The organism is Halomonas sp. AOP43-A1-21 (genome assembly GCF_052376775.1).
GTDB lineage: Bacteria > Pseudomonadota > Gammaproteobacteria > Pseudomonadales > Halomonadaceae > Vreelandella > Vreelandella colorata.
In genome coordinates this window covers 1-56,121 of the sequence record NZ_JBQSWC010000012.1, presented here as the reverse complement: position 1 = coordinate 56,121, position 56,121 = coordinate 1, and the positions used below count along the sequence as shown (strand labels likewise).

The 56,121-nt window shown below is 53.3% G+C and carries 55 protein-coding genes and 3 tRNA genes (1 of these 58 only partly in view); 45 read left to right on the top strand and 13 right to left on the bottom strand.

The window, feature by feature from the left end:
• Positions 1-988 carry the 5' portion of a TauD/TfdA family dioxygenase gene (locus ACT3R7_RS08840; protein WP_226940120.1) on the bottom strand. 185 nt of this gene lie to the left of the window's left edge, so 988 of the gene's 1,173 nt are visible here — the first part of the coding sequence; it begins with the start codon at positions 986-988; its stop codon lies off the left edge, out of view.
• 126 nt (positions 989-1,114) lie between these two features.
• Between ACT3R7_RS08840 and ACT3R7_RS08835 the strand changes: the two genes are divergently transcribed.
• The 4 genes from ACT3R7_RS08835 to ACT3R7_RS08820 all read left to right on the top strand — a co-directional run bounded on the left by ACT3R7_RS08835 (position 1,115) and on the right by ACT3R7_RS08820 (position 4,646).
• On the top strand, positions 1,115-1,978 hold the full coding sequence (locus tag ACT3R7_RS08835; protein WP_193091627.1) for a LysR substrate-binding domain-containing protein: 864 nt from the start codon (positions 1,115-1,117) through the stop codon (positions 1,976-1,978).
• A 102-nt stretch (positions 1,979-2,080) separates the two neighbouring features.
• Positions 2,081-3,532, top strand: a complete 1,452-nt coding sequence (locus tag ACT3R7_RS08830) for an alanine/glycine:cation symporter family protein (RefSeq protein WP_193091628.1) — start codon at positions 2,081-2,083, stop codon at positions 3,530-3,532.
• Between the two features lie 163 nt (positions 3,533-3,695).
• Entirely contained in the window at positions 3,696-4,304 is a 609-nt protein-coding gene (locus ACT3R7_RS08825) for an FMN-dependent NADH-azoreductase (protein ID WP_193091629.1), read from the top strand.
• Positions 4,305-4,346: 42 nt separating this feature from the next.
• Positions 4,347-4,646, top strand: coding sequence for an MGMT family protein (locus ACT3R7_RS08820; RefSeq protein WP_193091630.1), 300 nt, complete (start codon positions 4,347-4,349; stop codon positions 4,644-4,646).
• 116 nt (positions 4,647-4,762) lie between these two features.
• Here ACT3R7_RS08820 and ACT3R7_RS08815 read toward each other — a convergent pair whose 3' ends face one another.
• Both ACT3R7_RS08815 and ACT3R7_RS08810 read right to left on the bottom strand, forming a co-directional pair.
• Positions 4,763-6,331 (bottom strand): bifunctional GNAT family N-acetyltransferase/carbon-nitrogen hydrolase family protein, encoded by a 1,569-nt coding sequence (locus ACT3R7_RS08815; RefSeq protein WP_193091631.1) that lies wholly within the window; start codon positions 6,329-6,331, stop codon positions 4,763-4,765.
• A gap of 41 nt (positions 6,332-6,372) precedes the next feature.
• Positions 6,373-7,290, bottom strand: a complete 918-nt coding sequence (locus ACT3R7_RS08810) for a DMT family transporter (protein ID WP_193091632.1) — start codon at positions 7,288-7,290, stop codon at positions 6,373-6,375.
• A 123-nt stretch (positions 7,291-7,413) separates the two neighbouring features.
• On the opposite strand from ACT3R7_RS08810, the gene ACT3R7_RS08805 reads away from it, so the two are divergent.
• From ACT3R7_RS08805 to ACT3R7_RS08785, 5 genes are all read left to right on the top strand, one after another.
• Positions 7,414-9,435 carry an NADPH-dependent 2,4-dienoyl-CoA reductase gene (locus ACT3R7_RS08805; protein WP_193091633.1) on the top strand — a complete coding sequence of 674 codons (2,022 nt, stop codon included), beginning with the start codon at positions 7,414-7,416 and terminating at the stop codon, positions 9,433-9,435.
• 160 nt (positions 9,436-9,595) lie between these two features.
• Positions 9,596-10,651 carry a threonine aldolase family protein gene (locus ACT3R7_RS08800; protein ID WP_193091634.1) on the top strand — a complete coding sequence of 352 codons (1,056 nt, stop codon included), beginning with the start codon at positions 9,596-9,598 and terminating at the stop codon, positions 10,649-10,651.
• 361 nt (positions 10,652-11,012) lie between these two features.
• The gene (locus ACT3R7_RS08795; RefSeq protein WP_193091635.1) at positions 11,013-12,935 is read left to right on the top strand and encodes a PrkA family serine protein kinase; all 1,923 of its coding nucleotides are present in this window, start codon (positions 11,013-11,015) and stop codon (positions 12,933-12,935) included.
• Between the two features lie 32 nt (positions 12,936-12,967).
• Positions 12,968-14,257 (top strand): YeaH/YhbH family protein, encoded by a 1,290-nt coding sequence (locus ACT3R7_RS08790; protein WP_193091636.1) that lies wholly within the window; start codon positions 12,968-12,970, stop codon positions 14,255-14,257.
• Between the two features lie 21 nt (positions 14,258-14,278).
• Positions 14,279-15,841: a SpoVR family protein gene (locus ACT3R7_RS08785; RefSeq protein WP_193091637.1), complete on the top strand. Its 1,563-nt coding sequence runs from the start codon at positions 14,279-14,281 to the stop codon at positions 15,839-15,841.
• 88 nt (positions 15,842-15,929) lie between these two features.
• Here the strand turns inward: ACT3R7_RS08785 and ACT3R7_RS08780 are convergent, their stop codons facing one another.
• Positions 15,930-16,244, bottom strand: coding sequence for a high-potential iron-sulfur protein (locus ACT3R7_RS08780; RefSeq protein ID WP_193091638.1), 315 nt, complete (start codon positions 16,242-16,244; stop codon positions 15,930-15,932).
• 242 nt (positions 16,245-16,486) lie between these two features.
• Between ACT3R7_RS08780 and ACT3R7_RS08775 the strand changes: the two genes are divergently transcribed.
• Together ACT3R7_RS08775 and ACT3R7_RS08770 are read left to right on the top strand one after the other, a co-directional pair.
• Positions 16,487-16,762, top strand: a complete 276-nt coding sequence (locus ACT3R7_RS08775; protein WP_018918618.1) for an Lrp/AsnC family transcriptional regulator — start codon at positions 16,487-16,489, stop codon at positions 16,760-16,762.
• Between the two features lie 202 nt (positions 16,763-16,964).
• Positions 16,965-17,828: a DNA/RNA non-specific endonuclease gene (locus ACT3R7_RS08770; RefSeq protein WP_193091639.1), complete on the top strand. Its 864-nt coding sequence runs from the start codon at positions 16,965-16,967 to the stop codon at positions 17,826-17,828.
• Positions 17,829-18,056: 228 nt separating this feature from the next.
• Here ACT3R7_RS08770 and ACT3R7_RS08765 read toward each other — a convergent pair.
• The 3 genes from ACT3R7_RS08765 to ACT3R7_RS08755 all read right to left on the bottom strand — a co-directional run bounded on the left by ACT3R7_RS08765 (position 18,057) and on the right by ACT3R7_RS08755 (position 18,426).
• Positions 18,057-18,143, bottom strand: a tRNA-Leu gene (locus tag ACT3R7_RS08765).
• A 40-nt stretch (positions 18,144-18,183) separates the two neighbouring features.
• A tRNA-Leu gene (locus ACT3R7_RS08760) sits at positions 18,184-18,270 on the bottom strand.
• Between the two features lie 69 nt (positions 18,271-18,339).
• Positions 18,340-18,426 (bottom strand) — tRNA-Leu (locus tag ACT3R7_RS08755).
• A 245-nt stretch (positions 18,427-18,671) separates the two neighbouring features.
• On the opposite strand from ACT3R7_RS08755, the gene rnr reads away from it, so the two are divergent.
• The 9 genes from rnr to ACT3R7_RS08710 all read left to right on the top strand — a co-directional run bounded on the left by rnr (position 18,672) and on the right by ACT3R7_RS08710 (position 26,545).
• Positions 18,672-21,074 carry a ribonuclease R gene (gene rnr / locus ACT3R7_RS08750; protein ID WP_193091640.1) on the top strand — a complete coding sequence of 801 codons (2,403 nt, stop codon included), beginning with the start codon at positions 18,672-18,674 and terminating at the stop codon, positions 21,072-21,074.
• Between the two features lie 2 nt (positions 21,075-21,076).
• Positions 21,077-21,898, top strand: coding sequence for a 23S rRNA (guanosine(2251)-2'-O)-methyltransferase RlmB (gene rlmB / locus ACT3R7_RS08745; protein ID WP_192539164.1), 822 nt, complete (start codon positions 21,077-21,079; stop codon positions 21,896-21,898).
• A gap of 195 nt (positions 21,899-22,093) precedes the next feature.
• Positions 22,094-22,486 (top strand): 30S ribosomal protein S6, encoded by a 393-nt coding sequence (rpsF, locus tag ACT3R7_RS08740; protein WP_193091641.1) that lies wholly within the window; start codon positions 22,094-22,096, stop codon positions 22,484-22,486.
• 33 nt (positions 22,487-22,519) lie between these two features.
• Entirely contained in the window at positions 22,520-22,747 is a 228-nt protein-coding gene (gene rpsR, locus ACT3R7_RS08735) for a 30S ribosomal protein S18 (RefSeq protein ID WP_009097135.1), read from the top strand.
• 12 nt (positions 22,748-22,759) lie between these two features.
• Entirely contained in the window at positions 22,760-23,611 is an 852-nt protein-coding gene (locus ACT3R7_RS08730; RefSeq protein WP_496199015.1) for a hypothetical protein, read from the top strand.
• A gap of 15 nt (positions 23,612-23,626) precedes the next feature.
• Positions 23,627-24,073, top strand: a complete 447-nt coding sequence (gene rplI, locus ACT3R7_RS08725) for a 50S ribosomal protein L9 (RefSeq protein ID WP_018918611.1) — start codon at positions 23,627-23,629, stop codon at positions 24,071-24,073.
• 274 nt (positions 24,074-24,347) lie between these two features.
• On the top strand, positions 24,348-25,733 hold the full coding sequence (dnaB, locus tag ACT3R7_RS08720; RefSeq protein WP_192539165.1) for a replicative DNA helicase: 1,386 nt from the start codon (positions 24,348-24,350) through the stop codon (positions 25,731-25,733).
• 69 nt (positions 25,734-25,802) lie between these two features.
• Entirely contained in the window at positions 25,803-26,096 is a 294-nt protein-coding gene (locus tag ACT3R7_RS08715) for a hypothetical protein (protein WP_018918609.1), read from the top strand.
• 146 nt (positions 26,097-26,242) lie between these two features.
• Positions 26,243-26,545, top strand: a complete 303-nt coding sequence (locus ACT3R7_RS08710) for a DUF6482 family protein (RefSeq protein ID WP_192539166.1) — start codon at positions 26,243-26,245, stop codon at positions 26,543-26,545.
• Positions 26,546-26,612: 67 nt separating this feature from the next.
• Here ACT3R7_RS08710 and ACT3R7_RS08705 read toward each other — a convergent pair whose 3' ends face one another.
• The gene (locus tag ACT3R7_RS08705; protein WP_441675694.1) at positions 26,613-27,029 is read right to left on the bottom strand and encodes a thiol-disulfide oxidoreductase DCC family protein; all 417 of its coding nucleotides are present in this window, start codon (positions 27,027-27,029) and stop codon (positions 26,613-26,615) included.
• Between the two features lie 213 nt (positions 27,030-27,242).
• Here ACT3R7_RS08705 and hemH point away from each other — a divergent pair, with 213 nt between their 5' ends.
• The 11 genes from hemH to rloA3 all read left to right on the top strand — a co-directional run bounded on the left by hemH (position 27,243) and on the right by rloA3 (position 38,237).
• Positions 27,243-28,325 (top strand): ferrochelatase, encoded by a 1,083-nt coding sequence (gene hemH, locus ACT3R7_RS08700; protein ID WP_441675692.1) that lies wholly within the window; start codon positions 27,243-27,245, stop codon positions 28,323-28,325.
• 306 nt (positions 28,326-28,631) lie between these two features.
• Positions 28,632-30,983 (top strand): putative monovalent cation/H+ antiporter subunit A, encoded by a 2,352-nt coding sequence (locus ACT3R7_RS08695; protein ID WP_441675690.1) that lies wholly within the window; start codon positions 28,632-28,634, stop codon positions 30,981-30,983.
• The gene (locus tag ACT3R7_RS08690) at positions 30,976-31,407 is read left to right on the top strand and encodes a Na+/H+ antiporter subunit B (RefSeq protein ID WP_018918604.1); all 432 of its coding nucleotides are present in this window, start codon (positions 30,976-30,978) and stop codon (positions 31,405-31,407) included. Before ACT3R7_RS08695 ends, ACT3R7_RS08690 begins: the two co-directional genes overlap by 8 nt.
• An 18-nt stretch (positions 31,408-31,425) precedes the next feature.
• Positions 31,426-31,773, top strand: coding sequence for a Na+/H+ antiporter subunit C (locus tag ACT3R7_RS08685; RefSeq protein WP_018918603.1), 348 nt, complete (start codon positions 31,426-31,428; stop codon positions 31,771-31,773).
• Positions 31,770-33,371 (top strand): Na+/H+ antiporter subunit D, encoded by a 1,602-nt coding sequence (locus ACT3R7_RS08680; RefSeq protein WP_193091642.1) that lies wholly within the window; start codon positions 31,770-31,772, stop codon positions 33,369-33,371. Before ACT3R7_RS08685 ends, ACT3R7_RS08680 begins: the two co-directional genes overlap by 4 nt.
• A complete protein-coding gene (locus ACT3R7_RS08675) occupies positions 33,368-33,841 on the top strand; it encodes a Na+/H+ antiporter subunit E (protein ID WP_192539171.1) in 474 nt (157 codons plus the stop codon). The genes ACT3R7_RS08680 and ACT3R7_RS08675 overlap by 4 nt, the downstream gene beginning before the upstream one ends.
• On the top strand, positions 33,841-34,110 hold the full coding sequence (locus tag ACT3R7_RS08670) for an MrpF/PhaF family protein (RefSeq protein ID WP_193091643.1): 270 nt from the start codon (positions 33,841-33,843) through the stop codon (positions 34,108-34,110). The genes ACT3R7_RS08675 and ACT3R7_RS08670 overlap by 1 nt, the downstream gene beginning before the upstream one ends.
• Positions 34,103-34,507, top strand: a complete 405-nt coding sequence (mnhG, locus tag ACT3R7_RS08665) for a monovalent cation/H(+) antiporter subunit G (protein WP_018918599.1) — start codon at positions 34,103-34,105, stop codon at positions 34,505-34,507. The genes ACT3R7_RS08670 and mnhG overlap by 8 nt, the downstream gene beginning before the upstream one ends.
• 350 nt (positions 34,508-34,857) lie before the next feature.
• Positions 34,858-36,276 (top strand): DASH family cryptochrome, encoded by a 1,419-nt coding sequence (locus ACT3R7_RS08660; RefSeq protein ID WP_193091644.1) that lies wholly within the window; start codon positions 34,858-34,860, stop codon positions 36,274-36,276.
• Positions 36,277-36,379: 103 nt separating this feature from the next.
• A complete protein-coding gene (locus ACT3R7_RS08655; protein ID WP_193091645.1) occupies positions 36,380-37,651 on the top strand; it encodes a lytic murein transglycosylase in 1,272 nt (423 codons plus the stop codon).
• A gap of 37 nt (positions 37,652-37,688) precedes the next feature.
• The gene (gene rloA3, locus ACT3R7_RS08650; RefSeq protein ID WP_193091646.1) at positions 37,689-38,237 is read left to right on the top strand and encodes a retropepsin-like aspartic peptidase RloA3; all 549 of its coding nucleotides are present in this window, start codon (positions 37,689-37,691) and stop codon (positions 38,235-38,237) included.
• A gap of 18 nt (positions 38,238-38,255) precedes the next feature.
• On the opposite strand, the gene ACT3R7_RS08645 is transcribed toward rloA3, so the two are convergent.
• The gene (locus tag ACT3R7_RS08645; RefSeq protein ID WP_193091647.1) at positions 38,256-38,969 is read right to left on the bottom strand and encodes a 16S rRNA (uracil(1498)-N(3))-methyltransferase; all 714 of its coding nucleotides are present in this window, start codon (positions 38,967-38,969) and stop codon (positions 38,256-38,258) included.
• Positions 38,970-39,101: 132 nt separating this feature from the next.
• On the opposite strand from ACT3R7_RS08645, the gene phaR reads away from it, so the two are divergent.
• From phaR to ACT3R7_RS08610, 7 genes are all read left to right on the top strand, one after another.
• Positions 39,102-39,566, top strand: coding sequence for a polyhydroxyalkanoate synthesis repressor PhaR (phaR, locus tag ACT3R7_RS08640; protein ID WP_193091648.1), 465 nt, complete (start codon positions 39,102-39,104; stop codon positions 39,564-39,566).
• A gap of 67 nt (positions 39,567-39,633) precedes the next feature.
• Positions 39,634-40,923 (top strand): phosphoribosylamine--glycine ligase, encoded by a 1,290-nt coding sequence (gene purD / locus ACT3R7_RS08635; protein WP_193091649.1) that lies wholly within the window; start codon positions 39,634-39,636, stop codon positions 40,921-40,923.
• A 55-nt stretch (positions 40,924-40,978) separates the two neighbouring features.
• Entirely contained in the window at positions 40,979-41,419 is a 441-nt protein-coding gene (locus ACT3R7_RS08630) for an acyl-CoA thioesterase (RefSeq protein ID WP_441675970.1), read from the top strand.
• Positions 41,419-42,291, top strand: coding sequence for a phosphoribulokinase (locus ACT3R7_RS08625; protein ID WP_018918591.1), 873 nt, complete (start codon positions 41,419-41,421; stop codon positions 42,289-42,291). Before ACT3R7_RS08630 ends, ACT3R7_RS08625 begins: the two co-directional genes overlap by 1 nt.
• 51 nt (positions 42,292-42,342) lie before the next feature.
• Entirely contained in the window at positions 42,343-42,684 is a 342-nt protein-coding gene (locus tag ACT3R7_RS08620) for a histidine triad nucleotide-binding protein (RefSeq protein ID WP_192539178.1), read from the top strand.
• Positions 42,685-42,734: 50 nt separating this feature from the next.
• Positions 42,735-43,376, top strand: a complete 642-nt coding sequence (gene coq7, locus ACT3R7_RS08615) for a 2-polyprenyl-3-methyl-6-methoxy-1,4-benzoquinone monooxygenase (protein ID WP_192539179.1) — start codon at positions 42,735-42,737, stop codon at positions 43,374-43,376.
• Between the two features lie 224 nt (positions 43,377-43,600).
• Positions 43,601-43,759: a DUF1328 domain-containing protein gene (locus ACT3R7_RS08610; RefSeq protein WP_018918588.1), complete on the top strand. Its 159-nt coding sequence runs from the start codon at positions 43,601-43,603 to the stop codon at positions 43,757-43,759.
• Between the two features lie 79 nt (positions 43,760-43,838).
• Here the strand turns inward: ACT3R7_RS08610 and ettA are convergent, their stop codons facing one another.
• The 4 genes from ettA to ACT3R7_RS08590 form a co-directional block, all read right to left on the bottom strand.
• Positions 43,839-45,500, bottom strand: a complete 1,662-nt coding sequence (gene ettA, locus ACT3R7_RS08605) for an energy-dependent translational throttle protein EttA (RefSeq protein WP_018918587.1) — start codon at positions 45,498-45,500, stop codon at positions 43,839-43,841.
• Between the two features lie 205 nt (positions 45,501-45,705).
• Positions 45,706-45,912, bottom strand: coding sequence for a PA3496 family putative envelope integrity protein (locus ACT3R7_RS08600; RefSeq protein WP_018918586.1), 207 nt, complete (start codon positions 45,910-45,912; stop codon positions 45,706-45,708).
• Between the two features lie 135 nt (positions 45,913-46,047).
• Positions 46,048-46,497, bottom strand: a complete 450-nt coding sequence (locus ACT3R7_RS08595; protein WP_192539180.1) for a PAS domain S-box protein — start codon at positions 46,495-46,497, stop codon at positions 46,048-46,050.
• 165 nt (positions 46,498-46,662) lie between these two features.
• On the bottom strand, positions 46,663-47,985 hold the full coding sequence (locus ACT3R7_RS08590; RefSeq protein ID WP_193091650.1) for an MFS transporter: 1,323 nt from the start codon (positions 47,983-47,985) through the stop codon (positions 46,663-46,665).
• 81 nt (positions 47,986-48,066) lie between these two features.
• Between ACT3R7_RS08590 and ACT3R7_RS08585 the strand changes: the two genes are divergently transcribed.
• From ACT3R7_RS08585 to ACT3R7_RS08555, 7 genes are all read left to right on the top strand, one after another.
• On the top strand, positions 48,067-48,336 hold the full coding sequence (locus tag ACT3R7_RS08585; RefSeq protein WP_192539182.1) for an Rdx family protein: 270 nt from the start codon (positions 48,067-48,069) through the stop codon (positions 48,334-48,336).
• The gene (locus ACT3R7_RS08580) at positions 48,333-49,220 is read left to right on the top strand and encodes a DMT family transporter (protein ID WP_192539183.1); all 888 of its coding nucleotides are present in this window, start codon (positions 48,333-48,335) and stop codon (positions 49,218-49,220) included. Before ACT3R7_RS08585 ends, ACT3R7_RS08580 begins: the two co-directional genes overlap by 4 nt.
• 256 nt (positions 49,221-49,476) lie before the next feature.
• Positions 49,477-50,928, top strand: a complete 1,452-nt coding sequence (locus ACT3R7_RS08575; protein ID WP_226940121.1) for a TolC family outer membrane protein — start codon at positions 49,477-49,479, stop codon at positions 50,926-50,928.
• A gap of 151 nt (positions 50,929-51,079) precedes the next feature.
• Positions 51,080-53,257, top strand: a complete 2,178-nt coding sequence (locus ACT3R7_RS08570) for a type I secretion system permease/ATPase (RefSeq protein ID WP_319643922.1) — start codon at positions 51,080-51,082, stop codon at positions 53,255-53,257.
• Complete coding sequence (locus tag ACT3R7_RS08565; RefSeq protein WP_193091652.1) at positions 53,257-54,687, top strand: HlyD family type I secretion periplasmic adaptor subunit; 1,431 nt, start codon at positions 53,257-53,259, stop codon at positions 54,685-54,687. The genes ACT3R7_RS08570 and ACT3R7_RS08565 overlap by 1 nt, the downstream gene beginning before the upstream one ends.
• Positions 54,687-55,313: a response regulator transcription factor gene (locus ACT3R7_RS08560; RefSeq protein WP_192539836.1), complete on the top strand. Its 627-nt coding sequence runs from the start codon at positions 54,687-54,689 to the stop codon at positions 55,311-55,313. Before ACT3R7_RS08565 ends, ACT3R7_RS08560 begins: the two co-directional genes overlap by 1 nt.
• A gap of 249 nt (positions 55,314-55,562) precedes the next feature.
• Positions 55,563-56,121: retention module-containing protein (locus ACT3R7_RS08555; RefSeq protein ID WP_496199012.1), on the top strand; the 559-nt coding region annotated here is incomplete at its 3' end.

Sequence of the window (56,121 nt, the reverse complement as noted above, 5' to 3'; positions counted from 1 at the left end):
GAAACAGTTGCCATAGCAGGCGATAGGCACGATACCACGCGTCCATCTGTGCGGCGGGCAGGTGGAGGGCGTCCCGTATCCAATTATTCAGGCGCATTTCTACCAAGTGGCCGTGGCCGTCGAGAGTAACCACAGGCGCTTTAAAGGCAATATCGTGAGTTTCATCCTGAAAGCGAAAATCAATCGGTGTCTCGCTCAGAATCGCCAACGCTTCGGGGTCTTGCTGACGTAACGCGTTAATAACCCGGATGCCGTCGGCAAACAGTGATTCGCCACCGCTGGCTTCGTTTTGCAGGCAGTAAAGTAGCTGAATGTCGGGCGGCTGGCGCCAATTAGGCAGGTCGATATGTAGAGGCAAGCCAACCGCCGTATAGGCCGCGTTATTGGGGTTGGGTTTGGAGCGTACATCAAAACGGGCACCAAAATTGGTTGAGCGCAGCGGCCCGATGCGCTCGGCTAAACGGCTGACCTCTTCTTCGATCAGCGGCGCTTCATCAACCAGCGCCAAGCCGTCGCGCAGCATGGCGGTGAGCCAGGCTTTCTCACCCTCTGGGGTGAGAAAGTCAGCATGGCGAATTCGCTCAGGGAAAAAGTTATCGACCCAGGGCATGGGCGCAGGAACGGCGGATGTCAGGCGCGCTTCTGGACGGCGTTGATGAAGCCAGCCGCTATGAAAAGCGCTGACGTGACCGTCTGTCCACTGTAAATACAGATGTCCCTCTGCCAGGGTAATACCTGGAAGTTCATCAATATCTGCCAGGGGAAGGTAAAGCCGTTCACGGGTTTGTGGATGGCGGCATTCGGAACAGGCGCAGTGGTCACGAAGCCAAAGGAGCGGTAGCGTGGTCCGGTCACCGGTTTGCCACGTTAGCGATACGCCATCTGCAGCCAAGGTTGCCTCGCTGATTAGCGGGCCAGACTCATAAGATGTCAGTTCGCCCATTTGAGGGACTTGGCGCTTCTCTGCTGCAAACACGGCGCTTGTCATTATTACCTCGTTAAGTGGCTAGAAATAAGTTTTAAATTCCGCCACTTAGGATGCGCAGTCGCCATGGGTTAAACAAACGATTAATCTGGCCCCTAAGACACCGTTTTACTTATAGGTAGGTTTATCATGAGCCAGCTACCACCTTTATTATGGCTACAGGCGTTTGAATCGGCGGCACGAACGCTAAGTTTTACCGCTGCGGGAAACGAATTAGCGGTTACCCAGGCAGCGATTAGCCAGCGTGTGCGTCTGCTTGAGGAGCGCCTGGGGCAAAAACTCTTTATACGCCATGCGCGAAGCTTAACCCTGACGCCTGTGGGACAGGCTTGGCTACCCAGTATCCATGATGCTTTCTCGCGTATTAGCGAAGGCACATCCGAAGTGTTCGGCATGACCAGTGAGCAGCCGGTAACGCTACGTGCCACGCCAATCTTTCAGCAATCGTGGCTGGCTCCGCGCTTGGCGGCTTTTCATCAGCGGTACCCGCAAATATCCCTTCGTTTGGTCAGCGCTATCTGGCCCGATGACTATAGGCCGGAGGGCGCGGATATTGAAATTCGTTATGGGCGCGGCGAGTGGAGTGGCGTAGAAATGCACCCCTTGGGTGACGATCAGCTATTGCCTGTCTGTTCGCCCGCATTGGCCGAAACCTTAACAACCCCTGACGATTTAGGTGGGCATACGCTGCTTCACACCGTAGGTTTTGGGGTCGGTTGGTCGGGCTGGCTTCAGGCGGCAAGGGTTGCTCATCTGGAAGCGCAGTGCCACTCGCTCACCTGTGACAACCAGGTGATGACATTGGCGTTAGCCAGCCAAGGGGCGGGTGTGGCGTTAATCCATCGCCGTTTGTTAGGGAAGCGCAATGACCTGGTCATGCCTTTTTCAGTAGGCGTATCAAGCGATGAGCGTTTTTGGCTGGTGCGCCCAAGCCGCCGCCAGGTAGGCGAGGAAGCCGCCTTGGTTTGGCAATGGTTAATAAGCGAAATTTAAGTTTATGGGAGCAATGTCGGAATAAATACGCCAATTTTCTTGCCATTTTGGTGCAGGCATGAAGAATGAAGCGCCTCAAATGATTTTAAAAAGGCGTGTGGTATGGATTTTTCGTTTCCTCAACTGTTGACGGCGATCGTTGATCGCGGCAACGGTCTGCTATGGGGCAGTGTGCTGATTTATCTACTGATCGGTGCAGGCCTTTACTTTACGATAATGACGCGCGGTGTTCAGGTGCGTTTTTTCGGTCATATGTTCAAACTGCTGCGCACTTCCCGGGACGCCGGTGATGGCATCTCTTCTTTCCAGGCATTATCCACCAGCTTGGCCGCCCGGGTAGGTACCGGTAACTTGGCGGGCGTGGCCGTGGCGATTTACTTTGGCGGCCCCGGCGCGATTTTCTGGATGTGGATGACGGCCATGGTGGGTATGGCGACCAGCTTTATCGAGTCCACCCTGGCCCAGGCTTATAAAACCGACCATGGCGATAATACGTTCCGCGGCGGGCCAGCGCGTTATATTGAACGTGGACTGGGTTTGCGCTGGCTGGCCGTGTTGTTCTCTATCTGTTTGATTGTGGCGTTTGGATTGGCGTTTAACAGCGTACAGGCCAACTCCATCGCCCAGGCCATGGAGCAGGCATTTGCCGTTCCCACCTGGGCCATGGGGTTAGTCTTGGTGGTCGTTGTTACGCCGATTATCTTCGGTGGTTTGAAGTCCATCGCCAAGGTTGCTGAGCTGGTCGTGCCGCTGATGGCGCTGCTGTATTTGATCCTCGCGCTGGTAGTGGTAGCGCTTAATATCGGTGATTTCCCCGCCGCCATCATGACGATTATCCGCAGCGCCTTTGGTATTGAACAGGCTGCTGGCGGCGCCGTGGGCTATGCCATTTCGCAAGCGATCATGAATGGTATTCAGCGCGGCTTGTTCTCCAACGAAGCGGGTATGGGATCGGCGCCTAATGCGGCGGCCACGGCGAGCACACGCCCAAACCACCCGGCGGCGCAGGGCTTTATCCAGATGCTGGGCGTATTTCTGGATACGCTGGTGATTTGTACTGCGACAGCGGCGATTATCATTATGGCAGGCCCGGAGCTGTTGGCGGGCGAGGAGACTAACGGCATTCAGTTGACCCAGATGGCGCTCTCAAGCCACGTGGGTGATTGGGGCGCGATGTTCGTTGCGGTCGCGATTTTACTGTTCGCCTTCACGTCGGTGATCGCCAATTACTCTTATGGTGAATCCAACATTGAGTATCTGGCCGGTCGGCGTGCGCCGGTTGCCGTGTTTATTTACCGCTTGGCGGTATTGGCAATGATTATGGTGGGTTCGGTGGCGAGCCTGGGTGCGATCTGGAACTTTGCCGATCTCTCCATGGGCATGATGGCGATTATTAACCTGGTGGCTATCTTGATGCTGTCGCCCGTTGCCTTCGCTCTGTTCCGCGATTATGAGCAGCAGTTAAAAGCGGGTAAAGAGCCCACCTTCGATCCCAGCAAGTTCCCTAAGCTGGCCAACAAGGTCGACCCCAAGGCGTGGCCTAAAAAACAGTAGCAGCCAGCCAGTTAAAGACCCCGCCTCGTGCGGGGTTTTTTATGAGTGGTATAACGATTCGATTTTATCGAATATAACGCGCAGATCATTGCGCTTTTGATTAATCAGAATCACCGTAAAATAGCTCCAATCCTCTTATTTATTATGTCTTTGGAGCATTTACATGACGACTCGTGCCCTGCTGATAACCTCTTCTGTACTTGGCGAAAATGGTCAGTCCAACGCCTTGGCAAGCCATTTTGAAACGCGTGCCGCGGCCCGCGAAGGGATTGAAGTAACTGCGCGTAATGTGATTACCAACGCGCTGCCCCACCTGGATATCGCTGAGCTGGGCGCATGGCAAACCCCGGCGGATGAGCGCAGCGAAGAGCAAAAGGTGCTGGCTACACGTTCTGATGAGTTGATTGCGGAGCTGCGTGCGAGCGACGTGCTGGTGATTGCTGTGCCGATGTATAACCTGGGCATTCCTTCGCAGTTAAAAGCCTGGTTTGACCGTGTGCTGCGCGCTGGCGAAACCTTCCGCTACACGGAAAATGGCCCTCAGGGCTTGCTTGAAGGTAAGCGTGCGCTCATTCTGGCGGCTCGCGGTGGCATGTACGCCGGTACAGAGCTTGATAGCCAAACGCCGCATCTAAAAAGCATGTTGGGCCTGATGGGCATCAAGGATGTCGACGTGGTCTACGCTGAAGGTTTAAACATGGGCGAAGCAAAGCGTGGCGCTGCCCTTAAAGAAGCGTTCCAGGCGATTGATCAGCAGGTGGACGCGTTATAAGGCCGAGGCGTAAGGCCTGAAGTTGAAACGGAGATCCTAACAATGGCACGCCCTGAACTGCTTGAGCAGATTTACACGATTGTCGATCAGATTCCGGCAGGGCGGGTGACCACCTACGGGCGGATTGCCGCCATGACCGAAGGCGCTACGCCGCGCATGGTGGGCTCGGCTATGCGCCATTTGCCGGCTGGACATCAGTTGCCTTGGCATCGGGTGATTGCGTCATCGTTAAAACTTGCCGATCACGGCGGCGCTGCCCGCCAGCACCAAAAGCTGCGTGACGAAGGCGTGGCGTTTGATGCCAAAGGGCGAGTACCCGCCCATTTGGTTTGGCCTGATTAACGCTAACGCTGCTCTACATAAATGCTGCTTTGCATACAAAAGCGCCGCCCTATGACCTCATGAGGTCATAGGGCGGCGTTTTACGTTGGTTGCGTGTTGCTGAGGCGGGTTACGGTTTATCCTTCAGTAGAGCCGCCGGACTTGAGCGACCAGTCGCGCCAGCGCAGATCAAACAGATCCTTACGGCGGTCTTTGAGATTGGTCACCGAGCCTTCGGCGCGAACCACGGTCAGTCGGGTCAGATCCAAATCCGAGAAGAAAATCATCTCGGTATTGGGCGTGGTTTCCGCGAGCACCGCATCGTGAGGGAAGGCGAAGTCGGAGGGTGAGAACACCGCTGACTGCGCGTACTGGATATCCAGGTTTTCGATTGATGGCAGGTTGCCGACGCTACCGCAGAGCACTACGTAGCACTCGTTTTCAATGGCTCGGGCCTGGCTGCAGTGACGCACGCGCAGGTAACCATTTTTGGTGTCCGTCCAGAAGGGCACAAACAGAATGTCCATATCCTGGTCGGCCAGCAGGCGCCCAAGCTCCGGGAACTCCACGTCGTAGCAAATCAGAATGCCGACACGGCCAGCATCGGTGTCAAAGACCTGCAGGCTATCGCCGCCTTCAATTACCCAGTCACGGCGCTCTTGTGGGGTAATATGCAGCTTCGCCTGCTTTTCCACATCGCCATCACGGTGGAACAAGTAAGCCACGTTATACAGCCGGTCATCTTCGCCGACTTCAATCATCGAGCCACCCACAATATTGATATTGTAGGAAACGGCCATGCGTGAAAGCTCTGCTTTAAAACGCTCGGTAAAGCCCGCCAAAAAGCGAATCGCACCCATTTGATCCTGCTGGGCTGCCCGGTCTTGAAGGCCCATCAGCGGCGCATAAAAGAGCTCGGGGAAAACGGCAAAGTCACTTTGATAGTCTGAAAGGGCATCGACAAAGTATTCGATCTGCTTGAGGGCGGCCTCCACAGAGTCGAACTCGCGCATCTGCCACTGCACCGCACCCACGCGCACCTGAGTGGGGCGCGTATCCAGCACGTTTTCGGCAGGCTCGAACAGAATGTTGTTCCACTCAAGCAAAGTGGCATAGCCGCGGGACTGCTCATCTTCCGGCAGGTATTTGCGTAGCAGGCGTTTTACCTGAAAGTCGTTAGCCAGCTGGAACGACAGAATCGGATCATAGATCTCTTTGCGGGAGACTTTTTCGATGTACTGCGCGGGCGTCAGCTCATCGGCATGCTGGCAGTATTCGGGGATCCGCCCACCCGCCAGAATGGCGCGCAGGTTATGCGAGCGGCACAGCTCTTTACGGGCTTCGTAAAGGCGCCGCCCCAGGCGGTAACCCCGGTAGTCGGGGTGGATCAGCACGTCCAGCCCATACATGGCATCACCATTCTCATCATTGAGGATGATTTCGCGATGGCCAATCAGGTCGTCGTACTTGTGCGGGTTGGAAAACTCGTCGTAATCCACCTGTACGGTGAGCGCCACGCCGACCAGCACGCCATCATCTTCGATAGCAATCTGGCCGTCAGGGAACGCCTGGATCAGCTTATCAATAGTGTGCTTGGGCCAAGCTCCGCCGATATCGTGGTAGACCGCGTCCATCAATGCCTTGAGCTGATCGTAATCGTCGCTCGTAAGGTTGCGGAGATTTAGATGCAGTTCTTCTAGGGACATATCAGGGGGTTCCTGCAGTAAAAAGAAAACAACCTATTATATCATTGCCGGGCACTGCTCGGCTTTTTTGCTGCTACTCCACGCACCAATGGCCGGGTCAGCGTTTGCGCCATGACGACGCCGGCTAAAATTAGAAGCCCACCGGTAAAGTGGAAGCTGGCTATCTGTTCGCCCAGCATGAACATGGCGATGAGGGCACTAAAGAGCGGCATCAGGTTGATGAAAATGCTCGCTTGGTTGGCGCCAATCTGACGTACGGCCCGCATCCACAAAAACGTGGTAATGACGGAGGCGGGAATGCCTGCGTATAAGATCAGCCAGATATTCTGGTCGTCTACCGGTGTCATGGGCCCTAGCAAATAAGGGGGCAGCAAAAACAGTACCGCAAAACATACCTGGGCATAGAGCATGACCCAGGGCGGTAAGTTCATTGCCCAGCGCTTTAGCATTACGCCATACAGGGCATAGCAGATGGCGGCGATGACCATCAACGCATCTCCCTGGGCTACTTCCAGATGTAAAAGTGATATGGGATTGCCGCGCCCCAGCAAAACGGTAACGCCAATAAACGCGAGCACCCCGCCGGCGACGCCCCCACGCGTTGGTGGCTCGCGTAAAATGAGCGCGCTGAGCAACACCGTTAGCAGCGGCACCATGGCGGCTAGAATTCCCATATTGGTAGCGGTGGTGGTTTCAGCGGCGACATACCCCAGGCCCTGCCACAACCCCATGCCTAAAAGACCCAGCAAAGCCAGCTTGGGCCAGTTGCGGCATATCTCATCGCGATGGCGAATGACCGCTGGCAGTACAAATGGGGTCATCACGATAAGCGCCAGCAGCCAGCGTAAAAAAGCGATACTGCTGGGCGCAATGGCGCCCACCGTTAACTGGTTGATGGTCATATTGCCTGACCAGATCAGTACGGTGGCAAGTGGGGGTAAAAAGTAAATCAGCGGCATGGCGGTTTCCCTTATCGTTAGCCGGATAATGTTACGTGCTTTAGCGTTGGGAGCAAGCGCTAAGACTGTACGTGATGGCTAGGATGTCATACGCTTGTTTGAATAATACCAAGGAGAACCGTGATGACCCGTGTGCCCGCTTACCCGCATCTTTTCCAGCCGATTACGATTGGTCATTTAACGCTGCCCAATCGCATTCTGATGGGTTCCATGCATACCAATCTGGAAGAGGCGCCCAATGGCTTTGCCCGCCTGGCGGCTTTTTACGCTGAGCGGGCACGGGCGGGGGTAAGTTTGATTGTCACTGGGGGTATTGCGCCCAATGCCGAAGGAGCGGTGTTTCAGGGCGCCCATGCGCTAACCGATGAAGCTCATCTGGCGGAACATCGCCAAGTGGTAAATGCCGTTCATGCGCAAGGCGGGCACCTGTGCATGCAGATTCTCCATGCGGGCCGCTACGCCTACTCACCTGAGTTGGTGGCGCCCTCGGCCATTCAGGCGCCGATTAACCCGTTTACGCCGCGGAAGCTAAGCCACGCAGACGTTGAGCAGCAAATTGCTGATTACGTACGCTGTGCATGCCTTGCTCAGCAGGCGGGCTATGACGGTGTCGAGATCATGGGCTCGGAAGGCTATCTGATTAACCAGTTTATCTGCCAGCGCACCAATCAGCGCGAAGATGACTGGGGCGGCCCATTTGAGAACCGCATTCGCTTTCCGCTGGAAATTGTTAGGCGTATTCGAGCGGCGGTGGGTGAGCGCTTTGTGGTTATTTTCCGCCTGTCGATGATTGATTTGGTGGAGGAGGGCAGCACGTGGCAAGAGATCGTCACGCTTGGTCAGGCGGTTGAAGCGGCGGGTGCCGACATCATCAATACCGGGATTGGCTGGCATGAAGCTAGGGTACCCACCATTGTGACCAGCGTACCCCGCGCGGCGTTTACGGAAGTGACCCGGCGGATTAAAGCGGCGCTTTCGATCCCGCTGATCACCACCAACCGTATAAATATGCCGGAGATTGCCGAGCAGGTGCTGGCCGAAGGCCATGCCGACATGGTGTCCATGGCGCGCCCGTTTCTGGCTGACCCCGAGTGGGTGCGCAAAGCCGAAGCGGGACAGGCTGATGAAATCAATACCTGTATTGCCTGTAACCAGGCCTGTCTGGATCACACCTTTGCGGGCAAATTAACCTCCTGCTTGGTTAACCCACGCGCCTGTCATGAAACCGAGCTGGTGATTGAACCTGCCGCGATACCCCAAAAAATTGCGGTGGTCGGTGGTGGGCCAGCAGGACTTGCCACGGCGGTTACCGCGGCCAGCCGTGGCCATCACGTTGTGCTGTTTGAGCAGCGTGCGGAGCTTGGGGGGCAGTTTAACTATGCCCGCAAGATTCCTGGCAAAGAGGAGTTTAACGAAACCCTGCGCTATTACCGCGTGATGTTGGAAAAGTACGCGGTGGATGTACGTTTAAGTACCCGTGCTACGCCAGACGCCTTGGCCGAGTTTGATCACATTGTTATGGCCAGCGGGGTGCGCCCAAGAACGCTGACGCTGCCAGGCGCTGAACACCAAAGCGTGATGAGCTATGCCGAAGCGATTGAATCTCCTCAGCAGGTAGGCCGCCGTGTGGCAGTAATTGGCGCCGGCGGGATCGGTTTTGATGTCTCTGAGCTTTTAGCTCACCAGGAACACCCTGCGCTGGATATTGATACCTGGTGCGACGAGTGGGGCGTTGATTTGGCCGTTAGCGAACGTGGTGGTTTAAAGGCCACTATAGCGCCGCCCGTATCGCGTGAGATTGTTATGTTACAGCGCAAAACCTCCAAGCCGGGCAAGTACCTGGGCAAAACGACCGGCTGGGTGCACCGGGCTTCGCTCAAAGCGCGGGGCGTGACCACTCTAACCGGCTGCGAGTACGTCAAAATTGATGATGCCGGGCTGCATATCCGCCGCAATGATGAGGACAGCGTGCTGGAGGTGGACAGCATTGTGGTGTGTGCCGGTCAGGAGTCGGTGCGCCATTTAATTGATCCGTTAGAAGCGTCGGGTAAGCGAGTGCATGTCATTGGCGGTGCCGATGAGGCGGCTGAACTGGATGCCAAGCGCGCCATTGACCAGGGGGTGCGCTTGGCCGCCCAGCTATAGGCGCGTTGATAATGGCGGATGACGCTTATCCATGAATGGCGATAGACTGGCTGATCCATCACCTTATTAAGCATAACGTGATGTTAAAGGCGCTAGTGGCACCCAGCTGGCGCCGTAACTGTGTTTGCAAAAGACAATGTCAGGGAAAAGGATAATCGTCATGACTTCGGAGTGTACTCCCCGTTTTTTAGCCAGTGATAACACCTCCGGTATCTGCCCGGAGGCCATGGAGTATTTGCTGGAAGCAAATCAAGCCGATGATTTGGCGTATGGCAATGACCGTTGGACCGAGCGTGCCGCGAACCGCTTTCGCGAAATGTTCGACTACGACTGTGATGTGTTTTTTGTATTCAACGGAACCGCCGCCAATTCGCTGGCGCTGTCGGCAATGGGGCGTAGCTACCACAGCGTGATCTGCCATGAGCTGGCGCATATTGAAACGGACGAGTGTGGCGGTCCCGAGTTCTTCTCCAACGGAGCCAAACTGCTGACCTCGCCAGGGGCGAATGGCAAGCTGACGCCTGAAGGTATTGAAGCGTTAGTGACACGGCGTAGCGACATTCACTACCCCAAACCTAAAGTGGTTTCGCTGACCCAGGCGACGGAAGTCGGTACGGTGTATACCCGCGAAGAGCTGCTGGCCATTCGTGCGATTGCCGATAAGCATGATTTACGCCTGCATATGGACGGCGCGCGCTTTGCCAACGCCTGTGCCGGCCTAAATGCTACGCCAGCCGAGCTAACCTGGCAGGTGGGCGTCGATGCGCTATGTTTTTCGGGCACTAAAAATGGCCTGGCAATGGGTGAGGCCATTTTGTTTTTTAACCGCGAATTGGCGGAAGATTTCTCGTATCGCTGCAAGCAGGCCGGTCAGCTGGCGTCCAAGATGCGCTATATCTCAGCCCCCTGGCTTGGGTTGCTGGAAAGCGGGGCTTGGCTCACCAATGCTCAGCATGCCAACGCAATGGCGCAGTATTTAGCGGAAGGCTTGCAGTCGCTGCCTGGCGTATCGCTCATGTTTCCCACCCAGGCAAACAGCGTATTTGTCGAATTGCCTGCCCAGGCGATCGGCGCGTTGAAGGCTAAGGGGTGGACCTTTTATACCTTTATCGGCGCGGGCGGTGCACGCTTTGTGTGTGCCTGGAACACGACCGTTGAATTACTCGATTTGCTGATCGCTGACATCAAAGTGGCGCTTGGAGAAAGCCCTTCATAAGCGCTGCGCTCCTAAGTGCTTATCCCTCAGGGTCTTTACGCTTATGGTTTTTACGCCGCTACTCTCGTAGCGGCGTTTTTGTAGCGTTTTTCACTCAAGTAAGGCCTTAATCACAATTTAAGCGTTAAACGCTATAGATTGGCTGCTTGGGTCTTAAAAGTCTTTTGCATCAATATGCTATCGTTTTATTACTAGGCTTTGAGGTACTGTTTGAACGAACGTTGTGGCCTTGCGTTGAAGTTTTAGTCATCACATTTTGCTAATGCTGGCTACGCTAATAGAGCGACACCTCGTTCGGCACACCACAACAAAAATACTCGTCTGGGTGGTGATTGTCCGGGGATGGCCATAGGAGAGTTCCATGAGCATCTTTGATCACGTTCAAGACCGTTTTGCCCGCGTTCAGCAAGAAGACATGAGCCTGGAAGAGTACCTGGCGCTGTGTCGTCGTGACCCTAAGGTCTATGCCAGCGCTTCCGAGCGCATGCTGGAAGCCATTGGCGAACCTAGCGTTATCGATACCGCCAAAGACCCCCGTCTATCACGTATCTTTTCCAATAAAGTGATACGCCGCTATCCGGTATTTGCGGAATTTCACGGTATGGAGGACGCCATTGAGCAGATCGTGGCCTACTTCCGTCATGCAGCCCAAGGGCTTGAAGAGCGCAAGCAGATTCTCTATCTGCTGGGGCCTGTCGGTGGCGGTAAGTCATCGCTTGCTGAACGGTTGAAACTGCTGATGGAGCGCATCCCTTTTTACGCTATTAAGGGCTCGCCGGTTTATGAATCGCCGCTTGGACTGTTTTCGCCTGAAGAGGACGGCGAGCTGCTTGAAAAAGAGTATGGGATTGCACCGCGCTATCTCAAAAGCGTGATGTCGCCTTGGGCGGCCAAGCGTTTAAAAGAGTACGGCGGGGATATTTCCCAATTCCGCGTTGTACGTCTTTACCCCTCTCGGCTGCATCAAATTGCCATTTCTAAAACGGAGCCGGGCGATGAGAACAACCAGGATATCTCTTCTTTGGTAGGTAAGGTCGATATCCGCCAGCTTGAGCTTTATTCCCAGGATGATCCGGACGCCTACAGCTTCTCGGGCGGGCTTTGCCGCGCCAACCAGGGGCTGATGGAGTTCGTTGAAATGTTTAAAGCGCCGATCAAGGTGCTTCATCCGCTGTTAACGGCGACTCAGGAAGGCAACTACAACCCGACGGAAGGCATGGGCGCCATCCCGTTTGACGGCGTGATTCTGGCCCACTCCAATGAATCCGAATGGCAGGCGTTTCGTAACAACCGCAACAACGAGGCGTTTTTAGACCGGGTATATATCGTCAAGGTGCCTTACTGCCTGCGGGTGTCCGAAGAGATCAAGATCTACCAGAAACTCCTTGAAGACTCTTCACTCAATGCCGCCCCGTGTGCGCCGGATACCCTGCGCATGCTGGCCCAGTTCTCGGTGCTCTCACGCTTGAAAGTGCCGGAGAACTCGAGCATTTACTCTAAAATGCGCGTCTATGACGGTGAAAACCTCAAGGATACCGACCCGCGTGCCAAGTCGATTCAGGAATACCGTGATGCCGCCGGTGTAGATGAAGGCATGCAGGGGCTTTCCACCCGGTTTGCCTTCAAGATTCTCTCAAAGGTATTCAACTTCGACGGTACCGAAGTCTCAGCCAACCCGGTACACCTGCTGTACGTGCTTGAGCAAGCGCTTGAACGCGAACAACTGCCCTCGGAAGTGTTCGAACGCTACCTGGGCTTTATTAAAGAGTTTTTGGCGCCGCGCTACGTGGAGTTTATCGGTAAAGAGATTCAAACGGCCTACCTTGAATCCTATAGTGAATACGGTCAGAACATTTTTGACCGCTATGTCACTTACGCTGATTTCTGGATTCAGGATCAGGAGTACCGCGACCCTGAAACCGGCGAGCTGCTAAACCGTCAGTCGCTCAACGAAGAGCTTGAAAAAATCGAGAAGCCCGCGGGTATCTCCAACCCTAAAGACTTCCGGCATGAAGTGGTCAACTTTGTACTGCGTGCGCGTGCCCAGAATAACGGCATGAACCCTAGCTGGCAGTCCTATGAGAAGCTCAAAGGCGTGATTGAGCATAAGATGTTTGCCAATACCGAAGAGCTTCTGCCAGTGATCTCGTTTAACGCCAAAGCGTCTAAATCGGATCAGAATAAGCATGAAGACTTTGTAGAGCGCATGGTCGAGCGTGGCTATACCGAGAAACAGGTACGCTTGCTTTCCGAGTGGTATCTACGCGTACGCAAGTCTCAGTAGTAGCAAAGACTCTTGGCGGTTAGGGAGGTCGTATGACCTACTTTATTGATCGAAGGCCGAATGCAAAGCATAAAAGCGCGGTTAACCGGCAGCGCTTTTTGGAGCGCTATCGCAAGCATATCAAGCGCTCGGTTGAGGAAGCGGTTAACCGGCGCTCGATTACGGATATGGAGCGTGGTGAAAAAATCTCTATTCCAGCCAAGGATATCTCTGAGCCGGTGTTTCAGCATGGCCCTGGCGGGGCGCGCAATATTGTCGCGCCGGGTAATAAAGAGTTTTTGCCAGGCGATAAAATTCGTCGCCCTGGCGGGCAGGGTGGCGGGGGCGGCGCTGGTGAAGGTAGTGCTTCCAATCAGGGCGAGGGGGATGACGAATTTGCGTTTACGCTTAGCCGGGAAGAGTTTTTAGAGTTTGTCTTTGATGGTTTGGAGCTTCCCCATTTACAGCGCAAGCCGCTTAAATCGCTGGAAGAAATCAAAATGGTGCGTGCTGGGCTTTCCCGGGATGGCGTGCCCGCGCGTATCAGTATTACCCGCTCCATGCGTGAAGCCTATGCACGGCGTATTGCCATGCGGGCACCGATCAAACGGGCACTAAAAGAGGCCCAGCAAGCTTTGGAGGAAGAAGAACGTAAAGACACCGTGCTGCGTAATCCGGCGCGTATTGTCGAGCTGAAAGCCGAGATCGAGCGCTTGGAGAAGCGCATTGAGGCCGTGCCGTTTATTGATACCTACGATTTGCGTTATCACCAGTTAAGCGCTCAACCGCAACCTTCAAGCCAGGCGGTGATGTTTTGTGTCATGGACGTATCCGGCTCAATGACGCAAAACCATAAAGACATCGCCAAGCGCTTTTTCCTGTTGCTGTACCTGTTTCTGGAAAAACATTATGAAAGAGTGGAGCTGGTGTTTGTGCGCCACCATACCGCCGCAAGAGAGGTCAGCGAGGAGGAGTTCTTCTATTCCCGTGAAACGGGAGGCACGATTGTCTCAAGCGCGCTGACGCTGGTGAATAAAATTATCCAGGCGCGTTATCCTGCCGAGAAGTGGAATCTTTACGTGGCGCAGGCCTCTGATGGAGATAATTGGGACGATGACTCCAATACCTGCCGCGATTTGCTGATTAAACAATTGATGCCGCAGTTGCAGTACTACGCCTATGTGGAGATCACCCCCCATGACCATCAATCTCTTTGGCATGAGTATCAGAGCGTAGCGGAACACTTTCCAGAGCGCTTTGCGATGCAACAAATTGTCGGAGCCGGCGATATTTATCCCGTGTTTCGTGAGCTGTTTAAACGCCGCTTAAATCAGGCGCGTTAACCGCGTATTGAGGAGTGCGCCATGAGTGCGTCCCAAAAGCCAATAGCGACGGGTTCTGACTGGAACTTCAACGACTTGGAGCGCTTTAACGATAAGCTCGCCGCGCTTGCCGATGAGTACCGTCTGAACACCTATCCCAATCAAATTGAAGTGATTACCACTGAGCAAATGATGGATGCCTACGCCAGTGTGGGCATGCCGGTGGGCTATCACCATTGGTCGTTTGGTAAACAGTTCCTGGCCGTCGAGCAGGCCTATAAGCGTGGCCAGATGGGCCTGGCCTATGAGCTTGTAATCAATTCCAACCCCTGTATCGCCTACTTGATGGAAGAAAATACCTTAATGATGCAGGTGTTGGTGATGGCCCATGCGTGCTACGGGCATAACTCCTTCTTCAAGGGTAATTACCTGTTTCGTACCTGGACCGATGCCGAGTCTATCGTTGACTACTTGGTATTTGCACGGCAATACATTGCCCAGTGCGAAGAGCGCCATGGCGTGCATGCCGTTGAGCAACTGTTGGATGCGTGCCATGCGCTGCAAAACTACGGCGTTGACCGCTATAAGCGTCCTTCGCCTATCTCCGCAGAAGAGGAAGCCAAGCGCCAGGATGAGCGCGAGGCCTACCTGCAGACGCAGGTGAATATGCTGTGGCGCACGATTCCTGAACTGCCCGGCAATGCAACGCCGCTACCCGGTAGCCTGCATAGCGATGATGACCCTCTGGGGTTACATAGCGGTGGAAATTATCCGCCGGAACCTCAGGAAAACCTGCTGTATTTTATTGAAAAAAACGCGCCGCTACTGGCTCCCTGGCAGCGTGAGATGGTGCGCATTGTGCGCAAGCTAGCGCAGTATTTTTACCCCCAGCGCCAAACCCAGGTAATGAATGAGGGCTGGGCGTGCTTCTGGCATTACACGCTGATGAACCGCCTGTATGACGAGGGCGATGTTGATGAAGGATTAATGCTGGAGTTCTTGCAGTCCCATGCGGCGGTGATTAACCAGCCCGATTTTGATAGCCCCTATTACAACGGGATTAACCCCTACGCGTTGGGGTTTGCCATTTTTATGGATATCAAACGGATCTGTGAGGCGCCGACGGAGGAGGACCGGCAGTGGTTTCCGGATATTGCCGGTACGCCCTGGCGAAGCACGCTTGAATTTGCCATGTGCAATTTCAAAGATGAATCGTTTATTCAGCAGTATTTATCCCCCAAAGTAATGCGCGATCTTAAGCTGTTTTTAATTGTGGATGATGACCAGGCCGAGACGCTTGTCGTTGGTGCTATTCACAACGAGCAGGGCTATCGCCGGGTACGTGACGCGCTTTCCTCTCAGTATGCGCTGTCAGTCAAAGAGCCAAATATTCAGGTGGTTGAGGCGGCTATTCGGGGTGATCGCTCCTTAACGCTGCACCATATACAGGATAGCCGCCGCCCGCTCGGTCGCAGCGTTTACCCTGTAATCCGGCATTTGCATGAGCTTTGGGGTTTTCCTGTACGATTGATTTCCATGGACGAAGGGCGCGTAACGCATCGCTATCGTTGGCCGGTAGAAGAGGAAAGCAAAGACAAACCTTAATGGGTACCAAGCCCTGCATTGGGCAGGGCTGTGCTTAAGCTATCCATCGTTGTTAAGTCAGTTCTTATGTTATTTCCAGGTGCGTTCGTTAGCCTTGAGCGACCCAGGATTGACACCAGCCGCCTGGGGCAACGCTATGTTCAGGGAAAAGTTGGCAGCCCTGGGTGTCGGCGGTGTAGAACATGCAGTTATCACAACGCTCACCGGCTTCATAAGCGGGATGATCGCTGGCATTGCTGGCATCTTCGACATAATTCAGCGCTTGGGCGCTGGGCGCGGAAGGGTCAAGACGCGGCAATGTCTGAGCAAATGCCGTTTTCGATAGAATACCGATACCCAAGGGTAGGCTTATCAAACCCAACACACTGCTACGTATAAAATGACGACGGCTCTGGTTAGCCATGATTTCTCCTGTAGATCACACTCACAAATAGGTCACGGGGAACGGGTGATAAGCCACCTCTTGTTAGCTTTTTTAGCTGAGCCTCCCTATGACAGCTATTACCGCGAGATTATCCCTGCCATGCTAGCCAATGGTAACGTCATACGCGACTCGTCGAATAGCCCGCCCGAGCTGCGGATTACATTAGGCCTGTTATACTCCACTCTCTTTTTCGTATCACTTACATTCTTAGTGAGGACGCCATGCAAAACGCAGTTATTTTAATTAATACCGAAAAAGGCCAGGTCAAAGCAGTGGCTGAGCGTTTGGCGGACGTGGAAGGCATCAGCGAAGTGTACTCGACCTGCGGGCGTTACGATCTTGTGGCGATTGCCCGCACCCGGGATTTTGAAAGCCTCGCTGAGCTTGTTACCGAGCGCCTTAATGAAGTTGAAGGCATTAGCGATACAGAGACGCTCAATGCCATGCAGGTACACTCACGCCATGACCTGGAAACCATGTTTTCACTGGGCTGGTAACCAGATACTAAGCGCTTTATAACATTTAGGGTGTGTTGAGGCTTTACTCGCGAGGGCTTAAGCGTCGACACACCTTGGTCGGCGCATGCCCTTTTGCATATGCCGACGTTATAAGAATGACGCCCTTGAGCGCTGGCTGCGGTCATCGTTGCGCTAAATGGCGAGGCGAATAGAAAAATTAAAGAGTAGGGAGTAGGGGAGCTTGGGAAGATCACTTCTGCACTTGCGTCGTCAAGGCCGACGTTTGGGCGTTGCCGTGCTGTTTGTTGTCGCCGGGGCTGGCTTATGGGAGTTTCAGGAGCGCCAGTATCAGGATGAGTATACCTGGATGGGTGTGCCGACCTGGGATGGCTTTCAATTTACAACGTTTCACCGCGTACTGAGTAATAACGGCTACTTAGTAGGGTGGTCCGATGTGCGTGTCAACCCGCTATGGGTAAGCTATCAGCTAACGGCCGTTGATGACGATACGAGCATTGGCCCTCGGCCGAATTTTCAGGCCGATTGGCGAACGCTTTGGCCAGTTAAAACGGATAGCTATTCAGGCAGTGGCTATGACCGTGGGCATATGGCGCCCAACTACGCGATAGCGGCGGTGCATGGGCGTGAGGCTCAAACAGATACGTTTTTAATGAGCAACATGACGCCGCAGCGACCTAATCTCAATCGTCAGCTCTGGCAGCGTCTGGAAGAGTCTGTCATGGATCACTTCGCACCGCGCTTTGACCGTTTGCAGGTTATTACCGGCCCCATCTTTCCCGAGCACTTTATGGATAACGTGTTTAACCGGGTAGGCTTTGTCGAAGTGCCTGAGGCGTTCTATAAAATTATCGTTGCTCCACATAACGAAGCACCGTTGGCGTTGGCGTTTATTATGCCGCAGGACGTGCGTGGCAATGAGCCGCTGGATGGTTATCTGGTGACGATTGATGAAATAGAGACGCGTACGGGGCTTAACTTTTTTCCGGACTTAGCGCCGGAGATAGAAGCTGTACTGGAAGGTGAGCTGCATACCCAAGGGTGGGCGTTAGAAGAGATAGTCCGGCGCCCAGGGCGGTTTCAGTAAGCTTGAATAAAGAAGCAATAGCGTATGACCGGGAGTAAGATCTTAAGTTTTAGATCTTTCTCCCGCTACAGCTGTAAAGTGTCATTAATATTCAGACGGTAAGCCGAGCGTGGTCAGTGCCAATACGTTAAGTATGCACATAAATAAAAAACATAGGGAGAGAACAAGTAGGGGGGAGAACAAGCTGAGGGAGAAAAAGAGAGAATGATGCGGACGGGAACCATCGAGTGGTGCCCAGGAGAGGACTTGAACCTCCACGTCCATACGGACACTAGCACCTGAAGCTAGCGCGTCTACCAATTCCGCCACCTGGGCGCATCATGTATTACTTATAGCACATCCACTTGTGTTCGTATGGTGCCCAGGAGAGGACTTGAACCTCCACGTCCATACAGACACTAGCACCTGAAGCTAGCGCGTCTACCAATTCCGCCACCTGGGCGAACACAAATGTCTTACTCACTTGCCTGCTCGGTTATGCCGGTTATGAAAACACTAACATAACAAAGTATGGTGCCCAGAAGAGGACTTGAACCTCCACGTCCATACGGACACTAGCACCTGAAGCTAGCGCGTCTACCAATTCCGCCATCTGGGCAAGTGGCGCGTATAATACGCGGGTCGCGATTAAATGCAAGACCAGTAAGCTAATTTTATAGTGTAAATAGCATAATTGCTGCTCAAGGTGGTTGGGTCATGGATCATGCAGCGCTATACTGCGGGTATGACCAAACATAACGTTAATTTTTTCAGCCTGACAATCGCTGAAACCCCTCGCATGCAGCTGATGTCTGCTGCTTTTTTTGTCCGCCTCCCGCAAACGCCATTAAGGATGTCGATCGCATGAAGTATTGGACGTTGAGTGATGATCCGCACGCTGAGCGCGAGGCGCAAAAATATGATAATCCGGCACCTAGCCGTGAATATTTGTTAGCTGCGCTTGAAGCCTACGGCAAGCCGATTACTCATGAAAACATGAGCCGTATGCTGGGCATCGAGGATGAAGATCACCTTGAAGCTGTTCGCCGCCGCATGGCGGCCATGGAGCGTGACGGCCAAGTGCTGCGTGACCGTCGCGGTGCGTATGCGTTGATTGATAAGCTTGATCTGATCAAGGGCAATGTCCTGGGTCACCGGGACGGCTTCGGCTTTCTTATCCGTGATGATGGCAAAAAGCCTGACCTGCTGTTGCCGCCACGCCAAATGCGTCGCGTGTTCCACGGCGACCACGTTCTGGCGCGCGTTAGTGGCACCGACCGGCGTGGACGCGATGAAGCGACTATTGCTGAAGTGATTGCCCGCAATACGCAAACTATCGTCGGGGTGTACCGGAGCAATACGCCTGAGTTTGGCATATTGATTCCTGAAAACCCGCGCATCACCCAGGAAATCATCATTCCGCACAGCGCCAGTGCTGGAGCAAAGGATGGCCAGGTAATTTCGGCCAGAATTGTTCAGCAGCCGGCTACCCGCGTACAGCCTGTAGGTGAAGTGATTGAGGTGCTGGGCGAGCGTATGGACCCGGGTATGGAAATCGATATTGCGATTCGCAGTTACGATATCCCGGCTGAATTTCCGCCTGAAGTGCTGGATCAAACCAGCGGTATTTCCGCTGAAGTGCTGGAAGAAGATAAGCAGCATCGCGTTGATCTGCGGGATATTCCGCTGGTGACGATCGATGATGAATCCGCCAAAGATTTCGATGACGCCGTGTGCGCGTGGAAAACGAAATCGGGTAGCTGGAAGCTGTTAGTCGCGATCGCTGACGTCTCACACTATGTACGTCCGGGTACAGCGTTGGACAATGAAGCGCGCATACGAGGCAACTCGGTGTATTTTCCGGGGCAGGTTGTGCCGATGCTGCCGGAGCTTTTATCCAACGGCCTCTGCTCACTGAATCCGCATGTAGATCGCCTAGTCATGGTTTGTGAGATGAATATCTCCAAGACCGGCGCGATCAGCCGCTACTCTTTCTATGAAGCGGTTATGAATTCTCACGCGCGTCTCACCTATAATAAGGTGGCGGCGATGCTTGATAACGAAAGCGAAGACGGCGCTGCTCTGCGTGAAGAGCACAAAGCGCTGGTCAAACCGTTAAATGACCTTCACGAGCTTTACCACCTGTTGCGTGAAGCGCGTAATGAGCGTGGGGCGATTGATTTCGATACCACCGAAACGGCAATTATCTTTAACGAAGAGCGCAAAATCGACAAGATCGTGCCGCGCAGCCGTAACGATGCGCACAAGGTCATCGAGGAGTGCATGCTGGCGGCTAACGTAGCGACCGCGCGCTTCTTGGACAAGCACGACCTACCCGCGCTGTACCGGATACACGAGCGACCGACGCCGGAACGGCTGGACAAACTGCGCCTGTTCTTGAACGAGCTGGGGCTTTCTGTCGGTGGTGGCGATCTGCCTACGCCGCAGGATTATCAGGCGCTACGTGAGGTGATCAAGGATCGTCCCGACGCCGATATTATTCAGACGGTCATGCTGCGTTCCATGAACCAGGCCGTTTACTCGCCGCAGAACGAAGGTCACTTCGGGCTGGCGTACCAGGCTTATGCCCACTTTACCTCGCCGATCCGCCGTTACCCTGACCTGTTGGTTCACCGCGCGATACGCTCTGTGATCCGTGGTCCGCGTCAGACCAACACCGTGGTGCGCGTTGAAGGTGCGCCGGTCGAGCCGCCGAGCAAGTGGTGCCCGTACACGTTTGAGCAAATGCTCGAGCTTGGCGAGCACTGCTCGATGACCGAGCGTCGTGCCGATGAGGCCACGCGCGATGTCGAGGGCTGGCTCAAGTGTGAGTTTATGTCTGATAAGCTGGGCGAAACCTTTGAAGGAACGATTGCATCGGTTACCCAGTTTGGTCTGTTTGTGCGTCTGGACGCGTTTTATGTTGAAGGCCTGGTCCACGTGACGTCGCTGCCGTCAGACTACTACCACTACGAGGCCGAAAAACATCGCCTTAAAGGTGAGCGGACGGGCACTACGTATCGACTGGGCGACGGTTTAACCGTGCAGGTTGCCCGCGTTGATATGGATGATCGCAAGATTGATTTCAGCTTGACCGACGATAAGCCTCGTCCACGTCGTCAGCCGCGTAAGCGCCGCAGTGGCGATACTAATGAAGTGGCTGCGCCCAAGGGCGATGCGGCACCTAAGAAAGATAAACCGAAAGATAAGCCATCCACGCGTCGCGGCCCACGGCGTACGCGTCAGTCATCGCCGAAGAGAGGTTGAGCATGAAGTCAGCGTCGTCTCGACGTGGCCCGCGCACTATGGCTCGTACTACGGCTCGCTCTACAGTGCGCACGCCTGATGGGCTGGACCAGGTGTATGGCGTACATGCTCTGCAAAGCTTGTTAGAGCGCGGTGAAACGCCACGTGAGCTTTGGGTGCAGCAGGGCGCAGGCAGCCGTTTGGCCGAAGTGGTAGAGCAGGCGCAAGCGCGCGGTGCACGCATTAAAGAACAGCCTCGCGACTTGTTGGACCAGCTAACTCAAGGGGCCGCTCACCAGGGGGTAGTGGCATTTTGTCCGCCGCTAACGCCTGAAGGTGAAGAGTCTTTGTGGTTAAAGCTGCGCGCCTGGAAGGCTGAAACGCCGCCGCTACTGCTGGTGCTCGATGGCGTGACCGATGTTCACAACTTTGGTGCCTGTTTGCGCAGTGCCGATGCGGCTGGGGCACACGGCGTGATTGTGGCTAAAGATAAAGCGGCGCCGCTCAATGCCACGGTGCGCAAAGTAGCCTGTGGCGCGGCTGAAGTCGTGCCGGTTTATCAGGTAACCAATCTGTCGCGCACGCTTGCCAAGCTAAAAGACGCAGGCGTGTGGATTACCGGTACGGCCGGGGAGGCCGATGCCAGCATCTATGCTATCGATATGACCGGACCTACTGCGCTCGTGATGGGAGCAGAAGGGAAGGGAATGCGGCGCTTAACTCGTGAGGCGTGCGACAACCTGGCTAAGCTGCCCATGGCAGGGCAGGTTTCAAGCCTGAACGTCTCAGTGGCTACGGGCATCTGTTTGTTTGAAGCGGTACGCCAACGTCAGCTTGCAAGTTAGCCGCTTGCCCACTAGAATACCTGCGCCCGTTTGTCTACAGGCGGGCACAGGTTTTTAAACAGTAGTTCTGCTAATGCCTTGGCTGCCGCTAGCGGTAAGTTGGATGCATTTCAGTTAACTCCTTGCTTCCCTGTCGTCGTTCTTCGCTTACTGCGGGTACACACACCGGAAGCTGTCAAACCGCAAGGAGATCCTATGCGTCATTATGAAATCGTATTTATGGTCCACCCGGATCAGAGCGAGCAGGTGCCGGCCATGGTCGAGCGCTACACCAGCATCGTTACTGAAAATGCTGGTACCGTGCATCGCTTGGAAGATTGGGGCCGTCGTCACCTGGCTTACCCGATCAACAAAATCCACAAAGCCCACTACGTGCTGATGAACGTTGAATGTACTGGTGAGACTCTCGAAGAAATCGAGAACATCTTCCGCTTCAACGATGCCATCATCCGCAGCCTGGTTGTACGCTGCAAGGAAGCGATCACTGAAGCTTCCCCGATGATGAAACCGGCAGAAGAGAAGCGTCCGCGTCGCGAAGACAAGCCGCGCGCTGATGCCGACTCTGATTCAGAAGTCGAAACTGCCTGATTCTATCCACTGCACGTTTTAAGGAGCTAATCCATGGCACGTTTTTTCCGTCGCCGTAAGTTTTGCCGCTTCACTGCTGAAGGCGTCAAGCAGATCGATTACAAAGATCTCGACACCCTGAAGGCTTACATCACCGAAACTGGCAAGATTGTTCCGAGCCGTATCACCGGCACTAAAGCACGCTACCAGCGTCAGCTGGCGACTGCTATCAAGCGTTCGCGCTACCTGGCGCTGCTGCCCTACTCCGATAGCCACCAGTAAGCGTTTAACGTGATGCTGGCACTGGCAAGATGGCTAATGCGAGGGCTGCCTTACGCCGCAGGCGGGGCAGCGTTAGCAACGCTAGTGCCTTGGTTGTTCTGGTTAGGTGCAGCCATTGCGGCGTTAGTGACCCTGCGTAAAGGCTTCGCGCCTGCACTGCCGGTCATCATCGCCGCTGCGCTACCGGCAGGTTTTTGGTGGGCGCAGGGCGACGTTATTCCGCTTACCAGCGTATTGCTGGTAACGCTAATGGCGTCGATTCTGCGTGAAAGGATGCGTTGGAGTGAAGCATTGCTTGCAGGCACGTTAGTGGCGGCAGCAATGGTGCAGTTCGGCATCTTTAGCCCGCCTGGCGGTATGGAGCTAATGCTTGAGCAACTGCGACAAGGCTCCTCGGACGTTGATCGCATGCTCACAGAGTTGGCTAGCCAAGGGTACGATACCCAAATGCTTGCCTCCATTGTGGTAGGTGGTGTTACGGGTCTCGTGGTTTTGGTCGTAGCTATCGCATGTTTGGCCCTGGCACGAAGCTGGCAGGCGGGGTTATATAACCCGGGCGGGTTTCGTGAAGAGTTTCATGCATTTCGACTCACGCCCAAAGAGCTCGCCGTAGTAGCGGTGCTCGGTGTGGTTGGCATGATGCTGGGGGCGCATGCGTTGGCGGTGCTTGGCTGGATTCCGCTATTAGTTGCTGGCATTGCGTTAGTGCATGGTTATATCGGATTAAAGGGGATGAACGGGCTGTGGCTGGTGGCATTTTATGTGCTGCTGATCACGACCTGGCCCACGATTCTCATTGTGCTGCTGTTGGGGCTGATTGATACATTCGCGAACATTCGCGCACGCCTTGCCCGCGGCAACTGACAAGAGGTTTACGAGATGGAAGTCATTCTGCTCGACAACATTGGTAAGCTGGGCGGCCTGGGTGACAAGGTCACTGTTAAGCCTGGTTATGGTCGTAACTACTTGGTGCCTTACGGTTTAGCCGTACCGGCCACCAAAGAAAACGTTGAAGCGTTTGAAGTACAACGTGCTGAGCTTGAAGCTCAAGCCGCTGAGCGCAAGGCAGAAGCCCAGGCGCGCGCTGAACAGCTAAACGACATCGAGCTTTCGCTGGTGTCTAAAGCTGGCGACGAAGGCAAGCTGTTTGGTTCTATCGGTCCGCGTGATCTGGCCGACGCTATTTCCTCTGCTGGCATCGATGTTGCCAAGAGCGAAGTACGTATGCCGCAAGGCCCGATTCGTCAAACTGGCGAATACGACATCGCCCTCCACCTGCATGCAGAAGTGGACGCCGTTGTTCGCGTGGTAGTTGTCGCAGAGTAATACCTGCTACCGCTATTAACGCCACAAAGGGCGCGGGATTTCCCGCGCCCTTTGTTATTTATATGCTGGTAATTTATGTGCAGGTTATTTATGCGAGTTATTTATAAGCGGATTGTTTATAAGAGGTTATTGCTAAGCAGCAAGGTGATTTCAAGTAACGTTGGCTGCTTAGCAATAACACTTAATGCAACGACCTGACGGTGGTTGTTAACGGTTTGTCCGATTAAAATAGTGGCCTTTATTGGCTATGCTGCACTGTTGAAAGGAGCTCGCGATGGACCAGCCTTCTGCTGATCAGGAAACGGCAGCACTAAAGCTGCCGCCGCATTCGCTGGAGGCGGAGCAGTCGGTGTTGGGCGGGCTAATGCTGGATAACCAGGCTTGGGACAATGTCTCTGAGCGCCTGGTAACCGATGATTTCTATCGCTATGAGCACCGGCTGGTGTTTAACGTGATGATTCATCTGGCTGAATCTGGGCAGCCGCTTGACGTCATTACGCTGTCTGAAGCATTGGAAGCGCGTGATCATCTGGATACCGTCGGCGGCCTGGCGTTTCTGGCAGAGCTTGCCCGTAATACGCCTTCGGCAAGTAATATTCGTGCCTATGCGGATATCGTGCGAGAGCGGGCGACGCTTAGAAAGCTGATTCGTGCGGCGAACCAGATCGCTGAAAGTGCTTTTTCGCCTCAAGGGCGGCCTGCCGATGAGCTGCTCAACGAAGCGGAACGGTTAGTCTTTCAGATTGCCGAGGAGCGCCCTAAAACGGGCGGGCCTATCGGCATGAGTGAGCTTTTGACCAAAGCGGTTGACCGTATCGATGAGCTGTTCAACCTTAAAGGCGAAATGACCGGGCTTTCGACCGGTTTCCGCGACTTGGATGAAATGACCTCGGGGTTGCAGCCGTCCGACTTGGTGATTATTGCCGGGCGTCCGTCAATGGGTAAAACTACGTTCGCGATGAACCTAGTGGAGCACGCCGTGATTGCCAGCGACAAGCCGGTCATGGTGTTTTCCATGGAGATGCCTGCGGAATCGCTAATGCTTAGGATGCTGTCCTCGCTTGGGCGTATTAACCAGACGCGTGTACGCTCCGGCCAGCTGGAGGATGAGGATTGGCCGCGGCTAACATCGGCGGTCAACCTGCTTAAAGACAAACAGCTATTTATTGATGATACAGCCGCGCTCTCGCCCAACGAAATGCGCTCGCGGTTGCGCCGTATTGTGCGCGAGCATGGCAATATGGCGTTGGTCATGATCGATTACCTTCAGTTGATGCAGATCCCCGGGTTTTCTGAAAACCGTACCGGTGAGATTTCGGAAATTTCGCGCTCGCTCAAGGGCTTGGCGAAAGAGTTTAACTGCCCGGTGGTGGCACTTTCCCAGCTTAACCGCTCGTTGGAGCAGCGTCCCAACAAGCGTCCGGTAATGTCGGATCTGCGGGAATCAGGCGCCATCGAGCAGGATGCCGACGTTATTGCCTTCGTCTATCGTGATGAGGTATATAACCCAGATAACCCGGATAACCAGGGTATTGCTGAGCTGATCATCGGTAAACAGCGTAACGGTCCTATCGGCGCGGTACATATGGCATTTATTGGTAAATATACCCGCTTTGAAGATTTGGCCCCCGATAGCTATGGTGAGGCTTTCGGCGATTAGTGTGGGGCAGGGCGGAAGCCAGCTCTTATCGAACACAGAACACAGCAACACACAGAACGGGAGTAACACATGGCAGGTGGTTTTCGGCGTGGTAATCGTCAGCGTCTTCCTAAACTTGAAGGACGTGGCGAGCTTCAGGAGTTGGAGAAAGAGGGCCCCTTTAAAGAGTGGCTGGGGATGCCTGACCTTTATCGCTATTACCTGGTGGTAGAGGGGCAAAAGTATAGTTACCAAACAGAAGATGCCGATTTGCCAGTGGCGGTAGGCGATAAAGTGGTGTTTCGCTACAAAGAAACCAAAGCGGGTAACTGGATTGACCGCAATTCGCTAGGTAAGGCGATTGATCCCTCAGAGTACCAGTAACTCAAGTATCTAATTACGCGAATAGTCTGAAACTCTCCTGAAAAGTTGCCGTCTTAGCCAATAGGTGCCAAGGTAAAGGTAACAGGAATGTAATAGGGCCCAGTCATGCTGTGCCCTATTGTTGTATCCAATAATAGGAGGGAACCATGGAACTGATCGCGCTTAAACAGTTCGTCGAAAGCCACGATAACTTTGAAATTCGCGTCATTACGCATTCAGGTAGTCGTTTTTATCAACTTGAGCTCGAAGATGTAGAAGGTGAACGGCACATGCTCACCCAGCGTGGTAAGCCAATGCTGTTTCGCTCGTTAGACGATGTATATCTGGAGCTAAAGCGCGCCGGCATTCATCGTGCGTATCTGGTTCAGCATGTGCCGCAGGACGAGATGATCGGCAGAGACGCGCATTACAGTGAGCCGTTAACAGCACGTATGCCGCTGGTTTTCTAAAAAAACGCTAAGTCGCAGAGATTGTCTGTCGAATTAGCCCTCATCAACAGTAGTTGTAGTTGTAATATTAGTTGTAACGCTCGTTGTCACGTTTGCTGTAATGTTTTTCCCACCACTGCCCAAGCCTTATTCGGCGACGGGCAAAGAAACGGTAGCCTGCATTCATTACGCCTCGCAGGCCCGGTAAGCAAGAAAGTTTTACCAGCCGCCGGTAGCCTAGCGTTGCATACAGGGCCCGGCTGGCATCCATGCCCACATACCAGTTTCCCTCGTTATCCCGGACATGTAGCTGCCCCATTAGGGTGTCGAACGAATAGCCCGTTTCAGCGGCATCAAAATCCACTTTTCGAATATCTATCAACCGAATGTGTTTGCGATTCGGATGCTTGTTTAGCCACTCAACCTCTATTCGACAAAAAGGGCAGTGACCATCGTAATAGAGCGTGGCAGGCGGCGCAGCGTTAAACAGTTGAACATCGCTCATTAAAACCTCTTTAGATAACCTTGCACTAAACGATAGGTAGAAGCGCTTCTGGTGTGTCGTCCATGGAAGAGTATTAGCTACGGTGTAAAACGATAGACACGAATTAGTCGGGGATTATACAAATAGCGTTGATAGTATAACTTTATGCCGCAACTTTGCTGAAAAATGGTAAGATTTTGGTTATTCAACCGTAGTTTTCCGGGAGTAAGCGTAATGACCGAGAGCGTTGTAATCGACCAGCCGGGAGAGGGGCGCCTGGCGCATGCCTCAGGTGATCATCCTGGCGTACCGCGCGCAAAGGTGGGCGTAGTGGTGGCTAACCTGGGAACGCCTGATGCCACTGATTATTGGTCAATACGGCGTTATCTGAGTGAATTCCTCTCGGATAAGCGGGTGGTGGATTATCCTGATTGGAAATGGCAGCCGCTGCTGCAACTGATCATTTTAACCAAGCGCCCCTTTTCTTCGGGTAAAGCGTATAAAAGTATTTGGAACAATGAGCAAAACGAAAGCCCATTGCTCACCATTACCCGAGCTCAAACGGTGAAGCTGACCGAGCGTTTAAAAACGCTTTATGGCGACAGTGTCGAAGTCGATTTCTGTATGCGCTACGGCAATCCTTCTACTAAAAGTGTGTTGAACCGCATGAAAGAGAAGGGTTGTGAGCGTATCGTTTTCTTCCCGCTCTACCCTCAGTATGGCTCGCCGACGACGGCTACCGCCAACGATCAGGCGTTTCGCACTTTGATGAAGATGAAATGGCAGCCGGCTATTCGCACCGTGCCTGCCTATTTTGATCGCCCTGTCTATATACAGGCCTTGGCCAATTCCGTCACCGATATGTATGCCCAACTCAAAACGCGGCCTACCAAGTTGGTGGCGAGTTACCATGGGGTTCCCAAGCGTTATTTGATGGAAGGGGACCCTTACCACTGCCACTGCCAGAAAACCACGCGGCTAATGCGCGAAGCGCTAGGCTTCAGCGAAGAGGAAGTGGATACCGCGTTTCAGTCGCAGTTTGGGGTGGAAAAGTGGGTAGGTCCGCCGACCGTTGAACATGTCGCTACACTGGCTAAACAGGGTCATAAACATATCGCTATTTTATCGCCCGCCTTCTCTGCTGATTGCGTTGAAACGCTTGAAGAAATTCAGGAAGAAATCCGCGACAGTTTTATTGCCGCCGGTGGAGAAACGTTTAGCTATATCCCTTGTTTAAATGACCGGGATGATCATATCGATGCTTTACTTAGTGTGATTAATAGCGAGCTTTTGGGCTGGCTTCCGTTGACGGAGTAAGTGATTGAGCAGGGCGGAAAAACATAACAATAAGCACGCTATCTATTTGATTTCGTTTAAAGGTTGTCTGGCAACTCGCTGCTGTCTGTTATAGAGTCTACGACTTTATGATCACTTGTATTTGACGTTTAACGCGATCAAAAAAGCACTTATGGCGAGTAAAAAGTCAGGGGCCTTTACGTTTTAAATGCTTCAGAAGTGGTTACGAGTAGAAGACAGGGATAACGTCATCTGCTCACCGTGAGAGGACCCGTACGCCCATAGTACCCGCCTCGTGCGGGGCTGTTACCCAGGAGATATCGCTAGATGCAATTCGCCGTTTTAATGGGGTTTGTATTGGCCGCGCTGGCACCGCTAATGCAGCGCTGGTTTGCAGACCGTACGAGTCTGGTATTAGCCATTTTTCCTGCCCTGATCGCCGCGTGGTTATTTGCTCAGGCCCCCACGGTAATCAATGACGGCCCGATGCTAATGGAGTGGCAGTGGGTGCCTTCACTGGGTATCAGTCTCACCTTTATGCTGGATGGGTTGTCGTTACTCTTCGGCCTATTAATCTCTGTTATTGGCACATTTGTGCTTATTTATGCAGGGAGCTATTTAAAAGGCCACCCGGATATTGTGCGATTCCACATAGCCTTGCTGGCTTTTATGGTTTCCATGTTGGGGCTGGTATTAGCCGATGGTCTGGTCACCCTATTTATTTTCTGGGAGCTGACCAGTGTTACATCCTATCTGTTGATCGGTTTTAACCACACCGATATCCAGGCACGCAAATCAGCGCGCCAAGGGCTTTTTGTCACGTTTGCGGGCGGACTTGCCCTAATGGCCGGGCTTGTATTGCTGGGCGTCTCCAGCGGTGAATGGTCATTGACCGATATCCGAGGGATGGAAGCCGATTTACGCGAGCATGCCCTTTATACGCCGATGCTCATTTGCCTGCTGTTGGGTGCCTTTACCAAATCTGCCCAGTTTCCGTTTCATTTCTGGCTGCCTAACGCAATGGCGGCACCGACACCGGTGTCGGCCTATTTGCACTCCGCTACCATGGTAAAAGCGGGTATTTACCTGATGGCAAGGCTTCAGCCTGAGCTGGGCGGCACGGCGCTTTGGATCAGCGTGCTTTCTGTGGTGGGTGCTACTACGCTGCTGGTTGGCGCATTCTTGGCCATTCATCATACTAATATTAAAAAGCTGTTGGCTTACTCAACCATTATGGCGCTCGGCACGTTGACCATGCTGCTGGGCATAGGTACTGAGTACGCCATGACGGCGTTTGTAACCTTTCTGCTCGCCCACTCCTTGTACAAGGGTGCGCTGTTTATGGTGGCGGGTATTCTCGATCACGAAACCGGTACCAAAGATGTTACCGCCATGGGCGGGTTAAGACCTTTGATGCCGGTGACGGCCACCATTGCCCTGGTGGCGGCATTATCGCTTGCCGGCGTGCCGCCTTTACTTGGCTTTATTGGTAAAGAGCTCAAGTTTGAAGCGGTGCTTGGCGCAGGGGATTTTCAGGGCTTATTGGTCGTCTTCGCATTTGTTAGTGCTATTTTAACCATCGCTGTGGCAGCGATTGTTGCGTTACGCCCTTTTTATGGTAAACGTCATGAAACGCCAAAAGTACCGCATGAAGCGCCCTTCGGTATGTTAATGGGGCCTGCGTTGCTAAGCGTAGGCTCGCTGGTCTTTAGCCTGGCGCCCGCGACGTTTGGTGTTGATTCCCTTTTAGCGTCCGCCGCAAGCGCGGTGGCAGGAGAGCCCAGAGACGTTGCGCTGTCACTTTGGTACGGCGTTAATTGGGCGTTAATAATGTCAGTCATCAGCCTGGGACTGGGGTTACTGCTCTTCAAGTATTGGGACAACATAAGAGGCAAGCTTATATTGTTGGCACCTGCCATGCGCTATGGCCCTGAAGCTGGCTATGAAGGCTTATTAAATGGCGTGGTGCAATTCTCTGAATGGCAAACGCGCGTGCTGCAAAACGGCTATATGCGTAACTATATCTTGGTCATGCTGGTGGTTCTGATCATCCTGATTGGTAACTCCATTCTGCTGCGCCATTCTCCTTTATTCGCTTTTGATCTTGATGTGCGGTTCCACGAGGTCATTGTAGTGGGCACCATGGTGATGGGGGCTCTATTTGCCACGGTTACCCGCTCGCGCCTGGGCGCTGTGGTGTCCGTGGGCATTATGGGGTTCTCGATTGCCCTCATCTTTATTCTTTTCAGCGCGCCTGACCTGGGGATTACGCAGCTTCTGGTCGAAACGCTCACGGTTATTTTGCTGGTCTTGGTGCTATTTAGGCTACCGCGCTTCTCGCACCTTTCCACTCCGCTTGAGCGCATCCGTGACGGCTCGGTGGCCGCAATAATGGGTATTCTGATTTTCCTGTTGATCATGACCGCCTGGAGCATTGATCAGTTTGAGTCCATTTCTACCTACATGATCGAAAATAGCGCGCCGCTCGCCTATGGCCGCAATATCGTTAACGTGATTCTGGTCGACTACCGTGCCTTGGATACCTTGGGCGAAATGTTTGTACTGGCCCTGGCTGCTATCGGGGTGATCGCCATGCTTAAGCTGCGCCACGAGCCGGAAAGCCCCAAAACAGCCGTCGAAGGCAGCAAGTCAGATATCAAGGAGCCGTACGATGGTTAAGTCAGGGACGATCATTCTTAATACGGCTGCGCGGTTTTTAATGCCCTTGCAACTGATGTTCTCGGTATTTTTGCTGTTCCGAGGGCACGATGAGCCGGGCGGTGGATTTATCGCCGGGCTAGTGGCAGCGGGGGCGTTCACGCTGTATCTGCTGGCTTTTGGGGTTAGTGCCACCAAGGAAGTGCTGCGCATGGTTGACCCGCGCGATCTGATTGGCGTGGGTCTATTGCTGGGTATCGTTTCCGTGGTTCCGGCCTGGTTCATGGGTCAGCCGTTCTTGACGGCCCAGTGGTGGACTATTCCGGTGATTGATTTCAAGGCTTCGACGCCGCTAATTTTCGATATCGGTGTTTATCTGTCGGTATTGGGGTCGGTAATCGGCATGGTTATGGCGCTGATGGAGGTGGACAAGGATGAGCCATAAGTTAACAGGAGTACGCGCATGGAACCGTTAATGGCTTTAGCGATTGGCGTGATGTATGCCACCGCCATCTTTATGATGCTGCGACGCTCGATCGTAAAGCTGGTCATTGGACTGCTGCTGCTTTCCAATGCCGCCAACCTGCTGATCTTTACCACGGCAGGCATGACGCGGGGCGCGCCTCCGTTGATTCCGGAAGGCATGCTACAGCCTGTTGGCGAGGTGGCCGATCCGCTGCCCCAGGCGGTTGTACTGACCGCCATCGTGATCGCATTTGGGGTGCTGGCGTTTGCAGTCGTATTGATTCGCCGTGCCTATGAAGTGGTCAAGGCCGATGATCTGGACAAGATGAAGGATACCGATACGTGAGGCCTGAAGTTGCTCTTCCCATTCTTTTGCCCCTACTTTCGGGGGCCGTTTCCTTACTTTTCTGGCGCTCGCGTCCCATGCAGCGGTTTCTTGCCGTTGCCGGTAATCTTGCCCTTTTGGTCGCCTGTGTGTGGTTATTTGCAGCCACGCTTTCCGAAGGCTACATCACCATGCAAATGGGGAGCTGGCCTGCGCCGTTCGGGATCACGCTGATCGCCGATGTGCTGAGCGCCGTCATGATTCTGATGACCGGTATCATAGGTCTGGCCATGGGCATCTACTCGCTGGCAACCACCGGCCACGGACATGAAAAGTTTGGCTATTACCCGCTGATGCACCTGTTGCTCGCTGGGGTGGCGGGCGCCTTTCTGACCGGTGACCTCTTCAACCTTTACGTATGGTTCGAGGTTATGCTGGTGGCGTCTTTTGCGCTGCTGATTTTAGGTGGCGAAAGGGCGCAGATGGAAGGCGCGATCAAGTACGTTACTCTGAATTTGCTGGCCTCGGTTATCTTCCTCTCGGCGGTTGGTCTGCTATATGGCACCGTGGGTACGCTGAACATGGCGGATATCGCTTTGCGAATCGATATGGTCGAGCACGCCGGCATGGTTGAAGTACTGGCGGTAATGTTCATGGTGGCCTTTGGGATCAAGGCGGCCGCGTTTCCGCTGTTTTTCTGGCTGCCGGCTTCCTACCACACGCCGCCCGTAGCGGTTTCCGCGCTGTTTGCCGGTCTTCTTACCAAGGTGGGGGTCTATGCACTGTTTCGTGTATTCACCCTGATATTTGATCAGTCCATGGGGTACCTGCAGGACATCATGCTCTGGGGGGCAGTGCTGACCATGGTAACCGGCGTGTTGGGGGCTGCGGCACAGTACGAGTTCCGGCGTATTCTCTCTTTCCATATCGTCAGCCAGATTGGCTATATGATTCTGGGGCTCGCGCTTTATACACCTTTGGCGATTGCCGGTGGCGTGTTTGCCATCATGCACAACATAGTGGTCAAGACGAACCTGTTCTTGATCAGCGGGATTACCCACCGCCTGCAGGGCACCTATCAGTTGAAGAAGATGGGCGGGCTTTACAAAGAGCGCCCCTGGCTTGCGGTCGCCTTCTTTATCTCAGCCTTTTCGCTTGCCGGGGTACCGCCGCTTTCGGGCTTTTTTGCCAAGTTCGTGATCGTGCGGGCGGGCATTGAGGCCGAAGCGTATGTGGTGACCGGTATTGCACTGGCGGTAGGTCTGATGACGCTCTATTCCATGGTCAAGATCTGGAATGAGGTATTCTGGAAAGGCCTGCCGGAAGAGAATCTTGTGCCGGTATCTGCCGCGCCAAGCGGTGACGATGGCCGCTTGATCAAGCCAAGCCTGTGGATGATGTACCTGCCGGTGGTTGTGCTGGCGTTGTTTTCACTTTTAATTGGTATTTTTGCCGAGCCGATCATGCTGGTGATGAATACCATCGGTGATCAGCTGTTTGAGCCGGACGGCTACATTGAGGCGGTGCTGGGCGTTGCAGCCAATGCCCAAGAGGCACTGCTGAATGCAGATGATGCTCAACCCGAAATGGACACGAGTGGCGGGGAGGGTACTCCATGACCGGTGCTATCTGGAACCTGCTGCTAGGGTTGGCGTGGGTGTTGCTGAGCGGCGATTTTACCGGCTTGAATCTGCTGGTTGGGATGGTATTTGGCTATATCGCCCTGGTGCTTATTGAGCCGCAGGTAAACGCGCTCAAGGGATATCCGGCGCGCATACCGCTGATTATCCGCTTTCTGGGATTTTTCATGAAAGAGCTTGTGCAGGCTAACCTGCGCGTTGCGTTTGATATTGTAACGCCGCCCTGGCACATGCAGCCGGGGGTGATCGCCATGCCCCTCTCTGCACGCACGGAAATGGAAATCACCATGGTCGCCAACCTGATTTCATTAACCCCTGGAACGCTGAGTTTGGATGTCTCCGATGATCGCAAGGTGCTCTATATACATGCCATGTTCCTAGATGATGAAGAAGAACTGCGGCGCAACTTGAAAGAAATGGAGCATCGAGCCCTGGAGTTATTTCGCTAATGCATACGGTTCTGTTAATTAGTCAGGTCATTATGGGGCTGGCGCTTATATTGACCTTTGTGCGCGTAGTGCGCGGCCCAAGCCTGCCTGATCGCGTGGTAGCGCTTGAGTTGTTTTCCACCACAGTAGTCGGGCTGGTGGGCGTTTATGCAATTCAGTCAGGCGTTGCCAGTTTTCTGGATGCCGCCATTGTGATTGCTCTAATGGGTTTTTTAGCCGCCATCGGTTTTGCACGCTTTTTGGAACGCGGAGGGCCACGCGATGATTGAGGCAATTAAAGGCGCACTTCTGCTGACAGGTTCTTTGTTTATGCTATTGGCAGCGGTTGGCTTATTACGCTTACCGGATCTGTTAACGCGCATGCATGCAACCACCAAGGCAGCGGCATTAGGCGTTATTTTAATTATGCTGGCGGCGGCCATGCATTTTTCAGAGGTTGGCGTAGTGGCACGCTCGTTTGCGGTGATTGTCTTTATCCTGATGACCGCACCGGTAGCAGCACATGTCATTGGTCGGGCGGGCTATTTTGTCGGCTCACGGCTTTGGAGCGGTACGGTTAAAGATGAGCTGCGCCCTAACTATGACCCGCTGACCCATGAATTGAAAAGCGGCCTGGAAACTTATGAGAATGCCAAGCGCCAGCCACGCGCAACTGATCCGGACTAACGGCTTCAAACGCTAATGATTTTTTAAGTATGAGCCTTAACGAGCCACCGCCTAGGTGGCTTTTTTTATGCAGTATTCCGGCAGAATGACGTTGAATTTAAAAAATACCATTATGTACAATAATTGTACTGTATAAGTTATGATGTCTACGTTTTTGGTTCGTCAAGCACATTTAAAACCCTCACACGTGCAGGCGTTACCCATAATATTTAAAGCATTAAATAGGCGTTTAAAGTAATACCCACGCTTAGCTTCAGTAGAAGATAAGTGTGCTGCTGGAATCTGTGCGCTATTGCAGTAAGCGCTGCGGCTATGAAACCAGCAGCTACGCATGCCGAGGAGGCAAGAGCATGAACACCACGATCGATATTGTCTGGCTGCAAGACGATTTGCGTGTCGCAGATAACCCCCTGCTCGAATTCACCTCAAAACCTGATCAGCTTCTGTGTTTGTATGTACTTAATGAAAAGTGGCTGGAGCCTGCGATAGAAGGGGAGACCACGCCCCGAATAGGCCCCGCCCGGTTGCGGTTTTTATGGCAAAGCTTAATGGAATTACGCGGGGAGCTTTTACAGCGAGGAAGTGACCTGCTGGTACGTATTGGCAACCCCGCTGAGGTTGTCGTGCAAATGGCCTCTTCGCTTCAGGCCCGGGAAGTCCGAGTAGCGCAGCACGCAGGGTTTGAAGAAGCTCAGCAGATTCAGAAAGTAGCCCAAATGCTGCCTAAAACGTCGAGCCTTTATAGCGTTGAAAGTGGGCGTCTGTTCGATAGCGCCGCACTTCCGTTTGGGCTTGATGAGCTGCCGGAAAGCTTTTCTGCCTTTCGGCGCTGCGTGGAAAAATATTGCACTACTCCTAAAGCGCTTGCCGCGCCCGTGACGCTGCCAGGCTGGCCAGATGCTTCTCGTGGTTTCCCACCGTTAAAATCAGTCTGTGAGTACTCGGCCAACTGGCAACCCGATGAGCGCCAGGGCTTTGTGTATGTTGGCGGTGAGAATGCTGCCCATGAGCGTTTGCAGCACTATATTTGGCGCCAAAATGGTCCTGGCAAATATAAGAAAACCCGTAACGGTTTATTGGGTGCCGACTTTTCGACGCGGTTTTCTCCCTGGCTGGCTCGCGGCTGTTTATCGGCGCGTCAGGCAAATGATGCGGTTAACGATTGGGAGGCACTGCATGGGCGCGACGAATCGAGTAACTGGATCTCGTTTGAGCTTTTATGGCGTGAGTACTTTCATTTAGTTGCACAGTTGGAAGGTGCCAAGCTCTTTGGGGATCAGACCCTCCCGGCACCTTGTTCAGCGTTTAACGCCTGGCGTGAATCGGCAACCGGCATGCCTTTTGTCGATGCGGCCATGTTAGAGCTACGCCAAACGGGCTGGATTTCCAACCGTGCACGTCAAAATGCAGCAAGCTTTCTAGTCAAAGATTTAAACGTTGATTGGCGACTGGGCGCCTGGTGGTTTGAGCACTGCTTGATTGATTATGATGTAGCTAACAATTGGAGCAACTGGCGCTATATTGCGGGCGTTGGACGTGATCCACGCCAGAACCGCTATTTCAACGTGCTTAAGCAAGCCAGTCATTATGATCCGAAAGGCCTATATGTGGCTTACTGGTTGCCCGCTCTGAATTCGCTTCCTTATGGGATTGAGCGACATCAGCCGTGGTGTAGCGCGCCAGCCCAATTTGCCGAGCCTTGCGTAATGCCCGAGGAGTGGCAGCGCTGGCTCATCGCACGCACGGAACTGGAAGAAGCCGACGAGTAAAGCATGGCAATAAGGGACTGCGGGAATTAGAGAGAAAGGCTAGTATCTGCCTATTTTCTAGGCCATCATCAGGCATGCTAAGGACTGCTCAAGGATAGATGCCATGTCGTTGAAGATCGATTTACCGCTGCGCCGTGTGGTTAGCCATACGTCGCTAACGCTTTCCGCAGGGCTGCTGTCCATGCTGCTGAGCGGTAGCCTGCAAGCCGCCAATCCCCAGCTAATGACGGAAGTGGATGCACGCGGAGCCCAAGAGCTGCGCTACGCCAATTTTGAGCAATGGCTAAATGAGTTCCGTCGCTTTGCGGCCACTCAAGGGATTAGCGAGGCAACACTGGCAACGGCGCTAAATGGCGTGCGTTATCGTGATCGCGTCATTGAACTAGATCGCTATCAGCCTGAATTTGTGCGCCCCATTTGGGAGTATCTTGATTCAGCCGCCTCCGATACGCGCGTCAATACCGGTCGTGAGCGGTTTGAAGAGAACCGCCAAACGGCCTTGGAGATGCAGCAACGCTTTGGTGTGCCTGCAGAAATTGTCGTCGCCATTTGGGGCATCGAAAGTAATTACGGCAGTAACTTTGGCGACTTTTCAACTATCGAAGCGCTGGCTACTCTGGCCTACGATGGGCGCCGACGAGACTTTGCCCGCGGCGAGCTACTGGCTGCCCTGCGCATTATTGAGCAGGGCGATATTTCTGCCGAGCGCATGAAAGGCTCCTGGGCAGGCGCCATGGGACATACTCAATTTATTCCCAGCAGTTTCGAAGCCTATGCCGTAGATGGCGATGGCGACGGGCATCGCGATATCTGGGGCAGCATTCCAGACGTGATGGCCTCGACCGCCAATTACTTGGCCCGGGCGGGTTGGCAAACCGGTCAGCCGTGGGGTGTTGAGGTCGTGCTGCCGACGTCGTTTGATTATTCACAAACCGAACGGCTCAGCAGTGCTGAGTGGAGCCGACAGGGCATTCGTGCTTTGGAGGGCGAGCTGCCTGATTTTGAGAGTGCAGCGCTTGTTATTCCCGCTGGCGCGCAAGGACCTGCGTTTGTCGTAGGTCCCAATTTCCGGGCGATCTTACGTTACAACAACGCCACCAGCTATGCCTTGGCGGTCGCCACGCTGGCCGATAAAATTGCTGGGCGGGCCGGCATCCAGCAGTCGTGGCCAAGAGGAGAGGCAGCCTTAACCCGCGATGATGTCAAAGAGCTTCAGCAACGCTTGAATGAGGCAGGCTACGGGGTAGGCGGGGCTGATGGCGTCATGGGTCCCAATACCCGTGAAGGGCTGCGCGCCTTCCAGCGTCAGCAAGGGCTAACGCCGGATGCATTTGCTACCCAGTCGCTTCTTGAACGATTGCGGCAGGCGCGCTAAACAACGATTAATCTCTTATTTCACCAAGGACGATGCTATGAGGTTTGTGGAAAAAATGCTGGCAGGTGGTTTGCTGGCGAGTGCTTTAACGGCTAGTGCCGTTGCTAGTGATGAGCAAGTGTTTGGCTGGGTTGAAAATGCCACCATAGAGCCGTGGGGCATCATGGTAAAAGCTAAGCTGGATAGCGGTGCTCTCACCTCGTCGCTTGATGCGCGTGATATCGAAATGTTCGAGAAAGACGGCGAGGATTGGGTGCGATTTCGCTTGAAGCTTGAGGATCAGGACAGCGGAGAAGAATTTAGCGACCGTCTTGAGCGGCCGCTCTACCGCGAACAGTCGGTACGCGGCGCAGGCGGTCGCGATGAGCGGCCGGTGGTCCTGATGAACGTGTGTATGGGCGATACGATTTACGAAGAGCAGTTTAGCCTTCGTGATCGCGAGGAAATGCTCTACCCGCTGTTGCTGGGTCGGCGCACTATCAGCCATTTAGGCCTTCTGGATGTGCGTAGCACGTTCCAGCAAGAGCCTGCATGTGGCGAAGACGCGACCGTGGTTAAGCATGACCCAGAAGACGAACAATCCTAGCAGATTAGCTAAAAGCGTTTAAAACAGCCGGGCGAGTAACGCCGTCACGGCTGTTTCTACGCGCAGAATGCGGGGACCCAAGTGCATACCTTCGCAGCCTGCCTCTAGCAGCTTTTCAACTTCCCATGGAATGAATCCACCCTCAGGGCCCACTAATAGCAAGGTCTTTTCGCTAATACCTCGCGGGCAGGCCATAGGCATGCCCGGATGAGCCACCAGGCCACGATGCTCACGAAGCAGGTCAGGTAATTGCTCTTCGATAAACGGCCGAAATCCTTTGCTTAAAATCACATTAGGCAGCTGGGTATCGCGTGCCTGCTCTAATCCTAATATCAGATGTTGCTGAATTTTTTCAGGCAGGAGCTCAGGTGACTGCCAGTAGCTTTTCTCTACCCGTTTGGTATGCAGTAGCGTAATCTCTTTTACCCCGAGCGCCGTGACATGCTCAAGCGTTCGCGCCAGCATGCGAGGACGAGGCAGGGCGAGCACCAGATGAACGGGCAGTGCGGGTGGGGCGACATCAGTTAAAGAATCTAATGCAAACACCGCCTGCTCGCGGGTGAGTTCGATAAGCTGTGCCTTGCCCATCGAGCCGCCTTGAACCCCCACTGTTAACCGGCTGCCGGGCGTTGCACGGTGAATATCACGCAAATGCGCTAGCCTGCGCGGATCGCTGATGCGTGCGTAGCCTTGCTGGTCGAGGTCACTGGGATGAAGCAAAATCAAATTCATAATCGGCATCTATTGGTCAAAGGATTGGCACGCTGTTCCGCACTAATCTACTCACATGGTTTGCATGGGTGCGTGGTGCAGGCACAATAATACCATTGGGGGCACCCCCTATCGCGTTTAAGGAGATGCGCTGTGCGCGTAATTCGTAAGTATGCCAACCGCCGGTTGTACGATACTCAGCAAAGCCGTTATGTAACGCTTGAGGACCTGCGCTGTTTAATCATTGAAGAAGAGCCGTTTCGGGTTGAAGATGCGAAAAGCGGGGAAGACCTGACGCGTACCATTTTACTCTCGATCATTATTGAGCAGGAGCAGTCGGATAATAACGCCGAGGTGTTTTCTAACGATCTGCTCGCGCAGCTGATTCGGGTTTATGATATGTCGTCTCCGCTGCCGCTGGCGCGCTATCTTGAGCAGGGCACGCAGCTTATGCTTGAGCAGCAAAAGCGCCTGCAGAGTCAATGGAAGCAAGCCATGCGCCATACGCCGATGGAGTTTATGCGTGAGCTGGCCGAAGAAAATATGCGCTTTTGGCAGAATACGATGAACCAATCTCCGCCGCCCAGCGATAGCAATGACGAGGATAAAACCTCCTGACGCCAAGAGAGGCCTCGTTGTGGCATAATGCGGCGCATAATCGCTCTCCCGTTCGAGAAGGAAGAACATGAAGGTTTTGATGATAGGTGGCGGTGGCCGTGAGCACGCGCTGGCGTGGAAATTGGCGCAATCCCAGAATGTTGAGCAGGTGTTTGTGGCGCCGGGCAATGCCGGCACCGCCACGGAAGACAAACTGACCAACGTTGATATAGCAGCCACTGATTTAGCCGGGTTGGAAGCCTTTGCGCTTAACGAGCGTATTGGTTTGACTGTGGTAGGCCCCGAGGCGCCCTTGGTTGAGGGCGTGGTTGACCGCTTTCAGGCTGCAGGCTTGACTATCTTTGGCCCTACTCAGGCGGCGGCGCAGCTTGAAGGCTCCAAGTCGTTTACCAAGGACTTTCTGGCGCGCCACGCTATTCCCACCGCTGATTATCAAACGTTTACGGCGGTAGAGCCTGCACTGGCCTATTTGCAAAAGGTCGGCGCGCCTATCGTCATCAAGGCCGACGGGCTGGCCGCCGGTAAAGGCGTTATTGTTGCCATGAGCGAAGTGGAAGCCGAAGCGGCTATTCGCGACATGCTCGAAGCCAATGCGTTTGGCGATGCAGGCGCCCGTGTGGTGATTGAAGAATTTCTGGAAGGTGAAGAGGCAAGCTTCATTGTCATGGTCGATGGTGAAAACATTGTGCCAATGGCCACCAGTCAGGACCATAAGCGTGCCTACGACGGCGATACTGGCCCCAACACGGGTGGCATGGGCGCTTATTCCCCAGCCCCTGTTGTTACGCCCGAAATTGATGCCCGCATTATGGAGCAGGTAATTGTTCCCACCGTTAAAGGAATGGCGGCTGAAGGCAACGCCTATACGGGCTTTCTATATGCTGGGTTAATGATTGATAAGGCGGGCCAGCCTAAAGTGATCGAGTACAACTGCCGCTTTGGTGACCCAGAAACTCAGCCGATCATGATGCGCTTAACGTCCGATCTCGCTGAGCTTTGCCTGGCTGGTGCGAAGGGGCAGCTGGCGGGTAAAGTTTGTCATTGGGATTCGCGCGCCGCCGTGGGCGTTGTGATGGCCGCCGGTGGATATCCAGGCAGCTATCGCAAAGGCGACGTGATCCATGGCTTCGAAAAAGCCGAGCAGCATAGCAAGGTTTTCCATGCGGGCACGACACAAAACGCTCAGGGCGAGATTACTACCTCAGGCGGTCGCGTGCTGTGTGTAACGGCACTGGGCGATAGTGTCTCAGAGGCGCAGCAACAGGCTTACCAGGGCGTCAAAGAGATTCACTGGGAAGGGGCTGAGTATCGCCGTGATATCGCTTATCGTGCTATTGCGCGCGAAGTGTTGAAGTAATTACTAAGCAGCAAACATAACAACTGATAACGATCATCACCGGAAGGAAGCAGGCATGGAACGTGTAAAGCTGGATTTTCCCGCTGAAGCGATCATTCATCGTCACCCCCTAACGGTGCGGATAACCGACATGAACTACGGGCGGCACCTGGGCCACGATGCCTTGGTGTCACTGTTGCACGAGGCCCGGGTTCAGGCGTTTGCTGCACTTGATTTACCAGAGTGGGATTTGCACGGCTATCCTAGCATAGTGGCTGATTTAGCCGTGCAGTATCAAAGCGAAGCACGTTGGCCTGAAGCGTTGGTTATTGAAACCGCAGTACCCGAGCCACAGGGCAAGGCATTAACCGTTTATCAGCGCGTTTTAACCAGCGACGAAAAGCGCATTGTGGCGACGGCCCGCGTTAACCAACTGCTTATCGACATGAAGGCTGGTCAGCCTGTCGAGGTGCCTGCGCAAGTTAAACAGGCTTTGGCCCAGGCGAGGGGGACTTAATGTCACGCGAATATCCGATTATCGCCGTGACGGGCTCGTCAGGGGCAGGCACCACGACCGTCAGGCGAAGCTTTGAGCGCATGTTTTTACGCGAAGACGTGCACGCCGCCGTGGTGGATGGCGACGCCTTTCACCGCTACACGCGTGATGACCTTCATCGCATGTTTCGTGAAGAGCCCGAGCGTAAGGATGAGCTTTCCCACTTCGCCGTAGAAGCCAATCTGCTGGATCGCCTTGAAGGTCTTTTTATTGAGTATGGCGAACATGGTTCGGGTACCTTCCGACACTATATTCATGCAGAAGATAAGCAGAAAATTGAGGCGGGTTACCGGGTCGGCACGTTTACCGAATGGCAGTCGCTGCCGTGTGGTACAGACCTGTTGTTCTATGAAGGCTTGCACGGCGGCCTGGTAACGGAAGATTACGATATTGCCCGTCATGTGGATCTGCTGGTTGGGGTCGCGCCGACCATGAATCTTGAGTGGATTCAGAAAATCGACCGTGATACCAAGCTGCGTGGTTATTCCCAAGAAGCGGTTATCGATACCATTCTGGGGCGAATGAATGACTACGTGCGCTATATCCAGCCGCAGTTTTCACGTACGCATATCAACTTTCAGCGTGTGCCTACCGTGGACACCTCAAACCCCTTTGAAGTACAGGATATTCCGACTGATGCTGAATCCTTCGTGGTGATTCGGTTTCGTGATCCTTCAACGGTGGATTTTCCCTGGTTGCTGGCAATGATCAAGGACGCCTTCATGACTCGGCCTCATACGCTGGTGGTGCCTGGAGCGCGAATGTCATTGGCTATGGAGCTGATTTTAGCACCGCTGGTACGCCATCTATTGTCACAGCGCCGCTTTCGCTAACCGTTTTGGCAAAATGCCGAGCGACAGACGTAACGATAACAAGGAGTGGGTATGGATTGTCTATTCTGTAAAATTATCAATCGTGAGATTCCAGCTGATATCGTATATGAAGACGATCACGTTCTCGCCTTTAACGACATTAGCCCCATGGCACCCACTCACCAGCTGATTATTCCCAAAAAGCACGTTGCCACCCTAAACGATATTCAGGAAGACGACCTGGCGCTAATCGGACGTTTGCAGTTCACCGCCGCCCAGCTTGCCAAGCAGCAGGGCTTTGCCGATGACGGCTACCGTGTGGTGATGAATTGCAACGAAAAGGGCGGGCAGACGGTCTACCATATCCATATGCACCTGCTCGGTGGGCGTCAATTCACCTGGCCTGCAGGCTAAACCGCCATTGTTTATTTGACTTCCCTTTTTGTCGATAAGCGGAGTAAGCCATGAAGCGTCAACTTAGTCGGTCTGATTACGTTATTCATCAGTTCGATACTGCGCTACGCTCGCTGATCCCTAACGCCGCCAAGTCGCAGCGTAATCACCCGGTTGGCAAGGTAGAGGATCTCGCGTTTGACACACATGAGCGCCGCCACACCGCTGGGTTAATGCGCACCAACCACTTGATCAGCGTGTTTAATCAAGGCCTCTACCAAGGACAGAGCGCCACTGCGGCGCTGCCTCACTCGCGTCTGCAAATGGAGCAGTCCGCGGCTGAAGCGTTTGATCATTTGGCGTGGTGTGAAGAGCGTCTGATGCAGCTAAACAGCCGGACAAGCCACTTCACTCCGCTTTTCTATGCATCAGCCTACGCAGCAGGCGCTCTATCCGGCGTGACCAGCGACCGCCTTAGCCTAGGAATGGTGGCGGCGACCCAAGAGGTGGCTGGTAAGCACTTTGAGCTGCAGCAAGCCCGGTTGATCGAGGGCGATCAGCGCTCCCAGGCATTACTTCGCCAGATGGCCACCGATGAGGCACACCATGCGCATCAGGCCATTGAGGCGGGCGGCTTACGTTTTCCCGCGCCGATTAAATGGGGTATGCGTTTTGTGGCTCAAGGGTTGACCAAAGGCGCTTACTATTTTTAAAACAATGTTTTAAAACCATGTTTTAAAAACATAGTTTTAAAAGCGTCATGTTTTGAGGTGGGCGTAAGTACTAAAAACGTACGTAAGCGCAACGATAAACGTATTGTTAATTTCTTGACGAATAGCGGATTATCGCCAAAGCTTAATTTTGTCAAAGCAGGTCGTACGTAAGGTAACGTACGCTTTTAAGTGGAAAAGCGTCACCAAGGAAAAGGAGAGAGACGATGCTAGGCAATGCGATGCTTTTTTTGATTATTGCGATTATCGCAGGTGTGCTCGGTTTTTCGGGTATTGCAGGTGTTGCGTCAACCATCGCGCAAATTTTATTTGTTCTGTTTTTAATTCTGTTCGTAGTGTCGTTATTTACCGGACGCCGTCGCTAACGTATTGATTCAGCCAAAACCAGATGAACAAAAAGCCCCATTATGGGGCTTTTTGCATACTGGCAGGCGCTAAAGCGTATTACGCATCGATACGCTTATACTTCATGCGCTTGGGCGTGTCGTTACCTACCCGCTTTTTATGATCTTCTTCATAATCGGTGTAATTACCGTCGAAGAAGACGACTTCTGAGTCACCTTCAAAAGCCAGAATATGCGTAGCAATACGATCTAAGAACCAGCGATCGTGAGAAATCACCATGGCGCAGCCTGGGAATGCCAGCAGGGCTTCTTCCAGTGCGCGTAGCGTTTCGATATCCAGGTCGTTTGAGGGCTCATCCAGCAGCAGCACGTTGGCGCCCTGTTTGAGGGTTTGGGCAAGCTGCAAACGTCCACGTTCACCGCCTGAAAGTTCATCCAGGCGCTTTTGCTGGTCGTTACCCTTAAAGTTGAAACGACCAACGTAGGCGCGCGAAGAGACTTCGTAACCATTGATGTTGAGGATATCCTGCTCGCCAGATACCGCCTGCCAAACAGTCTGCTTGTCATCCAGCGCATCGCGAAGCTGCTCGACATAAGCAATATCAACGGTTTCCCCGATGACCACTTCACCCGCGTCCGGCTGCTCTTGGCCCGTTACCAGCTTGAAGAGGGTGGATTTACCCGCACCGTTACCCCCAACAATGCCTACGATCGCGCCCTGGGGAATGGTGAACGATAGATCCTGGTAAAGCAGCTTGTCATCGAAGCGCTTGGTAACGTTATGAAATTCGATGACCTTGTCACCCAGGCGCGGGCCAGGCGGAATATAAATCTCGTTGGTTTCGTTACGCTTCTGGAAGTCGCCCGACTGCATTTCTTCAAAGCGATTAAGGCGCGCTTTGCTTTTTGCCTGACGACCTTTCGCGTTACTGCGAACCCACTCGAGCTCTTGCTTGATGGCTTTTTGACGCGAGGCTTCCTGCTTGGCTTCCTGAGTCAGACGGTGCTCTTTCTGCTCCAGCCACTGAGAGTAGTTACCCTCAAACGGAATGCCCTGGCCGCGGTCAAGTTCCAGAATCCAGCCGGCAACGTTATCCAGGAAATAACGGTCGTGGGTGATCGCCACTACGGTACCGTTATAGTCATGGAGGAAGCGCTCCAGCCAGGCAACTGATTCGGCGTCCAGGTGGTTGGTTGGCTCATCGAGCAGCAGCATGTCCGGGCTTGAAAGCAGCAGGCGGCACAGGGCAACGCGGCGGCGCTCACCACCTGATAGGTTGCCGACTTTAGCGTCCCAGGGCGGTAAGCGCAGCGCTTCTGCGGCAACGTCAAGCTTACGCTCAAGGTTGTGCGCGTCGGCTGCTTCGATCATGTTTTCAAGGCGTGCCTGCTCGCTTGCCAGGGCATCGAAGTCGGCATCAGGTTCAGCGTAGGCTGCGTACACGGCATCTAGCTTCTCTTGTGCCTCTTTAATGGCACCGAGCGCTTCCTCAACCGTATCGCGGACGTTCTTCTCATCGTCGAGCTGCGGCTCCTGAGGAAGGTAACCTACATTGATACCCGGCATCGGACGAGCTTCACCTTCAAACTCTTTATCGACACCGGCCATAATGCGCAGCAGCGTGGATTTACCAGAACCGTTCAGGCCCAGCACGCCAATTTTGGCACCCGGGAAAAACGACAGCGATATATCCTTGAGAATTTGTTTCTTGGGCGGCACGACTTTGCCAACCCGATTCATGGTGAATACGTATTGCGCCATGGAAATCCATTAGGTTGATGAAAACGACAGCAAAGTGCTGAGTAGGGCTCAAATGATAGTGCCCTACGCTTGGAAAGGCCAGAAAGCGCCGGGAATGACATAGCGCTGTGCTGTTAAAAACGGTATTGCGAATCTGGTGCTTGGGAAAGCAAGGCGCTGATAGCTTTTAAAATCAGGCTCTCTAAGCATTAAGCGCTGCCTTGGCTTAAGCGTCCCAGTCATCTTCTATGGCACGCTGCAGGCGACGTTCTTCAAGCCAGGCTTCTACCTGACGGCGAGCGCGTAGCGAATCAGCCTTGCTAGGCTTGTGCTTGCCGTAGTGTTCGTCATTCACAGCATCAAGATTATCGAACTCTTCAGCTTCATGACCTTCCGCTGAAAAATTTTCACGATTTAAGGGGTCACGGCTCATGGTATGCCCTCCAACCCAAGCCGGCGAACCGGCATCACAACGGCTTCTTTTAAGAGAAGCGCCAAACGCTAAAATAGCGCCTAGCCGCTATATAACGCCACTTGGGGTGAAGGTCAAGTATTAGTCCGGATTTTATTATGCGTGTGCTTTGCTAGGGGTGGTTTGATTGTCTTGTAATTTCGCTAACGCAAGCTGGGCTTCAACGCGTTCAGTGACATCTTTTTGTACGCCAATAAAATACATGAGGTGATCGGCCTCATCGAATACGGGCGTCATGGAGAGTTCATTCCAGAACATCGAGCCATCTTTGCGGTAGTTACGCAGAACTTCACGACAAGGCTGCAGATTCTTTAACGCATCACGAATAACGTTAAGCGCCTCTTGGTCACGGTCATCGTTTTGTAGAAAACGACAGTCGCGGTACAGAATTTCGTCGGCGCTATAACCCGTCAAGCGCTCAAACCCTTTGTTGACATAAATGAGGATATTTTCATCGCCTTCCTGCTCGGCAACAACAATGCCGTCCTGGGAAGCATCAATAATACGTTCAAGTAATTCGGGGCTGATCAGGGGAGATCGTTTCATCAAGGGATTCCTGTTGCTGCTTCGGTTCTTCCGTAGCCATGGCGCTGTGTATCAGCGCAGGAGCTAAGCGGCATTTCAAATCACTTATCTATTCTAGAATAGCAAACTATCCGCATATCGCTGCCATACGCTTGCCATGATGGCGAGCGTTGCGGTTCATTGCAATCATGATTGTTGTTCGACCTCGGGTAATTTCTGTGCGCTGAGTATCGCGCCAACTGCGGTTAAGGCTAGCAGCAAAAGTAATGCTGCGCTGCCCAGCCACTGCGCCAAGCCGCCGATAACGCCACCTACCAGCAGCATTAATACGCCTGTCAGCGTGTTGGAAAGCGCAACGTAAAGTGCACGATCATCTTGGCTCGCCATATCCACAATATACGTTTTACGTCCCAAACGGACGCCATGGTGAACGATGACCAGCAGTGCATAAACCACGGCATACGGCCAAACGCTTTGGGTCCAAGTGCCGGGTAGCCAAGCAAAGCTTGCACCGAGCAAGCAGCAGGCAACCGTGCCAATAGCGGCGTTGCGCATAACGCGACGGCTGGATTGGTCGGCCAGTTTTCCCCAGATGGGGCTTGCGACCATCCCGGCAAGCCCTGAAACCACTACCAGCAGGCCTAGCCCACTGAGTTCAGAGCCGCTTTGCTGCTGGCCAAGTAGGGCAATGTAGGGCAGGGCTAATGCACTGGAAAGCAGGAGGGCTCTGGCCACGTTGAAGTGCAGAAACGTACGGTCTTTTTTTAACAGCGATAAGCCAAGCTTAACGCTACCCCAGGCATTTTCTCCACCATCAACCGCGCCGGGTACTTCTTTAATTCGCGCCGCACAAAAAGCATTCAATAACCAGCTAAGTGCCGCCACACTTAACAAAACCGCCAGGGCAGTATTTCCGGGACGATCACCCAGCAGCATAAGTACGCCGCCCGCTGCCAGCGTGGCGCCGCCTGCCACGCTTCCACTCCATCCCATCAGCGTACCGCGACGGCGTTTGGCAATGGTTTTGCCCATAACATCTTTACTGGCGATAGAAGAAAGGCCGCGCGCTAATGACAGCAGTATTAAAACAATTAAAACGCCAGCGCCGCCTAGACTACCCCGACCGGTAAGGGCGAGCACGGCAAGTATTAACGCGGCCAATGCCTGAAGTACCGCGCCCGCCACCCATACGCCTTTTCGCTTGGGTTTTAGGCGAATAAAGCCTGCTACAAAGACCTGAGGCAGCAGGGCGCCAGATTCACGGATAGGTACCAGTAGACCCACCATCCATATCGGAGCGCCAATGATCCCCATTAGCCAGGGGAGAACTAAACGAGCGCTTGAGAGCTCATCGGCAAGCTTATTACCCAGCGATGCCCATAAATGCAGGAAAAAGTTGTGCGGCTGCTCAGAGCAGGCTTGCTCTGGGATGTCGTCACACAGGCGGTTATCTTCATCACCTGTCAGCCTTTCAAAAAGACGCGTTTGAGAAATATTGCGTTCAGCCATTGCTGTTCCTTGGCGGTTACTACCCTAGGGTGACAAAATGCAGTAAGAAACCACCACATTATACTGAGAAGGAGCTTAAGCGTGTCACGGATTAAAATTCGCTACTGCACGCAGTGCCAGTGGCTTTTACGCAGCGCTTGGTATGCCCAGGAGTTACTTTCTACCTTTGGCGAAAGCTTGGAGGAGGTAGCGCTTGCGCCTTCGCACGGCGGCACCTTTGAAATCTGGTGTGATGATACGTTGATGTGGGAGCGCAAGCGTGATGGTGGCTTCCCCGATAGCAAAGTGCTCAAGCAGCGTGTTCGTGATCAGATCGAGCCGAGCCGCGACTTGGGGCATATCGACCGATGAGCCAGGATCGGCAAGCTATTCTCTATGGGTTAGGTGCTGTTGGGCTTTGGTCAACGGTAGCGACAGCATTTAAAGTCGGCCTTGGCTGGATGACTCCACTTGAGCTGATGTGGCTTGCCGCGGTGGTTTCCTGGCTGTTGATGGGAGGCTTGGTACTCAAACAGGGCACCATGAGGCAGGCGCTCAATAGCGGATGGAAAACGGCCTTATGGGCAGGCGTTATGAATCCCGTCGCTTACTATCTGGTACTGTTTGCCGCTTACGACCGTCTGCCTGGGCAAGAGGCCATGGCCCTTAACTATACGTGGGCGCTAGCGATGGCCTTTTTAGCGGTTCCTATTCTAGGGCAACGGCTAACGCGCATGGATATTGTCGCAGGCTTAGTGGCCTATGCAGGCGTCTGGGTGATTGCAACACGCGGTGCGGTATTCAATATGTCGTTTGAAGATCCGCTTGGCGTGTTACTGGCATTAAGCTCCACGCTTCTATGGGCGCTTTATTGGCTGCTCAACGCACGCGACGAGCGGCCGCCATTAGTGGGGCAGTGGCAGAACTTTACTGTAGGACTGCCCATCTTGACCGCGCTGTTGTTAATCGGGCCGGGTTTTCAATGGCATGGCTGGAAAGCCGTCGGGGCGGGTGTGTATGTTGGGCTGTTTGAAATGGGGATCGCGTTCGTCTTATGGCAGATGGCGGTTCACAAGGTCTCGCGCACGGCTAAAGTCTCAACGCTCATTTTTCTTTCCCCGCCGGTTTCGTTGCTACTGCTCTATCTAGTCGTTGATGAGCCGCTTCTGCCTTCTACCTTTGTGGGATTGTTTTTCATTTTATTAGGATTGGCGCTGCAGCAACTTCAGAGAAAACCAGAAACGGCTGCGCTATAAAAAAATGTTTATTTTTGTTTTCATCTTGTAAATTTAGCGTAACTTTTGTTTGATACGCTTTCTTGCTAGGTAATTTTCATTAGTCTCAATAGCACAATTTCTAATAAACTATTGAAGTAAATAAAATATTAGTCTTGTATTTAATGAGATTACTAAGCGTATGGCTCCATGAAAGTGCAACGGGGTGGTGAAAGTGGCGACTCCATTGCTTGATAAGCGTTTTACGCAATAGGGATCACTCTTGATGAAAGGTAATATGAAAGTAAAACTGAAGAAGATTTTCTTACATAGTGCTATTCAGCCGCTAACAGTTGCCACTCTAGCCTGCATGCCGCTTTCGGCTTTGGCGCAATCGCTGCCTGCCAGCCTTTATACGCCTGGCTCTACAGACCTGCCGAGCACCATTCAGCAAACCATCGTATCCAATCCTGAAGTTAACGCTGCCTGGGCTAACTTTAACGCATCAGGTAGTGATGTTAGGGCCGCTCAAGGTAACTATCTGCCAACGATTGATGTAAGAGCAGGTGTAGGCCTCCAGGACCAGCAAAATGACGGTCAGGGCAGCTATAACAGTGATTTTGCCGAACTAACCCTAACGCAAGTGGTGTTTGACGGTTTTGCGACGCGTAGCGAAGTTGAGCGTCTGGGGCATACCCGTCTTATCGCTTACTTTGAATTACTGGGCACCAGCGAAAATATAGCATTAGAAGCATTTCGCACGTACTTGGATGTATTGCGTTACCGCGAGCTCGTTCGCTTGGCGCAGGATAACTACCGTCAGCACCAGCGGGTTTTCTCTCAAATTGAAGAGCGCGCTCTTGCCGGTGCGGGCAGGGGAGTGGATTTAGAGCAAATTAGCGGCCGTTTGGCGTTAGCTGAGTCGAACCTGATGTCAGAAGCCTCTAACCTTCACGATGTGACCGCCCGGTATCAGCGGATTGTCGGCACGCTACCAGCCCAGAACATGCTGCCTGCGCCGTCGCTCACAGAGCAGCTGCCAAGCAATGTCAATGCAGCCGTTGAAATGGCTTTCCAGGGTAACCCTGATTTTTATGCCGCAATGGAAAACATTGAGGTGCAGCGCGCTGAGCAAAATGGCTCTCGGGCAGCGTTTATGCCGCGTCTGGATATTCAAGGGCGTACAGGCACCAATAATCAGGACAACTCACTAACTGGACGTAGCGACGAGCATAGTATTCAACTGGTTGCCAGTATGAACATCTACCGTGGCGGCAGTGACCGAGCTGCGTTTGATGCAGCAGCAACGCGTATTGAAGAGGCTGTTAATCAGCGTGAAACGGCGTGTACGAATGTGCGCCAAACCACCCAGATTGCTTATAACGATACCCAGCGGTTAACGGAGCAGCTCAATTACTTAAACGATCACCGTCAATCTATTGACCGGGTGCGTGGTGCTTATCAACAGCAGTTTGATATTGGGCAGCGTACGTTGCTAGACGTTCTGGATAGCGAAAACGAGTACTTTGAAGCTAGCCGGGCTTACGCCAATGCTGAGTTTGATCGCACGCTAGCCGAAGCACGTACGCTCGCTGCGATGGGCCAGTTGATGCAGACCTTGGAAGTAGTGCGTGATGATATTCCAAGTTTGGCTGACCTGGGCTATGAGGACCCTTCATTAAACCCTGGCCAAGTATGTGCCACTGAAGGCCCACAGGGCTTTACATTGCAGGACTTTACTGCCGGTTAAGCAGTTTTGAGTACGCATGACTGGACCAGCCCTCTGTTAAGGCTAGGGGGTTGGATCAGGCCACCTCTGAACGATAGGATTCATGTGAAAGGCTTATATTCATGGATGGCATTTCTTAACGTACGCAACTGCTTAAAGTAACGAGGTCTTTGTGACACAAAGCAAGCTGGAAACTTCCGCCCCCCTGCAACGTGGTAGGCCAAAAGTTAATGATGAGCTTTTAGAGTGCCTTAAAGCCATTGCTACGTTTCATCAGCATGAAGTTTCTTCAGAAGCTTTGATCGCAGGCTTGCCTTTAGAAGAAGGGAAGCTAATTCCTTCTGTCTTTGGGCGAGCGGCTTCACGGGCGGGGCTTACGGCACGTATTGTAAAAAGTAAGTTGTCAGCGCTTAACCCTGCGTTGTTGCCCGCTGTTTTGTTGCTGGAACCTGGTCGTGCCTGCGTGCTGCTGGCGCTGGACCTGAAGGGTCAGAAAGCTCAGGTGATTTTTCCCGAGCTTTCAGAAGCGGCTATCGAGATGCCGCTTGGTGAGCTGTACGCAGGATATAGCGGTGAAGCCATCTACGTGCGCCCCAAGTTCAGATCAGACAACGTCTCAGAACCGGGCGTAAAAAAACAGCGTGATCAACACTGGTTTTGGGGGGTTATTCGCGAGAATCGGCGTCTCTATCGAGATATCGTACTCGGCTCGGTAGCGGTTAACCTGTTTGCCCTGGCAATGCCGCTGTTTGTACTCAATGTATATGATCGGGTCGTTCCCAATCAGGCTACCGAAACACTTTGGGTGTTGGCGATCGGCGTTTTTATTGTTTTATGCTTTGATTTGGCGCTAAGGCTTATGCGCTCGGGTTTTGTTGATTTGGCGGCAAGCCGGGCCGACGTAAAGCTGTCGTCCTCTATTATGGCCAAGTCGCTCGGCATGCGGCTGGAAGAGCGGCCTGCATCCACCGGCTCGTTTACCTCTACCTTGCAATCGTTTGAATCGGTGCGTGCGTTTATCGGCTCGGCAACGGTTTTAGGCATTGTCGATTTGCCCTTCGTGCTGCTATTTGCCGCCATTATTGCTTTGATCAACCCTTGGTTGGTACTTCCTGTACTGGCCGGAATCATATTTGTGCTGCTCTACGCGCTTGCCGCCCAGGGTAAGTTACATGAGCTTTCTCAGACGACATGGGAGGTAGGCGCCAGGCGCAATGCGTTGCTGGTCGAATCCATTTCACAGTTAGAAACAGTAAAAGCGTTGCGTGCCGAAAGCCGTATTCAACGCCACTGGGAAAAAGCGTCGGCCTTCTTATCGCGCACCGGTGCGCAGTTAAAACACGTGAGTACCTCTGTTTCAAGCGTGGCGCAGTGGGCACAGAACAGCGTGGCTGTCTGTGTGATTATTGTTGGGGTCTATCAAATTATTGAAGGTAATTTGACCCAAGGTGGATTGATTGCAGCCTATATGCTCTCGTCGCGAGCTATGGCGCCCATCAGTCAGGCTGCCGCTTTACTTGCCCAGTATCATCAATCTTCTACGGCGCTTGAGTCATTGAACAAGGTGATGGATAAGCGTGTTGAGCGCCATGAGGGAAAAGCCTACGTTGAAAAACCAAGCGTGGCCGGCAGTATTCGTCTGGACAAAGTTACCTTGCGCTACCCGGATGAAGAGCGTGATGCACTGCGTGATGTCTCTATTTCAATCAAGGCCGGAGAAAAAATTGCCTTGTTGGGGCGCATTGGTTGCGGTAAGTCGTCGCTCAATAAACTGATACTTGGTTTTTATCAACCTACCTCTGGATCTATTTTGCTGGATGGCGTCGATATCCGTCAGCTGGATCCTCTACAGCTTCGCAGCCATATCGGCTATGTGCCTCAGGATGTCAGTCTTTTTGCCGGCTCGCTGCGCGACAATATTGTAGCTGGCGGGGGGAGTGATCGTATTGATGATGACGAGTTGCTGCGTGCGCTGCAGATAGCCGGGCTTGAATCATTAGTGAATGGGCATCCGAGCGGCATTGATTTGCAGGTGGGGGAGCGTGGTCAAGCGCTTTCCGGTGGCCAAAAACAGTCGGTGGCCATTGCCCGTGCCCTGGTCCAAGACCCTTCCATATTGCTGCTGGATGAGCCCACTAGTTCAATGGATAACGCTAGTGAAGAGGCGTTTAAAGCCAACCTCACCAAAGTGGCTGAAGGTAAAACGGTATTAGTGGTTACTCACCGTACATCGCTGCTTTCACTCGTGGATCGTATTATCGTTATGGATGCTGGCAAAGTTGTGGCTGACGGTCCTCGCGATACCGTGGTCGAGGCGCTGCGAAATGGTCAGATCGGGAGGGCATCGTAATGGCAAAAAAATCCTCCTCAACGGCAGAGCAGAAGGGCTTCGATGCGATTGGTCGGTTTTCTGAAAAAGGCCAAAAGCCGTTTCGTCCTTTTATGGACCGACTGTTTGCCAAGCGCGTCACCTCAGCGCATTTGAATCGCGACTGGGCCAGTGATACGGATTGGGCGCGTATGCAGCAAGAGCCCATTCGTGCGCGGCTTTTTCTCTACACCGTCTTGTTTACCCTTATCGCACTGTTGGTATGGGCCTACTTCGCCTCTATAGATGAAGTAACGCGTGGCGCGGGCCGCGTTATACCGGCTAGTCAATTACAGCGTGTTCAATCGTTTGATGGCGGTGTCGTTGAACAAATTATGGTGAGAGAAGGGCAAATGGTGAGTGCGGGCGAAGTGTTGATGCAAATCGACCCGACCCGGTTTGTTTCTGATTTTCGTGAGAATCGCGCGCAACGTTTTGCTCTACAGGCGCGTGCTGAACGGCTACGTGCGCTGGCTACTGATACACCGTTCGAACCTTCGGAAGAGTTGCGCCAGGAAGTACCGGATATTGTCATGCAGGAGCGAGAGGCCTACGAAAGCCGGCGTGAGGAGCTGCGCGAACAGGGCAACGTCCTTGGTGATCGTATTCGCCAACGCGAAGAAGAGCTGCGTGAAGCGGTGGCGCGTCGTGATACCGCGCAGCGAGAAGTCAATATGGCAAGCCAGGAGCTTAATCTGACGCGCCCTTTGCTAGCGTCAGGCGCTGTTTCTGAAGTTGAAATCCTTCGCCTGCAGCGTCAGGTGTCTGCCGCGACCGGCGAACGGAACCAAGCTGATGCAGCAGTTGCTCGTTTAACCGCGGCCGTAGAAGAAGCTGAGACACAGCTACGCGAGCTAAGCGCAGAGCGCAGAAGCGAGTGGCGTAACGATCTTGCCCAAGCGATAGGTGATCTGAATGCGTTGCAGCAATCAGGAACAGGGCTGCAAGACCGGGTAAGGTTAACTGAAATACGCTCGCCGGTTGATGGCGTGGTTCAGCGTATTCATATCAACACTATTGGTGGTGTGGCACAGCCTGGCCAAGAAGTTGTTGAGATTGTGCCAAGTGACGACCAGCTATTGGTAGAGGCTAGAATTGCACCTCAAGATATCGCGTTTTTGCATCCCGGACAGCCAGCTACTATCAAGTTAACGGCTTACGATTACGCCATTTATGGCGGCTTACAGGCTGAGCTGGAGCTGATAAGCGCAGATACCATCACCGATGATGATAACAACACCTTTTATCTTGTTCGGGTACGCAGCTTAGAAAATGAAAGCGTTGCTGATCGGCTTCAGGTTATTCCAGGTATGACAGCACAAGTCGATATCGTGACCGGAAAAAGAACGGTAATGCAGTTTATGCTTAAGCCTGTATTAAGGGCGTGGCGTGATTCAATGGGGGAACGCTAATGACAAATTGGTTTGTGACAACAAATGGCGACCTAAAATCGCGTTGGGAGGCAGCATTTCCGGATGCGCAGTCAGCACAAGAGCACAATATTGAGAGCCAGATAAAACCGGGCGATCTTATTTGGCTGGTAACCACTGTAGAGACTTGGCCAGCGTTGGCCCGGCGCTTGGTTGCTGCCAATGTCACGGTGGTTATTTTAAGTTATATGCCTAATGATCGTGAAGCGCTAAAGGCACTGGATCAGGGGGCAAGAGGCTATGTGCATACGCTTGCGGCAGTCGACGTATTAAAGCAAGTGGCTCTGGTGGTAGCGAACCAAGGCGTATGGGTAGGACAGGAGCTGCTTTCTAAAGTATTAGGCGGGTCTTTTAAAGCGCTACAGCAGCGAACAGAGCAAAATGCGCGGCCTGCCGCTGAGTGCCTGAGCCTTCTCACTGAACGTGAGCAGAGTGTTGCGATTGCCGTAACGTCTGGCGCTGCCAACAAGGAAGTCGCTCGGCAACTGGACATTACTGAACGGACGGTCAAAGCTCACCTGAGTGCCATCTTTAAAAAGCTTGGCGTACGTGATCGCTTGCAACTCATTTTGAAACTTGCGAACAACGATTATCGCGTTAACTCTTAATGTAAAAAAGGCTGTGCTTTATGACGTTCTATACGCATTTCTGTACGTATTAAAGCACTAAGCACAGCCTGGCCCTTCTCCTGCTAATCAATGACCTGCCTGATACGATTTAATTTATATTCTGTCCAACGGTACAGTATTTTTTACTAGTCCTTATCCCTATTATGCGTTCATATGCCGTTCCTTTATCTAGCACGCCTTCATGCAGCGCTAGTCAAGACGGCCTCTCTGTTTATCCAGGAGTAACATATGGCCGCGGCAACTATTATCTCGATTACCGGACAAGCTTGGGCACGTGATGAGGCGGGCAATCTTCGCGAGCTGAGCATTGGCGACGTGTTGCAAGAAGGTGAAACACTTATTACCTCAAGCGATGGCCGGGTCGAGCTAGATTTTGCCGACAGTACGGGTATCAACCTGGTGGAAGGCGGACAAGAAGTCGTCGTGACGCCAGAGCTTGATAACGAACAGATCGTTGCTACTGATGAAGCCAGTGTTCTAGATGAAGACCTTGAGGCTCTCTTGGCCGCCCTGGATGAAGACGGCGACCTGCTTGAACTACTTGACGCGACGGCCGCTGGTGGCGCCGGCGGGGGCGGCGGCGGCAGCCACGACTTCGTGCGCGTTGCACGCGTTGCCGAAGAAACCGACCCTCTAGGTTTCGAAACAGCAGGCAGCTTAGGCGCCGCTGAGTTCTTTGAGTTAGACGGTGCTGCCTTAGCTGCCGACATTGACGATACTGATGCAGACGCAGACGCAGACGCAGACGCAGACGCAGACGCAGACGCAGACGCAGACGCAGACGCAG

Coding starts and splice junctions, on each gene's coding strand:
- ACT3R7_RS08835 (WP_193091627.1), top strand. CDS start 1,115: ATGAGCCAGCTACCACCTTTATTATGGCTACAGGCGTTTGAATCGGCG.
- ACT3R7_RS08830 (WP_193091628.1), top strand. CDS start 2,081: ATGGATTTTTCGTTTCCTCAACTGTTGACGGCGATCGTTGATCGCGGC.
- ACT3R7_RS08825 (WP_193091629.1), top strand. CDS start 3,696: ATGACGACTCGTGCCCTGCTGATAACCTCTTCTGTACTTGGCGAAAAT.
- ACT3R7_RS08820 (WP_193091630.1), top strand. CDS start 4,347: ATGGCACGCCCTGAACTGCTTGAGCAGATTTACACGATTGTCGATCAG.
- ACT3R7_RS08815 (WP_193091631.1), bottom strand. CDS start 6,331: ATGTCCCTAGAAGAACTGCATCTAAATCTCCGCAACCTTACGAGCGAC.
- ACT3R7_RS08810 (WP_193091632.1), bottom strand. CDS start 7,290: ATGCCGCTGATTTACTTTTTACCCCCACTTGCCACCGTACTGATCTGG.
- ACT3R7_RS08805 (WP_193091633.1), top strand. CDS start 7,414: ATGACCCGTGTGCCCGCTTACCCGCATCTTTTCCAGCCGATTACGATT.
- ACT3R7_RS08800 (WP_193091634.1), top strand. CDS start 9,596: ATGACTTCGGAGTGTACTCCCCGTTTTTTAGCCAGTGATAACACCTCC.
- ACT3R7_RS08795 (WP_193091635.1), top strand. CDS start 11,013: ATGAGCATCTTTGATCACGTTCAAGACCGTTTTGCCCGCGTTCAGCAA.
- ACT3R7_RS08790 (WP_193091636.1), top strand. CDS start 12,968: ATGACCTACTTTATTGATCGAAGGCCGAATGCAAAGCATAAAAGCGCG.
- ACT3R7_RS08785 (WP_193091637.1), top strand. CDS start 14,279: ATGAGTGCGTCCCAAAAGCCAATAGCGACGGGTTCTGACTGGAACTTC.
- ACT3R7_RS08780 (WP_193091638.1), bottom strand. CDS start 16,244: ATGGCTAACCAGAGCCGTCGTCATTTTATACGTAGCAGTGTGTTGGGT.
- ACT3R7_RS08775 (WP_018918618.1), top strand. CDS start 16,487: ATGCAAAACGCAGTTATTTTAATTAATACCGAAAAAGGCCAGGTCAAA.
- rnr (WP_193091640.1), top strand. CDS start 18,672: ATGAAGTATTGGACGTTGAGTGATGATCCGCACGCTGAGCGCGAGGCG.
- rlmB (WP_192539164.1), top strand. CDS start 21,077: ATGAAGTCAGCGTCGTCTCGACGTGGCCCGCGCACTATGGCTCGTACT.
- rpsF (WP_193091641.1), top strand. CDS start 22,094: ATGCGTCATTATGAAATCGTATTTATGGTCCACCCGGATCAGAGCGAG.
- rpsR (WP_009097135.1), top strand. CDS start 22,520: ATGGCACGTTTTTTCCGTCGCCGTAAGTTTTGCCGCTTCACTGCTGAA.
- ACT3R7_RS08730 (WP_496199015.1), top strand. CDS start 22,760: ATGCTGGCACTGGCAAGATGGCTAATGCGAGGGCTGCCTTACGCCGCA.
- rplI (WP_018918611.1), top strand. CDS start 23,627: ATGGAAGTCATTCTGCTCGACAACATTGGTAAGCTGGGCGGCCTGGGT.
- dnaB (WP_192539165.1), top strand. CDS start 24,348: ATGGACCAGCCTTCTGCTGATCAGGAAACGGCAGCACTAAAGCTGCCG.
- ACT3R7_RS08715 (WP_018918609.1), top strand. CDS start 25,803: ATGGCAGGTGGTTTTCGGCGTGGTAATCGTCAGCGTCTTCCTAAACTT.
- ACT3R7_RS08710 (WP_192539166.1), top strand. CDS start 26,243: ATGGAACTGATCGCGCTTAAACAGTTCGTCGAAAGCCACGATAACTTT.
- ACT3R7_RS08705 (WP_441675694.1), bottom strand. CDS start 27,029: ATGAGCGATGTTCAACTGTTTAACGCTGCGCCGCCTGCCACGCTCTAT.
- hemH (WP_441675692.1), top strand. CDS start 27,243: ATGACCGAGAGCGTTGTAATCGACCAGCCGGGAGAGGGGCGCCTGGCG.
- ACT3R7_RS08695 (WP_441675690.1), top strand. CDS start 28,632: ATGCAATTCGCCGTTTTAATGGGGTTTGTATTGGCCGCGCTGGCACCG.
- ACT3R7_RS08690 (WP_018918604.1), top strand. CDS start 30,976: ATGGTTAAGTCAGGGACGATCATTCTTAATACGGCTGCGCGGTTTTTA.
- ACT3R7_RS08685 (WP_018918603.1), top strand. CDS start 31,426: ATGGAACCGTTAATGGCTTTAGCGATTGGCGTGATGTATGCCACCGCC.
- ACT3R7_RS08675 (WP_192539171.1), top strand. CDS start 33,368: ATGACCGGTGCTATCTGGAACCTGCTGCTAGGGTTGGCGTGGGTGTTG.
- ACT3R7_RS08670 (WP_193091643.1), top strand. CDS start 33,841: ATGCATACGGTTCTGTTAATTAGTCAGGTCATTATGGGGCTGGCGCTT.
- mnhG (WP_018918599.1), top strand. CDS start 34,103: ATGATTGAGGCAATTAAAGGCGCACTTCTGCTGACAGGTTCTTTGTTT.
- ACT3R7_RS08660 (WP_193091644.1), top strand. CDS start 34,858: ATGAACACCACGATCGATATTGTCTGGCTGCAAGACGATTTGCGTGTC.
- ACT3R7_RS08655 (WP_193091645.1), top strand. CDS start 36,380: ATGTCGTTGAAGATCGATTTACCGCTGCGCCGTGTGGTTAGCCATACG.
- rloA3 (WP_193091646.1), top strand. CDS start 37,689: ATGAGGTTTGTGGAAAAAATGCTGGCAGGTGGTTTGCTGGCGAGTGCT.
- ACT3R7_RS08645 (WP_193091647.1), bottom strand. CDS start 38,969: ATGAATTTGATTTTGCTTCATCCCAGTGACCTCGACCAGCAAGGCTAC.
- purD (WP_193091649.1), top strand. CDS start 39,634: ATGAAGGTTTTGATGATAGGTGGCGGTGGCCGTGAGCACGCGCTGGCG.
- ACT3R7_RS08630 (WP_441675970.1), top strand. CDS start 40,979: ATGGAACGTGTAAAGCTGGATTTTCCCGCTGAAGCGATCATTCATCGT.
- ACT3R7_RS08625 (WP_018918591.1), top strand. CDS start 41,419: ATGTCACGCGAATATCCGATTATCGCCGTGACGGGCTCGTCAGGGGCA.
- ACT3R7_RS08620 (WP_192539178.1), top strand. CDS start 42,343: ATGGATTGTCTATTCTGTAAAATTATCAATCGTGAGATTCCAGCTGAT.
- coq7 (WP_192539179.1), top strand. CDS start 42,735: ATGAAGCGTCAACTTAGTCGGTCTGATTACGTTATTCATCAGTTCGAT.
- ACT3R7_RS08610 (WP_018918588.1), top strand. CDS start 43,601: ATGCTAGGCAATGCGATGCTTTTTTTGATTATTGCGATTATCGCAGGT.
- ettA (WP_018918587.1), bottom strand. CDS start 45,500: ATGGCGCAATACGTATTCACCATGAATCGGGTTGGCAAAGTCGTGCCG.
- ACT3R7_RS08600 (WP_018918586.1), bottom strand. CDS start 45,912: ATGAGCCGTGACCCCTTAAATCGTGAAAATTTTTCAGCGGAAGGTCAT.
- ACT3R7_RS08595 (WP_192539180.1), bottom strand. CDS start 46,497: ATGAAACGATCTCCCCTGATCAGCCCCGAATTACTTGAACGTATTATT.
- ACT3R7_RS08590 (WP_193091650.1), bottom strand. CDS start 47,985: ATGGCTGAACGCAATATTTCTCAAACGCGTCTTTTTGAAAGGCTGACA.
- ACT3R7_RS08580 (WP_192539183.1), top strand. CDS start 48,333: ATGAGCCAGGATCGGCAAGCTATTCTCTATGGGTTAGGTGCTGTTGGG.
- ACT3R7_RS08575 (WP_226940121.1), top strand. CDS start 49,477: ATGAAAGTAAAACTGAAGAAGATTTTCTTACATAGTGCTATTCAGCCG.
- ACT3R7_RS08565 (WP_193091652.1), top strand. CDS start 53,257: ATGGCAAAAAAATCCTCCTCAACGGCAGAGCAGAAGGGCTTCGATGCG.
- ACT3R7_RS08560 (WP_192539836.1), top strand. CDS start 54,687: ATGACAAATTGGTTTGTGACAACAAATGGCGACCTAAAATCGCGTTGG.